This window comes from Rhodococcus sp. YH3-3, assembly GCF_001653035.1.
GTDB classification, from domain to species: Bacteria; Actinomycetota; Actinomycetes; order Mycobacteriales; family Mycobacteriaceae; genus Rhodococcus_F; species Rhodococcus_F qingshengii.
On record NZ_BCWH01000002.1, the window covers coordinates 2,386,219 to 2,443,889 of the forward strand.

At 63.8% G+C, this 57,671-nt stretch carries 56 protein-coding genes, 1 pseudogene and 1 riboswitch (1 of these 58 running past the window's edge); of the genes and pseudogenes, 31 read left to right on the top strand and 26 right to left on the bottom strand.

The window, feature by feature from the left end; translation table 11 throughout:
• On the bottom strand, nt 1–312 hold a 312-nt coding region (locus tag YH3_RS24150; RefSeq protein ID WP_305793868.1), incomplete at its 3' end, for a biotin/lipoyl-containing protein.
• A gap of 364 nt (nt 313–676) precedes the next feature.
• Between YH3_RS24150 and YH3_RS24155 the strand changes: the two genes are divergently transcribed.
• A complete protein-coding gene (locus tag YH3_RS24155) occupies nt 677–1,027 on the top strand; it encodes a hypothetical protein (RefSeq protein WP_003941713.1) in 351 nt (116 codons plus the stop codon).
• A gap of 55 nt (nt 1,028–1,082) precedes the next feature.
• Here YH3_RS24155 and YH3_RS24160 read toward each other — a convergent pair whose 3' ends face one another.
• A complete protein-coding gene (locus tag YH3_RS24160) occupies nt 1,083–2,600 on the bottom strand; it encodes a leucyl aminopeptidase (protein WP_019748919.1) in 1,518 nt (505 codons plus the stop codon).
• 158 nt (nt 2,601–2,758) lie between these two features.
• Between YH3_RS24160 and gcvT the strand changes: the two genes are divergently transcribed.
• Entirely contained in the window at nt 2,759–3,859 is a 1,101-nt protein-coding gene (gene gcvT / locus YH3_RS24165) for a glycine cleavage system aminomethyltransferase GcvT (RefSeq protein WP_003941726.1), read from the top strand.
• Between the two features lie 32 nt (nt 3,860–3,891).
• A complete protein-coding gene (locus YH3_RS24170) occupies nt 3,892–4,995 on the top strand; it encodes a branched-chain amino acid aminotransferase (RefSeq protein ID WP_003941766.1) in 1,104 nt (367 codons plus the stop codon).
• Here the strand turns inward: YH3_RS24170 and YH3_RS24175 are convergent.
• The 6 genes from YH3_RS24175 to YH3_RS24200 all read right to left on the bottom strand — a co-directional run bounded on the left by YH3_RS24175 (nt 4,989) and on the right by YH3_RS24200 (nt 10,103).
• Nucleotides 4,989–5,810 carry a dienelactone hydrolase family protein gene (locus tag YH3_RS24175; protein ID WP_082920634.1) on the bottom strand — a complete coding sequence of 274 codons (822 nt, stop codon included), beginning with the start codon at nt 5,808–5,810 and terminating at the stop codon, nt 4,989–4,991. The genes YH3_RS24170 and YH3_RS24175 overlap by 7 nt on opposite strands.
• 123 nt (nt 5,811–5,933) lie before the next feature.
• Entirely contained in the window at nt 5,934–6,908 is a 975-nt protein-coding gene (locus tag YH3_RS24180; protein WP_064444140.1) for a GlxA family transcriptional regulator, read from the bottom strand.
• Between the two features lie 9 nt (nt 6,909–6,917).
• Entirely contained in the window at nt 6,918–7,685 is a 768-nt protein-coding gene (locus YH3_RS24185) for an adenosylcobinamide-GDP ribazoletransferase (protein WP_082920635.1), read from the bottom strand.
• A 2-nt stretch (nt 7,686–7,687) separates the two neighbouring features.
• A complete protein-coding gene (gene cobT, locus YH3_RS24190) occupies nt 7,688–8,833 on the bottom strand; it encodes a nicotinate-nucleotide--dimethylbenzimidazole phosphoribosyltransferase (protein WP_058039510.1) in 1,146 nt (381 codons plus the stop codon).
• A gap of 23 nt (nt 8,834–8,856) precedes the next feature.
• A complete protein-coding gene (gene cobU, locus YH3_RS24195) occupies nt 8,857–9,444 on the bottom strand; it encodes a bifunctional adenosylcobinamide kinase/adenosylcobinamide-phosphate guanylyltransferase (protein ID WP_064113259.1) in 588 nt (195 codons plus the stop codon).
• Between the two features lie 2 nt (nt 9,445–9,446).
• Entirely contained in the window at nt 9,447–10,103 is a 657-nt protein-coding gene (locus YH3_RS24200; protein WP_007730051.1) for a DUF3043 domain-containing protein, read from the bottom strand.
• A 134-nt stretch (nt 10,104–10,237) separates the two neighbouring features.
• Here YH3_RS24200 and YH3_RS24205 point away from each other — a divergent pair, with 134 nt between their 5' ends.
• The 3 genes from YH3_RS24205 (at nt 10,238) to YH3_RS24215 (ending at nt 12,980) form a co-directional block, all read left to right on the top strand.
• Nucleotides 10,238–11,305, top strand: a complete 1,068-nt coding sequence (locus tag YH3_RS24205) for a glycerate kinase (RefSeq protein ID WP_064444141.1) — start codon at nt 10,238–10,240, stop codon at nt 11,303–11,305.
• A gap of 150 nt (nt 11,306–11,455) precedes the next feature.
• Complete coding sequence (locus tag YH3_RS24210; protein WP_007730053.1) at nt 11,456–11,806, top strand: iron-sulfur cluster assembly accessory protein; 351 nt, start codon at nt 11,456–11,458, stop codon at nt 11,804–11,806.
• Between the two features lie 196 nt (nt 11,807–12,002).
• The gene (locus YH3_RS24215; RefSeq protein WP_003941700.1) at nt 12,003–12,980 is read left to right on the top strand and encodes a carbohydrate kinase family protein; all 978 of its coding nucleotides are present in this window, start codon (nt 12,003–12,005) and stop codon (nt 12,978–12,980) included.
• Between the two features lie 63 nt (nt 12,981–13,043).
• Here the strand turns inward: YH3_RS24215 and asnB are convergent, their stop codons facing one another.
• A complete protein-coding gene (asnB, locus tag YH3_RS24220) occupies nt 13,044–14,969 on the bottom strand; it encodes an asparagine synthase (glutamine-hydrolyzing) (RefSeq protein WP_003941790.1) in 1,926 nt (641 codons plus the stop codon).
• Between the two features lie 319 nt (nt 14,970–15,288).
• Between asnB and YH3_RS24225 the strand changes: the two genes are divergently transcribed.
• Both YH3_RS24225 and YH3_RS24230 read left to right on the top strand, forming a co-directional pair.
• On the top strand, nt 15,289–16,353 hold the full coding sequence (locus YH3_RS24225; RefSeq protein WP_007730054.1) for a cytochrome c oxidase subunit II: 1,065 nt from the start codon (nt 15,289–15,291) through the stop codon (nt 16,351–16,353).
• Between the two features lie 39 nt (nt 16,354–16,392).
• Nucleotides 16,393–16,809, top strand: a complete 417-nt coding sequence (locus YH3_RS24230; protein WP_003941723.1) for a cytochrome c oxidase subunit 4 — start codon at nt 16,393–16,395, stop codon at nt 16,807–16,809.
• 109 nt (nt 16,810–16,918) lie between these two features.
• Here the strand turns inward: YH3_RS24230 and YH3_RS24235 are convergent, their stop codons facing one another.
• Nucleotides 16,919–17,308, bottom strand: a complete 390-nt coding sequence (locus YH3_RS24235; RefSeq protein ID WP_063316159.1) for a DUF3224 domain-containing protein — start codon at nt 17,306–17,308, stop codon at nt 16,919–16,921.
• Nucleotides 17,309–17,374: 66 nt separating this feature from the next.
• Here YH3_RS24235 and YH3_RS24240 point away from each other — a divergent pair, with 66 nt between their 5' ends.
• Nucleotides 17,375–17,671, top strand: a complete 297-nt coding sequence (locus YH3_RS24240) for an antibiotic biosynthesis monooxygenase (protein WP_019748908.1) — start codon at nt 17,375–17,377, stop codon at nt 17,669–17,671.
• A gap of 149 nt (nt 17,672–17,820) precedes the next feature.
• Here YH3_RS24240 and YH3_RS24245 read toward each other — a convergent pair whose 3' ends face one another.
• The 4 genes from YH3_RS24245 to YH3_RS24260 form a co-directional block, all read right to left on the bottom strand.
• Complete coding sequence (locus YH3_RS24245) at nt 17,821–19,425, bottom strand: cytochrome bc complex cytochrome b subunit (protein WP_007730057.1); 1,605 nt, start codon at nt 19,423–19,425, stop codon at nt 17,821–17,823.
• Between the two features lie 59 nt (nt 19,426–19,484).
• Nucleotides 19,485–20,627 (bottom strand): ubiquinol-cytochrome c reductase iron-sulfur subunit, encoded by a 1,143-nt coding sequence (locus YH3_RS24250; RefSeq protein WP_007730058.1) that lies wholly within the window; start codon nt 20,625–20,627, stop codon nt 19,485–19,487.
• On the bottom strand, nt 20,624–21,475 hold the full coding sequence (locus YH3_RS24255) for a cytochrome c (protein WP_003941682.1): 852 nt from the start codon (nt 21,473–21,475) through the stop codon (nt 20,624–20,626). Before YH3_RS24255 ends, YH3_RS24250 begins: the two co-directional genes overlap by 4 nt.
• 64 nt (nt 21,476–21,539) lie before the next feature.
• Nucleotides 21,540–22,151, bottom strand: coding sequence for a heme-copper oxidase subunit III (locus tag YH3_RS24260; protein WP_007730060.1), 612 nt, complete (start codon nt 22,149–22,151; stop codon nt 21,540–21,542).
• Between the two features lie 127 nt (nt 22,152–22,278).
• Here YH3_RS24260 and YH3_RS24265 point away from each other — a divergent pair, with 127 nt between their 5' ends.
• Both YH3_RS24265 and trpD read left to right on the top strand, forming a co-directional pair.
• A complete protein-coding gene (locus tag YH3_RS24265) occupies nt 22,279–22,767 on the top strand; it encodes a hypothetical protein (RefSeq protein WP_030537046.1) in 489 nt (162 codons plus the stop codon).
• A 139-nt stretch (nt 22,768–22,906) separates the two neighbouring features.
• On the top strand, nt 22,907–23,998 hold the full coding sequence (gene trpD, locus YH3_RS24270) for an anthranilate phosphoribosyltransferase (RefSeq protein WP_003941751.1): 1,092 nt from the start codon (nt 22,907–22,909) through the stop codon (nt 23,996–23,998).
• 8 nt (nt 23,999–24,006) lie between these two features.
• On the opposite strand, the gene YH3_RS24275 is transcribed toward trpD, so the two are convergent.
• Nucleotides 24,007–24,282, bottom strand: a complete 276-nt coding sequence (locus YH3_RS24275; RefSeq protein ID WP_003941677.1) for an Lrp/AsnC family transcriptional regulator — start codon at nt 24,280–24,282, stop codon at nt 24,007–24,009.
• 78 nt (nt 24,283–24,360) lie between these two features.
• Nucleotides 24,361–26,121 carry a DEDD exonuclease domain-containing protein gene (locus tag YH3_RS24280; protein ID WP_193777186.1) on the bottom strand — a complete coding sequence of 587 codons (1,761 nt, stop codon included), beginning with the start codon at nt 26,119–26,121 and terminating at the stop codon, nt 24,361–24,363.
• 522 nt (nt 26,122–26,643) lie between these two features.
• Nucleotides 26,644–26,822, top strand: a riboswitch (cyclic di-AMP (ydaO/yuaA leader).
• A 14-nt stretch (nt 26,823–26,836) separates the two neighbouring features.
• Here YH3_RS24280 and YH3_RS24285 point away from each other — a divergent pair.
• The 4 genes from YH3_RS24285 to YH3_RS24300 all read left to right on the top strand — a co-directional run bounded on the left by YH3_RS24285 (nt 26,837) and on the right by YH3_RS24300 (nt 31,410).
• Nucleotides 26,837–27,394 carry a C40 family peptidase gene (locus YH3_RS24285; protein WP_003941754.1) on the top strand — a complete coding sequence of 186 codons (558 nt, stop codon included), beginning with the start codon at nt 26,837–26,839 and terminating at the stop codon, nt 27,392–27,394.
• Between the two features lie 324 nt (nt 27,395–27,718).
• Nucleotides 27,719–28,771 carry a C40 family peptidase gene (locus YH3_RS24290; protein WP_003941704.1) on the top strand — a complete coding sequence of 351 codons (1,053 nt, stop codon included), beginning with the start codon at nt 27,719–27,721 and terminating at the stop codon, nt 28,769–28,771.
• A 74-nt stretch (nt 28,772–28,845) separates the two neighbouring features.
• Complete coding sequence (locus YH3_RS24295; RefSeq protein ID WP_223304499.1) at nt 28,846–30,204, top strand: peptidase MA family metallohydrolase; 1,359 nt, start codon at nt 28,846–28,848, stop codon at nt 30,202–30,204.
• 78 nt (nt 30,205–30,282) lie between these two features.
• Nucleotides 30,283–31,410, top strand: coding sequence for a glycosyltransferase family 4 protein (locus YH3_RS24300; protein WP_064444143.1), 1,128 nt, complete (start codon nt 30,283–30,285; stop codon nt 31,408–31,410).
• Between the two features lie 96 nt (nt 31,411–31,506).
• Here YH3_RS24300 and YH3_RS24305 read toward each other — a convergent pair whose 3' ends face one another.
• Entirely contained in the window at nt 31,507–33,318 is a 1,812-nt protein-coding gene (locus YH3_RS24305) for a long-chain fatty acid--CoA ligase (RefSeq protein ID WP_047887999.1), read from the bottom strand.
• Between the two features lie 159 nt (nt 33,319–33,477).
• Between YH3_RS24305 and YH3_RS24310 the strand changes: the two genes are divergently transcribed.
• The 8 genes from YH3_RS24310 to YH3_RS24345 all read left to right on the top strand — a co-directional run bounded on the left by YH3_RS24310 (nt 33,478) and on the right by YH3_RS24345 (nt 40,108).
• On the top strand, nt 33,478–33,864 hold the full coding sequence (locus YH3_RS24310; RefSeq protein ID WP_003941776.1) for a hypothetical protein: 387 nt from the start codon (nt 33,478–33,480) through the stop codon (nt 33,862–33,864).
• Nucleotides 33,865–33,927: 63 nt separating this feature from the next.
• Nucleotides 33,928–34,365 carry an SRPBCC family protein gene (locus YH3_RS24315; protein ID WP_003941701.1) on the top strand — a complete coding sequence of 146 codons (438 nt, stop codon included), beginning with the start codon at nt 33,928–33,930 and terminating at the stop codon, nt 34,363–34,365.
• Nucleotides 34,366–35,616, top strand: a complete 1,251-nt coding sequence (locus YH3_RS24320) for an ArsA family ATPase (protein WP_064444144.1) — start codon at nt 34,366–34,368, stop codon at nt 35,614–35,616. It abuts the gene before it with no gap.
• Nucleotides 35,613–36,008 carry a hypothetical protein gene (locus YH3_RS24325; protein WP_042453569.1) on the top strand — a complete coding sequence of 132 codons (396 nt, stop codon included), beginning with the start codon at nt 35,613–35,615 and terminating at the stop codon, nt 36,006–36,008. Before YH3_RS24320 ends, YH3_RS24325 begins: the two co-directional genes overlap by 4 nt.
• A gap of 124 nt (nt 36,009–36,132) precedes the next feature.
• The gene (locus YH3_RS24330; RefSeq protein ID WP_020969875.1) at nt 36,133–37,173 is read left to right on the top strand and encodes an ROK family protein; all 1,041 of its coding nucleotides are present in this window, start codon (nt 36,133–36,135) and stop codon (nt 37,171–37,173) included.
• 94 nt (nt 37,174–37,267) lie between these two features.
• Entirely contained in the window at nt 37,268–38,074 is an 807-nt protein-coding gene (locus YH3_RS24335; protein WP_003941692.1) for a 1-acyl-sn-glycerol-3-phosphate acyltransferase, read from the top strand.
• A gap of 66 nt (nt 38,075–38,140) precedes the next feature.
• The gene (locus YH3_RS24340) at nt 38,141–38,632 is read left to right on the top strand and encodes a polyadenylate-specific 3'-exoribonuclease AS (RefSeq protein ID WP_003941683.1); all 492 of its coding nucleotides are present in this window, start codon (nt 38,141–38,143) and stop codon (nt 38,630–38,632) included.
• Nucleotides 38,633–38,722: 90 nt separating this feature from the next.
• Nucleotides 38,723–40,108: a class II 3-deoxy-7-phosphoheptulonate synthase gene (locus tag YH3_RS24345; RefSeq protein ID WP_007730070.1), complete on the top strand. Its 1,386-nt coding sequence runs from the start codon at nt 38,723–38,725 to the stop codon at nt 40,106–40,108.
• A gap of 83 nt (nt 40,109–40,191) precedes the next feature.
• On the opposite strand, the gene YH3_RS24350 is transcribed toward YH3_RS24345, so the two are convergent.
• Both YH3_RS24350 and YH3_RS24355 read right to left on the bottom strand, forming a co-directional pair.
• On the bottom strand, nt 40,192–40,620 hold the full coding sequence (locus YH3_RS24350; RefSeq protein ID WP_003941706.1) for a protein-tyrosine phosphatase family protein: 429 nt from the start codon (nt 40,618–40,620) through the stop codon (nt 40,192–40,194).
• A gap of 27 nt (nt 40,621–40,647) precedes the next feature.
• Nucleotides 40,648–42,635 (bottom strand): annotated as a pseudogene (locus YH3_RS24355) (PASTA domain-containing protein).
• 303 nt (nt 42,636–42,938) lie between these two features.
• Between YH3_RS24355 and YH3_RS24360 the strand changes: the two are divergent.
• Nucleotides 42,939–43,307, top strand: a complete 369-nt coding sequence (locus YH3_RS24360; protein WP_003941747.1) for an Rv2175c family DNA-binding protein — start codon at nt 42,939–42,941, stop codon at nt 43,305–43,307.
• A gap of 20 nt (nt 43,308–43,327) precedes the next feature.
• On the opposite strand, the gene YH3_RS24365 is transcribed toward YH3_RS24360, so the two are convergent.
• From YH3_RS24365 to YH3_RS24380, 4 genes are all read right to left on the bottom strand, one after another.
• Nucleotides 43,328–44,272: a phytoene/squalene synthase family protein gene (locus YH3_RS24365; protein WP_007730072.1), complete on the bottom strand. Its 945-nt coding sequence runs from the start codon at nt 44,270–44,272 to the stop codon at nt 43,328–43,330.
• 10 nt (nt 44,273–44,282) lie between these two features.
• Nucleotides 44,283–45,860 carry an alpha-(1->6)-mannopyranosyltransferase A gene (locus YH3_RS24370; RefSeq protein ID WP_003941737.1) on the bottom strand — a complete coding sequence of 526 codons (1,578 nt, stop codon included), beginning with the start codon at nt 45,858–45,860 and terminating at the stop codon, nt 44,283–44,285.
• 98 nt (nt 45,861–45,958) lie between these two features.
• Entirely contained in the window at nt 45,959–47,551 is a 1,593-nt protein-coding gene (gene crtI / locus YH3_RS24375; protein ID WP_030537040.1) for a phytoene desaturase family protein, read from the bottom strand.
• Nucleotides 47,552–47,553: 2 nt separating this feature from the next.
• The gene (locus YH3_RS24380; protein WP_080961139.1) at nt 47,554–48,693 is read right to left on the bottom strand and encodes a polyprenyl synthetase family protein; all 1,140 of its coding nucleotides are present in this window, start codon (nt 48,691–48,693) and stop codon (nt 47,554–47,556) included.
• A 170-nt stretch (nt 48,694–48,863) separates the two neighbouring features.
• Here YH3_RS24380 and YH3_RS24385 point away from each other — a divergent pair, with 170 nt between their 5' ends.
• The gene (locus YH3_RS24385) at nt 48,864–49,853 is read left to right on the top strand and encodes a methylenetetrahydrofolate reductase (protein ID WP_003941803.1); all 990 of its coding nucleotides are present in this window, start codon (nt 48,864–48,866) and stop codon (nt 49,851–49,853) included.
• A gap of 49 nt (nt 49,854–49,902) precedes the next feature.
• Here the strand turns inward: YH3_RS24385 and YH3_RS24390 are convergent, their stop codons facing one another.
• From YH3_RS24390 to YH3_RS24400, 3 genes are all read right to left on the bottom strand, one after another.
• Nucleotides 49,903–50,697, bottom strand: coding sequence for a hypothetical protein (locus YH3_RS24390; protein WP_064444269.1), 795 nt, complete (start codon nt 50,695–50,697; stop codon nt 49,903–49,905).
• 70 nt (nt 50,698–50,767) lie between these two features.
• Nucleotides 50,768–52,366 carry an NAD(P)/FAD-dependent oxidoreductase gene (locus tag YH3_RS24395; RefSeq protein WP_042452826.1) on the bottom strand — a complete coding sequence of 533 codons (1,599 nt, stop codon included), beginning with the start codon at nt 52,364–52,366 and terminating at the stop codon, nt 50,768–50,770.
• Nucleotides 52,363–52,968 carry an N-acetyltransferase gene (locus YH3_RS24400; RefSeq protein ID WP_003941672.1) on the bottom strand — a complete coding sequence of 202 codons (606 nt, stop codon included), beginning with the start codon at nt 52,966–52,968 and terminating at the stop codon, nt 52,363–52,365. Before YH3_RS24400 ends, YH3_RS24395 begins: the two co-directional genes overlap by 4 nt.
• Before the next feature lie 147 nt (nt 52,969–53,115).
• On the opposite strand from YH3_RS24400, the gene YH3_RS24405 reads away from it, so the two are divergent.
• The 6 genes from YH3_RS24405 to YH3_RS24435 all read left to right on the top strand — a co-directional run.
• Nucleotides 53,116–53,667: an SAV_6107 family HEPN domain-containing protein gene (locus tag YH3_RS24405; protein ID WP_238592687.1), complete on the top strand. Its 552-nt coding sequence runs from the start codon at nt 53,116–53,118 to the stop codon at nt 53,665–53,667.
• A gap of 237 nt (nt 53,668–53,904) precedes the next feature.
• Entirely contained in the window at nt 53,905–54,351 is a 447-nt protein-coding gene (locus tag YH3_RS24410; protein ID WP_003941660.1) for a DUF3040 domain-containing protein, read from the top strand.
• A 594-nt stretch (nt 54,352–54,945) separates the two neighbouring features.
• Nucleotides 54,946–55,377, top strand: coding sequence for a division/cell wall cluster transcriptional repressor MraZ (mraZ, locus tag YH3_RS24420; protein ID WP_003941779.1), 432 nt, complete (start codon nt 54,946–54,948; stop codon nt 55,375–55,377).
• Between the two features lie 190 nt (nt 55,378–55,567).
• Nucleotides 55,568–56,581, top strand: a complete 1,014-nt coding sequence (rsmH, locus tag YH3_RS24425; protein WP_007730079.1) for a 16S rRNA (cytosine(1402)-N(4))-methyltransferase RsmH — start codon at nt 55,568–55,570, stop codon at nt 56,579–56,581.
• Nucleotides 56,578–57,222, top strand: a complete 645-nt coding sequence (locus YH3_RS24430) for a hypothetical protein (RefSeq protein ID WP_003941715.1) — start codon at nt 56,578–56,580, stop codon at nt 57,220–57,222. Before rsmH ends, YH3_RS24430 begins: the two co-directional genes overlap by 4 nt.
• Nucleotides 57,219–57,671: the beginning of a penicillin-binding protein 2 gene (locus YH3_RS24435; protein WP_064444146.1), read on the top strand. Its footprint extends 1,422 nt past the window's final position; the window shows 453 of its 1,875 coding nt (coding positions 1–453); it begins with the start codon at nt 57,219–57,221; its stop codon lies off the right edge, out of view. The genes YH3_RS24430 and YH3_RS24435 overlap by 4 nt, the downstream gene beginning before the upstream one ends.

Genomic DNA, 57,671 nt, shown 5'->3' on the forward strand with positions numbered 1-57,671 from the left:
AGCCGGCGCTTCCTCGGCGGGAGCTTCCTCGGCGGCGGGGGCGGGTGCCTCTGCCGCGGGTGCTGCGGCTTCGCCGGCTTCACCGATCTGGGCGAGCTCGCCACCGATTTCCACGGTGTCGTCTTCCTGCGCGACGATCTTGGTCAGGACGCCGGCGACGGGAGACGGAATCTCGGTGTCGACCTTGTCCGTGGAGACTTCGAGCAAGGGTTCGTCGACTTCGACCGTGTCTCCTTCCTGCTTGAGCCACCGTGTGACAGTTCCCTCGGTGACGCTCTCACCTAGGGCTGGCATCTGGACGGAGAAGGCCATGTCTTTTGACTCCTCGACAGTTGTGTTCGGGTTGTTGAATTTTGTCGACTTGTGGTCGTAATGCATTGTGCTCGAGTGGCGCGCGACGTGCGGCTACTTGTAGCTATTTTGCCGATGTCGACGCGCGGGCGCGGCGTCACCGTCGTTCATCTTTCCATTGATACGCCGGGCGTGTCCGATGAGGGGGATGCCGTCCGTTTCGGGTGTGTCGGCTACTGGCGAGTAGGTATGCGTCGGGGGTCCGGCTGTAACGGCGTAAGCGGACCAAACGGTATGTCGTGCGCAGGCACAACGGACATCGCCTGGCAAACTTGACATATCGCCGGGGTGCATCCGCGGCGTCGGTACCGAGGAGGGTACGACCGTGGGACTGTTCGATCGTTTCAAGCGTCCGCCAAGTGCGGCTCAGGCCGCAGCGCAAAGTGATGCGGATCATCTGGCGAATTGGGCGCACTCGCACGAAGGCGTCGAGGCCTATGTGGAACCGCAGACGACGGTGACCGAGGTGACCGTCGTCCTGGTTGCGAAGGACGGGGAGTGGACTCGTCGTCGTGTCGGCGGCGAACGTGGTGCCCGCAAATTGGGACAGGACCTGAAGATCCCGGTCTACGACGTCCGCAAGACGGGATATCCGCAGCGTATGCGCGATCACGACGAACGTAAGCGAATCGAACGCAAGCGGGCCCGAGAGCAGGAATTACGCGACGGCGCCTGAACTGCTGTGCGCCTTTATTAACCGCGGGGGGTTAATAAAGGCGCACAGCAAGGGGTCAGCCGTTTACCGCGATGTCCTCCAGGACCGAGATCATCGTGCGAACGGGAACGCCGGTACCGCCCTTGCCGGTGTAACCCCACGGCCCTGACGTGTTGTAGGCCGGACCCGCGACGTCGATGTGCGCCCACTGGACACCCTCGGGAACGAATTCCTTGAGGTAGTGAGCTGCGACCAGCATGCCGCCCCAGCGGTGTGGGGTGACATTGGCCATGTCGGCGACCTTGGAGTCGAGATCTCCGCGCAATTCCTCCGGCAGCGGCATGGCCCAGCCGTTCTCGCCGACGCTCTGCGAGATGGAGGCGACGCGGTCACGGAACTCGTCGGTGCCCATGACTCCGGGGGTGCGGTTGCCGAGCGCGACCATCTGCGCACCGGTCAGGGTGGCGGTGTCGATCATGTAGTCGGGATCGTCCTCACCCGCGCGAACCATCGCGTCGGCAAGAATCAAACGGCCCTCGGCGTCGGTGTTGACGACCTCGATGGTGATTCCGCCGTACTGGGTCAGCACGTCGCCGGGACGCTGGGCGGTCGCGGACGGCATGTTCTCGGCCATCGGTACGTATGCGACGACGTTGACGGGCAGGCCGAGCTTGGCGGCAAGCACGACGGTGGAGATGACGGCTGCGGCGCCGCCCATGTCCGAGGTCATGTTCTCCATACCGGCGGCGGGCTTGATGGAGATTCCGCCGGTGTCGAAGGTGATGCCCTTACCCACCAGTGCGACCTTGCGGGCGCCACGCTTCTTCGACGCGTATTCGAGGCGGACGAGACGCGGCTGGCGTGACGAGCCCTTGCCGACGCCGATGATTCCGCCGTAGCCACCCTTCTCGAGTGCCTTCTCGTCGAGAACCTGGACGGTGAGCCCGGCCTCGACGCCCAGTGCCTTCGCGCGCGCGGCGAACTCGGCGGGGTAGAGGTGGCTCGGGGGAGTGTTGACGAACTCGCGTGCGGTGGCGACGGCCTCGGCGATGGCGGCCGACCGTGCCAGCGTCGCTTTGGTCTCCTTCGTGCGCGGCGACGGCACCAGAAGTTCGACGCGGGCCAGTGGCTGCGAATCGGGACCGGGAGCCGTCATGGACGACTTGAATTCGGTGAAGCTGTACGCGCCCAACGCAAATCCCTCGGCGGCTGCACCGAGGTCGAGGATCGAGAGCGTGGTTGCGACGGTGTCGATGCCGGACAACGAGCGAGCTGCGGCGCCGGCGGACTTACGGATCTGCTCGCTGCCGAGCTTGTCGGCAGAGCCGAGTCCGACGGCGAGAACGCTGGTGACCGACAGTTCGCTCGGTGCCGGGACACGAGTGAGCTGCTCGGGCTTGCCCGTGGCGCCGACGGCGATGAGGCTGTCGAGGATCTCGGCGAGTACGTCTTCGGCGACGATGCCTTCGCTGAGTGCGATTTCGGGGCCGTCCGGACCCGACGTCAGACCGACGACCAGTATCTCTGCGCGCTTGGCGACTGTGCCGGCGAGAACGAGGTCGGGTCCCAACGATCGGGCTGTGCGAGTGCTCAAGGTGTCTCCTGTGAGGTGAGTGTGCGATGCGTCCGGTTCTGGCGGATGCCTGAGTCGATGTTAGGCCCTTTGCAGTTTGCGGACGGGCGATCGTCACGGCCGGGTGAGCTCTCGCTGCGGACATGTTTCGATCGGCGAAGTCCGATAGGTTGTGGGCCATGACCGACGAACAACTGTTGCAGGGCCCGATCCACCCCGTCCACGTCGAACTCGGCGCGACGTTCGCGCCGTTCGGGGGGTGGCAGATGCCGGTTTCGTACGCCGGCGTCGTGGCCGAACACACCTCTGTGCGTGAGAATGTCGGACTCTTCGACGTCAGTCACCTCGGCAAGGCCGTCGTGCGTGGCGCGGGCGCCGCGGAATTCGTGAACTCCGCACTGACCAACGATTTGAACAAGATCGGGCCGGGTAAGGCTCAGTACACGTTGTGCTGCAACGAGTCCGGTGGTGTCATCGACGACCTCATTGCGTACTACGTCAGCGACGACGAAATCTTCCTCGTCCCGAACGCAGCCAATACCGCGGACGTCGTTGCGGCTCTGGTCGCCCTCGCACCGGACGGAATCACCGTCGAGGATCAGCATCGTGCCTACGGTGTGCTGGCTGTGCAGGGTCCGAAATCGGTGGCGGTTCTGACCGCTCTGGGACTTCCCACCGAGATCGAGTACATGGCGTACGAAGATGCGGAATGGAACGGCGTGCCTGTTCGTGTGTGCCGCAGCGGTTACACCGGTGAGGTCGGCTACGAACTCCTGCCGCGGTGGGAGGACAGCGAGCCGTTGTTCCGCGCGCTTCTCGAGGCAGTGCGCGCCGAGGGTGGGCAGGCCGCCGGACTCGGCGCCCGTGACACTCTTCGTACCGAGATGGGGTATCCGCTGCACGGGCATGAGCTTTCGCTCGAGATTTCTCCGCTCGAAGCGCGCTGCGGATGGGCGATCGGTTGGAAGAAGCCGACATTCTGGGGCAAAGAGACCTTGACCGACGAGAAGGCTGCCGGCCCGGCTCGCAAACTCTGGGGGATCAAGGCTCTCGATCGCGGCGTGCTTCGTGCCGGCCTCGGTGTTCTGCGTGACGGCGAGGCAATCGGCGAGACCACCTCGGGGACGTTTTCGCCCTCGCTCAAAGTGGGAATTGCGTTGGCGCTCCTCGATTCCGGTGCCAATGTCTCGGCCGGCGACGAGATCGAAGTCGACGTCCGTGGTCGTGCTCTTCGGTGCGTCGTGGTGTCTCCTCCGTTCGTGGAGACCAACACCAAGTAGAGAGCTTTTTCACGTTCGATAGGATTGCGCCCATGACAGGTGCCGCCGATTTCGTTCGTGTTCAGAGCTCGTCCCCGAAGTCCGACGCCGAGCGCCGTGACATTTTGGCGGCGCCCGGCTTCGGGCGGCACTTCACCGACCACATGGTCTCGATCGACTACACCGCGGGCAAGGGCTGGCACGACGCCCAGGTGTTGCCGTACGGAAACATCGAGCTCGATCCGGCCGCAATGGTTTTGCACTACGGACAGGCCATCTTCGAGGGCCTCAAGGCATACCGTCAGCCGGGTGGCGAGATCAGCTCGTTCCGCGTCGAGGCCAACGCCGAGCGTTTCGCGGCATCTGCGCGCCGTCTGGCCATGCCGGAGCTCCCGTCGCAGATGTTCATCGATTCCATCACCGAACTGATCGACGTCGATCTCGACTGGGTTCCCGCAGCCGGTGGCGAGGACGCGCTCTACCTCCGTCCGTTCATGTTCTCCACCGAAGCCGGACTCGGTGTCCGTCCCGCTGACGAGTACCGCTACCTGCTGATCGCCTCGCCTGCCGGTGCGTACTTCCCGCGCGGCGTCAAGCCGGTCAGTGTGTGGCTGTCCACCGAATACGTTCGCGCGGCCCCCGGTGGTACCGGCGCGGCCAAGTTCGCCGGCAACTACGCCGCTTCACTCCTCGCCCAGGCGCAAGCCGCCGACGAGGGTTGCGACCAGGTGGTCTGGCTCGACGCCATCGAGCGCACGTACGTCGAGGAAATGGGTGGAATGAACCTGTTCTTCGTCTTCGGCTCGGGCCCCGACGCTCGCCTCGTGACGCCGTCGCTGTCCGGTTCGTTGTTGCCAGGCATCACGCGCAACTCGTTGCTTGCCCTTGCCGCCGATTCCGGTTTCGCCGTCGAGGAGCGCAAGATCAGCACCGACGAATGGCGCACCAAGTGCAAGAGCGGTGAAATCACCGAGGTCTTCGCTTGCGGCACAGCAGCAGTCATCACCCCCGTCGGACGCGTCAAGTCCGCCGAGGGCGAGTTCACCATCGCCGACGGCGAGCCGGGTGAGGTGACGATGGCACTGCGCGACACCCTCACGGGTATCCAGCGCGGAACCTTCGCCGACACCCACGGCTGGATGACGAAACTTCACTGATCGCTGGTTCGTTCCGCGAGCAATCGCTCCCGGAAGAACTGCAGAATCTCGTCTCGTGCGACGGTGGTGGGCGATCCCGCCTCGTCGACGAGATGAGCCGTCACCACGCTGTGTGGATTGGCAATGACGTGTTCGAAGAACGGCGACGTTGTCGCGTTGGCCGCTTCGTCGGGTAGTACCTTCCCGACGAAGCGCTCGCCCAAGGCTTTCGAATAGGCGGCGAATCGTTGTGCGCGGCAGAACGAGTCACCTCGAAAGCGGTATGCAAGCACCGTGAGGTCTTCGGCCTCGAGTCTCGAGCGCACGGCTTCGAGTTCTTCGGGCCCGCTGTCGGTTTCGTCCGGTCGATCGAGCGGTAACGACGGTTGGGCGAGAACCGGCGCGATGACCGGGGGTTCGAGCATCATCGACAACGCGAAGTTACCGGTGAAGCACATTCCGATCACGCCGACGCCAGGTCCGCCGCTCTCCTCATGCGCCGAAGCGGCGAGTGAACGCAGCCAACGGACCGCCGGACTCGGTTCGTCGGCAGCGAGGGCGCGGAATTCTGCACTGACGCAGGCTCTCTTGAATACCGTCAGCCCCTCGTTCACTGTGGGGACCGCTCCGTCGCGGCCGAACAGTGACGGAACGAAGACCGTGAAACCGGCGTCGCGCACCCAGCGGGCGAATCGCGCTACATGCGGGCTGATGCCCGGCATCTCCGGCATGACGATTACTGCGGGACCGGTGCCGGCCACGTACACGGACTTCGCCACTGCGTCGATGGTGATCGTTCGACGGTCGAAGTCTTCGAGCGGATCGTCTTCGGTCATGCTCCGGTTCGGCACGGTGAGCCCTCTCAGTAGTCGAAACAATTCCTCTGCACAGTCTTTCGGCGCGGGATCGACTACAGAAGAGGGCGGTTCGCCATGTTTTCGGGCGGGCTCGCCTCGCACCTATCCGGCGCCGCCGTTGCGGAATCGCTTTCGGTAGTCGGCCGGGCTGATGCCGACGCGGTCGGTGAACAGGCGACGGAAGGTTCCAGGATCCTGATAGCCGATGTGCCCCAGGATCTTTCCGAGAGACCAGTCGGTCGATTCCAACAACCGTTTCGCTTTTCGGATCCGTGCACGCTGCAGATAACTGCGCGGCGATTCCCCGGTCTCGTCCTTGAACTTCCGAAGCATGGTTCGGGTGCTGAGGTGAAAAGCACCCGACAGCAGATCCAAGTCGTAAGGCTCCGCCATCCGTTCGACCAGCCACCTTCCGACGTCGTCGGCAAACTGTGTGTGTTTGGCGGGCAGCATCGAGTCGACGATGTACGGAGATTGACTGGTTCGGTTTTCCGGCGCCAGAGTAATTCTTGCAGTCGTACGCGCAATCTTGTCGCCGAGATGCTCGCGCACGAGTGCTGTTGCGAGGTCGAGCGCGGCGGTGAACGCAGCAGTGGTGGTGACGCCGTCGTCCTGGACGATCAACGAGTCGGTTCGAACCGTCGCACCGGGGTAACGACTCGCGAGGTCCGCACCGTACAGCCACGACGTCGTACATCGGCGTCCGTCGAGCAGTCCCGCCTCGCCCAGCAGATACGCGCCGACGCAGACCGACGACACCCGAACGCCGTGCGCCTCGCACGCACGGATGAACTCGATTTCTCCCTCCCACAGCGACAAGCGCGTCGCAGGGTCTTCGGACGGCACGAGTTCGAACCCCGGCACAACCAGGTGATCGATGTCGTGATGCCCCTCCTGCACGCCGAGCGAAAATCCACCTGCCGCAACGACGGGCGTGCGGGACGCTGCGATGACCGATACCTCGAAGGGGTCGGCGGGCGCTCCATCAGCGACGCGATTGGCGATCAGGAGAAGGTCGGTGAAAACGAAGATCTCGGCCGCGAGGCAACCTTCGTACGCAAGGACACCTACTCGCACGACGTCGGATCACAGTCCGAGAGTGAGGCCGACGGCCGTAAGCGTCACAGTGAGTTCGAGTGCGAATCCGAGAACGTCTCCGTTGAGTCCGCCGAATCTACGGACGCAGTGACGCACGCACAGCACACTGATCACCAGCGCCGACGCGGTCACGAGAGGGCCGAGCCACCACCGGTCGGTGGCAAAGCCGGAAGCGGCGATCAGCGGAACCGACCACACAATTGCGGCCCACAACGGTTGTGAATCGGCGACGAGCGCACCGAATCCGCTCGGGCCAGACGCGAGAATACCTCGGCGGCAGGCAAAAACGACGGCCACACGACCCGCACCGACAGATACGAGAACGGCGATCCACTGCGTGGGGGAGTCGGCAACAGCGAGGACGCCGAAGGAGACCGATTGCAGCCCGAGGAAGATGAACAGCGCCGCGACCCCGAACGGTCCGGCACCGCCGCTGTGCATGACCTCGCGGGCGCGCTCCGGTGAACCGTAACAACCCAGTCCGTCGACGGAGTCTGCCAGTCCGTCCACGTGCATCCCGCGTGTCCCGAGAGCGAGCGCACCTACCGTCAGCAAGCCTGCGAGATAGGGATTCAGGCCGATACTGGTTGTGCCCCAGAGCAGAAACGTCGCGGCAATGCCGAGAGCGATCCCGGTGAGCGGAGCTGCCGCGATGGCGCGACGGCCGGCAGTTCGGTCGATGTCGGAGGGACCACGAACCGGAAGGACCGTCAGCCACGAGAAGGCCAGTGGCACTCCGGACAGTGGGCCCGCCACCCTCACTCCGCCGTATCGGTCTTGGTCAGGTCGATCGACTCGGGTTCGTCGGCAGGTGCCCTGCCCTGAGTGCTGACGCCGGCTTCGGAGAATGTCGCCATCTTGCCCAGGATTGCCACTGCGCCCTGAAGAATCGGGAGCGCTGTGACTGCCCCTGAACCTTCACCGAGACGCATGTCGAACTCGACGATCGGGTCGAGACCCATTCGGGTCAATGCGATGGTGTGGGCAGGTTCGGTGGAGCGGTGTCCGGCGACCCACCATTCACGTGCGCCGAAAGCCAGTTCGTCGGCAACCATGGCGGCTGCGGTGACCACAACGCCGTCGAGGATCACCGGCGTACGACGCGAAGCTGCCTGGGCCAGAAAGCCGGCCATCGCGGCGAGGTCGGCACCCGAAGACGTGCGCAGCAGCGCGACTGTGTCGCGAACGTGCGGACGGGCACGCCGGAGAGCGTCGCGAATCGCTGCGGTCTTGCGGATCCATCCGGCGTCGTCGATACCGGTACCTCGACCCACGACCGCGACGGGTTCACTGTCCGTGAGTGCGGCGATGAGTACGGTTGCGGGCGTCGTATTGCCGATGCCCATGTCGCCGGCGATGAGAAGATCTGCGCCCCCGTCGATTTCCTCGTCGGCGATCGCTCGGCCGGCGGCGATGGCCTGAAGGGTTTCCTCGTTCGACATGGCGTCTTCGCGGTCGATGGACCCGGAAGACCTGCGCACCTTGTGGTTCGAGACGGACGGATCGGTATCGCCGTCCACTGCGATGTCGACGACGCGTACCGTGGCGCCGGCAACCTCGGCGAGGACGTTGACTGCCGCGCCGCCCCCGAGGAAGTTGGCGACCATCTGTGCGGTCACTTCCGGCGGATAGGCGGAGACGCCGTTGCGGGCGATTCCGTGATCACCCGCGAACACGACGACGCGAGGCCGAGCGAAAGCGTGTGGGGGACAAACTCCTTGGCAGGCTGATGCCCAGCCGGCGAGAGCCTCCAGTCGGCCCAGCGAACCGGCCGGCTTGGTCAGATCACGCTGACGCGCATCGGCCTGCGCTCGCACCTCGCGGTCGGGCGGGGTGACGGGTTCGAAGTCGGCGCTACTGACTGGCGCGACGTCAGGGTTGGCATCTGGATTCGCCCCTGAAATGGCCCCTGGATTGGCCTCGGTACTCACATCGTGCCTTCCGGTTGTGCAGCAGTATCTTTCAAGATGAGCGGTAACCCTGCAACCACTAGTACGACACGATCGCACACCGCGGCGATACGAGCGTTGAGAGTGCCGATCTCGTCGCGGAACAATCGTCCGGACCGCGTCTCGGGGATGACGGCCAAACCCACTTCGGGGCTGACCAGCACCAGGTGTCCGCGGTAGTTCTCGACACTGGCGACCAGGCTGTCCGCCGCGGGCGTGACGGTGCCGCGCGGTGCGTCCCAAGCGCCTTGCCGATCGAGTTCCGCGGTCAGCCACGTTCCCAGATCGTCGACCAACGTCGCTGTGTGTGAATCGCTTTCGAGCTGCGCCGCGAGGTCACCGGCAGCTGCGGTTTCGACAGTCGACCAATGAGAAGGCCGTCTGTTGCGGTGCTGGTCGATCCGGCTTTCCCAGTCTGCGTCGGAGACATCACGTCTGGCTGTCGCCAGGTACCGGACCGGTGCCGAACTTTCGGGTAAGTGGCCTGCACAAACCAAATCCTCGGCGTGCGCGGACTTACCAGACCGCGCGCCGCCGAGGACCAAAGTTCTATACGTGTTCGTCACGCTCAGATTGCGTCGCCCGGCCCCACACGAGGCTTCGGTGCGCGCAGCTTACGGATCTGCGACGCGCGAACGAACGCGTACCAGCCGAGCTTGAATCCGCCGTCGGTGCTGTCGGGGAAGCGCTCGGCGACGCGGTTGTTGATCATGCGACCGAGCCAGATGCCTTCACCGACCATGAAGAGCATCATCACGAGCATTGCCAGTGTGACGATCTGCTGGAGCGCGGGCGTGACGAACATGGTCATGATGAGGATCAACGCGAGCGGCATGAACAGCCCGACGAGGTTGCGGCGAGCGTCGATGAAGTCACGGACGTAGGCGCGAACCGGTCCCTTGTCGCGGGGGAGCAGGTACTTGTCCTCGCCGGCGAGCATGCGGGCGCGGCGGTCTGCCGACGATGCGCGACGCTCGGCGGCTTCGGCCTTGCGGTCCTCCTTGGAGCCGCGGGTCGCCTTGCGGCGGGCGCGGGCTTCCTTCGCGGTCAGCGGGGCAGGGGCAACGGGGCCACGCCTCTTCGCCTCGGCGTCACGACGCTTGGGTGTGGGGCGGCCCTTGCCCACCTGCTCGATGGGCGCCTCTTCGGAGGCCGAGGATGCCTCAGTGCCCTCGACGTCACGTTTGTCGGAGTTGTCTGAGTCACCGCGGCGTAGCAATTTCACACCTCCAGGCTATTGGATAAGTGCACGGTCTGGGAAACCGACCTCGGTCTTTCTGAAAAACCCAATCGCCCGAGGCACTGAAACGCGCGAGATCGTGAAACATCGGGGTCATTCGGGACTCTTAGACTTCGGCTATGCGGGTAATAGTTGCTCCAGATTCGTTCGGCGAAACCCTGACTGCCGTCGCGGCGGCCGAATCCATTTCTGCCGGCTGGCGGCGCGGTAGACCCGGCGACGACGTCGTCATCGCGCCACAATCCGACGGTGGTCCGGGATTCGTCGACGTCTTGGCCACGGCCGGGGGCGACATCCGGACTGCACGGGTGTCCGGGCCTTTGACCGCCGCCGTCGACGCCACGTGGCTTTTCGAGTCGGACACGGCGTACATCGAGTCCGCCGAGGCCGTCGGGCTCGGCCTGCTCGGAGGTCCGCCGACGCGGGACACCGCACTCGCCGCGCACAGTCGCGGCGTGGGAGAGCTGATCGCTGTCGCGCTCGAGGCAGGCGTGAAGACGGTTGTCGTAGGACTCGGTGGGAGTTGCTGCACCGACGGGGGACGTGGACTGGTGGAGGCGCTGGGCGACCTGGAGGCTGCAACGGCGGCTATGGCAGGCATTCAGTTGGTCGCCGCCACCGACGTCGAACACGTACTTCTCGGCGAGCACGGTGCGGCAGCGGTGTTCGGCCCGCAAAAGGGCGCCGACGCCGAAGCCGTCGCAGTCCTCGAAGCGAGCAACGGGAGATGGGCCGAACAGTTGGAGTCCGTCACCGGAAAACGAGTGTCGAATTTTCCGGGTGCCGGCGCCGCGGGTGGTATCGGTGCCGCGCTCTTTGCACTCGGTGCACAGCGGCGATCCGGGGCCGACGTCGTCGCGGATCGCACCGGACAGGCCGCGCTACTGGCTTCCGCTGACCTGGTGATCACAGGCGAAGGCAAGTTCGACCACCAATCTCTGCGCGGCAAACTCGTCACAACGCTCGCTTCGGCGGGGGCAGCGCACGGCGTTCCGACGCTCGTCTTTGCCGGCCAGGTGACGCTCGACGAGGCGGACTATGCGTCGACCTCGATAGTCGCGGCGAAGTCGGTGACGGATTTCGCCGGGTCGGTGGAACGTGCGATGGAGGAAGCGTCGGCGTGTCTCGAGGGACTCGCCGAACACACGGCACGCGAGTGGAACTTCTGGCGCGGCGTCCGGAGGTGAGGATCCACAAGCGTCGACGCGCCGTTGCCGTGTCTGGAAGACCGGATAGGATGAAGACGAATCGCACCCGGTAAAGGACTGGCGGGAATAAGTCGGCAGCGGCGTACCGTTGAAGCGTTCACGGGTTGGTACGAACATTAGGGAGAGCCCATGACTGTGCAGAACGAGACCGCCACCCACGGCGTCAAGATGACCGAGGCCGCGTCCGCCAAGGCGAAGGCACTCTTCGATCAGGAGGGTCGCGACGACCTCGCGCTGCGTATTGCAGTGCAGCCCGGCGGCTGTGCCGGACTGAAGTACCAGCTGTTCTTCGACGACCGCACGCTCGACGGTGACCTCACTGTCGACTTCAACGGCGTCAACCTGGTTGTCGACCGGATGAGCGCGCCGTACGTCGAAGGTGCGTCCATCGACTTCCTCGACACCATCGAGCAGCAGGGCTTCTCGATCGACAACCCCAATGCAACAGGCTCCTGCGCCTGCGGTGACTCGTTCAACTGAGTCCGTCGATCACAACTCAATTCACGAACAACTGACGCGGAACCGACATTCGGTTTCGCGTCAGTTGTTTGTGGTGACTCGTACGTAGACCGTTCCGATCCGACAGCTCGGGCGCCGATGACGGCGCTACGGGCGGTAACGTGAACTTTTGCTCCTGTTTCATTCTTGTACTCACTTCGCTGAAAGGCCACGATCCGTGACTATTGCGGTAACCGGTTCCATCGCCACCGACCACTTGATGCGCTTCCCCGGCCGCTTCGCCGATCAGCTCCTCGCCGATCAGCTCGCCCACGTTTCGCTGAGTTTCCTGGTCGACGATCTCGTGATTCGCCGCGGTGGTGTCGGCGGCAACATCGCATACGCGATGGGCGTGCTCGGCGGGTCCCCGCTACTCGTCGGCGCAGTCGGTGCCGACTTCGCCGAGTACCGCACGTGGCTCGAGGACAACGGCGTCGACTGCAGCGCGGTCCGTATCTCGGACAAGGCACATACGGCGCGTTTCGTGTGCACCACCGACGAGGACATGGCGCAGATCGCGTCGTTCTACCCCGGTGCGATGAGCGAGGCTCGCGAGATCGAACTCGCGGCAGTGGCCAAGACTGCAGGCGCAGTCGAGTTGGTGCTGATCGGCGCCAACGACCCCGAGGCCATGGTTCGCCATACCGACGAATGCCGTCTGCTCGGGATTCCGTTCGCAGCGGATCCGTCGCAGCAGCTTGCCCGCCTGTCCGGTGACGAGGCCAAGGCGCTCATTCACGGCGCGAAGTACTTGTTCACCAACGAGTACGAGTGGGGTCTGCTTCAGCAGAAGACTGGTCTGAGCGAGGAAGAGATCCGCGCGCAGGTCGGCATCCGTGTCACCACCCTCGGCTCCAAGGGTGTGGAAATTGTTGACGCCGAAGGCAATTGGGTGCGCGTCGACGTAGTGCCCGAGACCGGCAAGGTGGATCCGACGGGCGTTGGTGACGGCTTCCGCGCCGGATTCCTGCTCGCACACGGCGCCGGTCTGAGCTTCGAGCGTGCTGCACAGTTGGGATCTTTGGTCGCTGTGTTGATTCTCGAGACCGTGGGAACGCAGGAGTGGGTGTTCAATCGCGACGAGGCACTCAAGCGCCTTACCGACGCATACGGCAGCGCGGCAGCGGACGAGATCGCGACGATCCTGCCGAAGTAGGGCTCCGCCCCGTGAGTGGTTGAGGAGTCCGGAGACTCCCTAACCGCTCACGGGGCCGAAGGCCTAGATATTGACCGGGTACACCGGTTCCTGGATCTGCGGCACGATGCGCTTCTCCACGAAGATTCCGTGCCAGACCATGAAGGTCAGGACGGTCCAGAGGCGTCGGCTGTGGTCGGACACGCCCTCGCGGTGATCGTTGAGCATCTTCACGACGGCCTGCTTGTCGAAGATGTGGTCGGTTCCCGACTCCTCGATCTGCAGATGTGCCCAGTCGAAGAGTTCGGTGCCGCGCAGCCAATGGCGCAGGGGAACCGGGAATCCGAGCTTCGCGCGGTGCAGAACATGGTGCGGCACAATGCCTTCCAGGGCCTGGCGCAGTGCGTACTTGGTTGTGTCCTTCGTGATCTTCTGATCGAGCGGTACGCGTGACGCGACGTCGAAGACCTCGGGATCGAGGAACGGCACACGCAGTTCCAGCGAGTTGGCCATCGTCATCTTGTCTGCCTTGACGAGGATGTCGCCGCGCAGCCAGGTGAACAGGTCGAGATGCTGCATCCGCGCAACCGGATCCCAGTCCCGTGACTGCGCGTAGATCGGCGCAGTGACGTCCTGGTGAGTCCACTCGGGGCGGAAATCGCGCAGGACGGCGCGGAGCTGAGCGTCGTTGAAGCTACGAGCATTTCCGTAGTAGCGCTCCTCGAGCGTCAAGGAACCGCGGTTGAGCAGACTCTTGCCGCGAGTGCCGTCCGGGATGCGTTCGGACAACTTGCCGGCAGCCCGACGCAGTCCCTTGGGGAGGTACTCGAAAGGCTTGAGCGACAACGGCTCACGGTAGATCGTGTAGCCGCCGAACAGCTCGTCGGCACCCTCGCCGGACAGCACGACCTTGACGTGCTTGCGCGCTTCCTTCGCGATGAACCACAGCGGAATCAATGCCGGATCGGCTACCGGGTCGTCGAGGTACCAGACGATCTCGGGAATGGCAGCGGCGAACTCGGCGGGGGAGACCACCTTGACGACGTGCTTCGCGCCGATCGCTGCGGCAGATTCTGCAGCGACGTCGACCTCGGAATAGCCCTCACGTTCGAAACCGGTCGTGAAGGTGATCAGGTTGGGGTTGTGGCGCATCGCCAGCGCCGCGATCGCCGTGGAGTCGATACCACCGGACAAGAACGAACCGACGGTGACGTCGGCGCGCATGTGCTTGGCGACCGAATCCTCGAGTGCCTCGGCGATTTCCTGGTAGCGCGCCTTCTCGGTGCCAGGTGCAAAAGGCTTGGCCGGGAACTTCGGCGTGAAATACCGCGTGAACGTGGGCTCCTCGCCCGGACGCACCCGAGCGAAGCTGCCCGACTCCAGGCGTCGGATCTGCTTGTGCAGTGTTTCCGGCTCCGGTACGTACTGCAGAACGGTGTAGTGCTCGATGGCACGCGGATCCAGCTCGGTACCGATGCCGATCAGATCGGTGAGTTCGAGCAGGCTCTTCTTCTCGCTGCCGAACGCGGTGCCGCCGGCGCCGGTCGCGATGAACAGCGGCTTGATCCCGAACGGATCGCGCGCGATGAACAGCTCGCGTGTGTCGGTGTCCCAGATCGCGAACGCGAACATTCCGCGCAGGCGCCGGACCGCGTCCTCACCCCAGTAGTGGAATGCAGCGACGATGGCCTCGGAGTCGCCCTCGGTGAAGAACTTGGCGTCGTGGTCCTTGACCAGTTCGGCGCGGATCTCCAAGTAGTTGTAGATCTCGCCGTTGAACGTGAGCGCATAACGCTCCGGGTTCTCCGGTGGGCCCCAACGCAGCGGCTGGTGGGAATGAGCGATGTCGATGATCGCCAGGCGGTTGAACCCGAAGACGAGGTGATCGTCGTTCCACGTCCCGTGTTCGTCCGGCCCGCGGTGACGAAGGCAATGCATCGCCTGGTCGACCCGCGAGACGGCGTCCTCGCTGGTTCCGCCAGATGTCAGTAGCCCGAGCAGTCCACACACAGCGTCCGGTTCCTCGATTCAGAATTTTTGTACAGAAGGCTCCCGGACACGAGTGTCGGGGAGAGGTCAACGAACTCTTGACGAAAGTATGCCGCAGATCGACGTCCCTGCCGATCGCGGCGGAACGAATCGACGTGATGTGCGTCGCCGAAACGACCTGAGCCGTTCCTGAGCAGCACCTGAGAGAGCTGTGTGACGTCCGCCGCGACACGGGCGAGGACCCGAGGATGGATAGCGCCCGGCTTTGGTCTACGCTGCGTAGTAATTGGGCCTTCCCTCCGGGCATGCCCTAGTTGAATTTTGTGGCGATCAGGAAGGCGTGAACGTGGCGCAAGGTCGGATCCTTCGGCGAGCGGGGCTGGCAGTATCTCTGGGCATTGCTGCCTTGCTGCTGTCGGGTTGCTCCATCGACAACGAAGTGCTTCGTTTCGGGTGGCCTTCGGGCATCACCCCGGAGGCGACGCGCATGCGTGAGCTGTGGACGTGGTCGGTTGTAGCCGCCCTCGTCATGGGTGTGCTGGTGTGGGGGTTGGTCTTCTGGGCCGTCATCTTCCACCGTAAGAAGAAGGACTCGCCGGAATTCCCGCGTCAGACGGCATACAACGTGCCGCTCGAACTCGGTTACACGGCAGTTCCCTTCGTCATCATCGCGGTTCTCTTCTACTTCACCGTCATCGTTCAGAACCATGTTCTGGACAAGACGGACAACCCTGACGTCGTTGTAGACGTCACGGCCTTCCAGTGGAACTGGAAGTTCGGCTACCGCTCCATCGAGTTCGGTGACGGTTCCGCCAAGTACAACGGAATCGACGTCGAGGCCGAAGAGGCTGCCAAGACCGAGGGCTCCACTGTCAACGATCACGGCGAAGAAGTTCCCGGCCCGATCCACGGCAACAGCACCGAGGACCTGAGTTACCTGCACTACGACAAGATCGAGACCGTCGGCTCCAGCCAGGAGATCCCGATCCTCGTTCTGCCCACCGGCAAGCGAATCCAGTTCGAACTCGCTTCCTCGGACGTCATCCACGCATTCTGGGTGCCCGAGTTCCTGTTCAAGCGTGACGTTCTCCCGAACCCCAAGGAGAACCACTCGGACAACATCTTCCAGATCAGTGAGATCGAGAAGGAAGGCGCGTTCGTCGGGCGTTGTGCAGAAATGTGTGGCACGTTCCACGCGATGATGAACTTCGAGGTTCGTGCGGTTTCGCCGGAGGACTTCGCCAAGTACATCGAACTGCGCAAGGGTGACGCGGAGGGCAAGGGTGGTCTGACGACCGCTGAGGCTCTGCAGGCAATCGGTCAGTCGCCGGTGGCTACGTCGACCACGCCGTTCAACACCGACCGCGAGTACCGTCAGGCAACCGTCGCCACTGCAGGCAACTGAGCCGGCCAGCCTCTTCACTGAACAAGGACAAGTGCTGATATGAAGATCGAAGCCAAGCTCTTCGAGATCCTGACGATGTTCTTCATTCTCGTCGCGATCATCTACGGAGTGTTCACCGCTCTGTCACGCACAGGTATCGAGTGGGCCGGACTGACGGCCATCGTCCTGTCTGCAGGTCTGACGCTCATCGTGGGTACCTACTTCCGCTTCGTCGCCCGTCGTCTGGACACCCGTCCCGAGGACTACGACGACGCTGAAATCTCGGATGGTGCAGGAGAACTGGGCTTCTTCAGCCCGGGTAGCTTCTGGCCGATCCTGCTTGCCGCTGCTGCTGCACTCGCGGCAGTGTCGCTGGCGTACTTCCAGCCGTGGCTCATCGCAGTCGCAGTTGTCTGTGTGCTCGCCGCAGCCGCAGGCCTGGTGTTCGAGTACTACACCGGACCCGAGAAGCACTAGTTTCACCCGCACTCGAACAGAGGCGCCGCACCCACCCGGGTACGGCGCCTCTGTTGTCGTTTATGTACGTTTCGGTGGTAGGAGGGTGCCTGTCAACAGCCGCTCTCTGTCAATCGTGGAGCGAGTATTCGAGGTCGTAGCGGTGCAGACCGTCGACGACCTCGAGCTCGAGAGTGCCTGAGATGCCCTTCAACTCGCCGGTTCCGGACCCCGGCACGATCTCGTACAGAAGCTTCTGCGTTCCGTCGATCATCTGACCGAACTGCTGCAGGGCGAACGATCCCACAGCTTCGTCGACCTGCCCCGTGACAAACTCCAAAGCGACATAGCCCGCTGCACCGGCTGTCGGATCGCCCGCGGACAGCATCAGTCCGGACGACGTGCCTTCGACGCCGCCGATGAACGTCTTGTCGAACTCGAAGCGTCCGACGCGTCCGGAGAGCTCAGGATCGGCGGGGCGAAGATCGATCTCGAAGGTGCCGCGTGCATGGGATGTCATGGTCCGAGTATCTCACCAGGCGACAACGCCTCGAGGGGACTCCCGAGAACGTGCAACACTCGGTAGATGATTCTCGAACATGCCGTCCTGCAGGTCGATCCGTCGCAGTCAGCGCGTTTCGAGGCCGCATTCGACGTGGCCCGAACCATCATCTCCGAGGTTCCCGGATTCATCAGGCTGCGGCTCTCGCACTGCCTGGAATCACCGGAGCGATATCTCCTGCTGGTCGAGTGGGAAGACGTGGAGTCACACACCATCGGGTTCCGTAAGTCGCCAGGATACGAGAAGTGGCGAGAACTTCTCCATCACTTCTACGAGCCGTTCCCGACGGTGGAGCACTATTCGACTGTGCTCGAGGTCTAGCAAAGCGTAGTGCCTGCTGTTGTCGGCGCTCAGACGACGGACCGGGGGAGTGGTGCCCACTTGGAGGTTGTCCATACTGAATCGCTCAGAGAACGAGTGAGGCCCCGAACCGGAATCCGGTTCGGGGCCTCACTGGTCAACTGACGTTCTTAGTGGAGTTCTCCACTTGAACCATCGGACTTGCCGTTGGTTCGGTTCTGGTAGTCCAGAAGGATCTGAAGCTGCTCGTGCTCAGCTTCGTGATGAGCGGCTTCGAGAGCCTCGCTCTCCTCGACTGGGTCAGCGGTGATCAGGCTACCGCTACCGGGCTTGCCGGCGAGGCCGAGCTTGTTCATCTTCTTCGGGACAGCAGCACCCTGGTACTCGAGCGGGATCGGGTGTCCGTGCTCGTCGACGGGGCCGAGCGGCTGGTGGATCTCGATGTACTGGCCGTTCGGCATCCGCTTGATGATGCCGGTCTCGATGCCGTGTTCGAGGACTGCACGGTCACTGCGCTGCAGGCCGATGCAGAACCGGTACGTCACGAAGTACGCGATGGGCGGAAGGATGACCATGCCGATACGGCCGATCCACGTCATTGCGTTCAGCGAGATGTGCAGGTGGTACGCGATGATGTCGTTGATGCAGGAGATCGTGAGCACCAGGTAGAACGCGATGGACATCGCACCGATAGCGGTACGGACCGGCACGTCGCGCGGGCGCTGCAGGATGTTGTGGTGAGCGTCGTCTCCGGTGAGACGCTTCTCGATCCACGGGTACGCGATTAACAGTGCGAAGACGAGGCCCATGATCAGGGCGACGGCGAACACTGCAGGGATCGTGTACCGGTTGAACAGGTAGATCTCCCACGCCGGCCACAGTCGAGCAAGGCCGTCCGTCCACATCATGTAGATATCGGGCTGGGAACCTGCCGAGACCTGTGACGGGTTGTACGGACCGATGTTCCACACGGGGTTGATCTGGAACAGACCACCGAGCAGTGCGAGCACGCCGAAGGTCATGGCGAAGAACGCGCCACCCTTCATCGCGAAGACCGGGAGGATGCGGACGCCGACGACGTTCTGTTCCGTACGGCCGGGGCCGGGGAACTGCGTGTGCTTCTGGTACCAGACCAACGCGAGGTGGCCGGCGATCAGAGCCAGGATGATGCCCGGGAACAGCAGCACGTGAGCGACGTAGAGACGCGGGATGATGAGGTCGCCGGGGAAGTCGCCGTCGAAGATCAGCCAGTGCATCCAGGTACCGACGATCGGGATACTCATCGTGATACCACCGAAGGCGGCGCGGAGGCCGGTGCCCGAGAGCAGGTCGTCGGGGATGGTGTAACCGAAGAAGCCTTCGAACATCGCCAGGATGAGCAGCAGGCAGCCGATGACCCAGTTCGCTTCACGTGGGCGACGGAAGGCGCCGGTGAAGAAGATGCGAGCGAGGTGAACGATGATCGACGCCGCGAACATCAGTGCAGCCCAGTGGTGAATCTGGCGAACGAAGAGACCGCCGCGCACCTCGAAGGAGATGTTCAGGGTCGTCTCGTAGGCGCGAGACATCGTGACACCGCGAAGCGGCTGGTATGCGCCCTGGTAGACGACGTGTGCCATCGACGGATCGAAGAACAGCGTCAGGAACACACCGGAGATCAGCAGGATCACGAAGCTGTAGAGCGCGATCTCGCCGAGCATGAAGGACCAGTGCGTCGGGAAGACCTTGTTGATCTGCCGGCGCATGCCTGCGGCGAGGTGGTAGCGGGAGTCCATAGCCTCCGCTTGTCCAGCCGCTGCCGCGCTGATCTTGGACGGTTTGGTTGTTGTTGTGGTCACGGTCGACGCTCCCAAAATGCCGGGCCGAGTGCTTCGATGAAGTCACCGTCGGCGACCAGGAAGCCCTCTTCGTTCACTGTAATAGGCAACTGCGGAAGTGCGCGAGCAGCGGGACCGAAGATCGGCTTGCCGTAGGTCAGTGCGTCGAACTGCGACTGGTGGCAGGGGCACAGAATACGGTTGCTCTGCTGTTCGTAGAGCGAGGTGGGGCAACCCAGGTGGGTGCAGATCTTCGAGTAGGCGAAGTAATCGCCGTAGTTGAAGCTTTCCTGGCCCTTACGCTTGGTGACACGCGCGGTGTCTTCCGTGCGGAGGCGGATGAGCATCACCGAGTTACGAATGCCGCGTAGTGCTGCGAGCAGAGCGTGCTCGTCGCCACGGTCGGACTCGCGGAACGGGAAGACCGTTTCCATCGAACCGGCATCGAGATCTTCCGGGCGAACGAGGACGATGTCCTCGGGACGGCCGGTGTCACGACGCAGGTAGATGGTCTCGCCCGGGTAGTTCGGGGTCCAGCCGGACACCCACAGAGGTGAGTCGTCGCCCTTGGCCCACGGGTTCTTGATGAGTCCGCCGAGGGGCATGACCATCATGACGCCGAGTGCGCCGCCGCCGAACATCAAGCTGCGCTTGATGGCCTTGCGGCGGGGGAGGGTGGACGTCTCGAGGGTGTCGCCGAGCTCGGCGACGATCGTGCGACGATCGACCTCGGTGGAACCACCGTCGTGGCGGTCCTGGATCGAGACCTCTTCGGGGATGAACTTCTTCGTGAACTGAACGGCACCGATGCCGACGCCGAGGATCGCCAGACCCATGGTCAAGCCGATCAGCGGGGTGTACAGGCTGTACTTGCCGTAGTTCTCGTCACCGGCGCCTGCGTACTCCCAGGGCCAGAACAGGTAGATCGCGATGAACGCGATCGCCGAAACGCCGGCGAGGCCGAACCAGAAGGCGACGTTGCGCTCGGCGCGCTTTTCCGCCCTGGTGCCCTTTACCGACCAACGATCACGGCGGTAGACGACATCGACGCCATCGAGATTGGTACCCAGCTTGACCAGGTCGTCGCGTGACATCGCGTCGAGCTCTTCATCTGTGTACTTCTTAGGCGTATCGCCGCCATGCTGGCCAGCGTCGCTCATGACCTTGCTCCGATCCACAATGCTGCACCGACGACAGCGATGATTCCGACGGCCCACATGGCGAGACCCTCAGAGGCCGGACCGAGGCCACCGAGCCCGTACCCACCGGGGTCCTTCGACTCGCCCGACGACTTGACGTAGGCGATGATGTCCTTCTTCTCCTCGATCGTCAGCTGACGATCCGAGAACTTCGGCATGTTCTGGGGACCGGTAACCATGGCAGCGTAGATCTGCTGCTCGCTGGCCGGATCCAGGACCGGGGCGTACTTGCCCGAGGACAGTGCGCCACCGCGGCCGGTGAAGTTATGGCACGACGCGCAGTTGAGCCGGAAGAGCTCACTGCCGCGTCCGACGTCGCCACCGCGCAGCGAGGACTGGGCGATTTCGCCGTTCTCGTCGCGGATGAGCGTCGGGCCGCCGCCGTTGGCCTGGATGAAAGCGCCGAGGGCGTCGGTCTGCGCAGCATCGAACTTGGGGTCCTTGCGTGCAGCCTGGGCCTCGTTGCGAGCTGCCGGCATACGACCAGAGGAGACCTGGAAGTACACGGCTGCTTCGCCGACGCCGATGAGGCTGGGACCGCGGTCCTGCACGCCCTGCAAGTTCGCGCCGTGGCACGTGATGCATGACGTGTCGTACAGCTGCTTGCCTTCACGAATCAGGGCTGCTGAATCGTCACTGGCGGTCGCAACCTGCGGAGCTGGTGTCAACGCCGAAGCGAGGAAACCTGCGCTGATCAATCCCATCATCAATACGAGCGCGCCAGTGACGCGCCGGCGGATTTTCCGCTGGCGACGCGACTTCGCGGCATTCGCTGAGTTATCGGATGCGGGAGGGGGGGATGAACTCATCTGTATCCCTTTGGTATGTCGGGACGGAACTGGACGTCAGGGGCTGCCTGGGGCGTACAGCTGATTAACGGATGAAATAAATCGTGGCAAACAGCGCGATCCACACGATGTCGACAAAGTGCCAGTAGTACGAAACAACGATCGCGGCGGTGGCCTGGGCGGGCGTGAACTTGCTGACCCGGGTACGTGCGATCAAGAAGACGAAGGCGATGAGACCGCCGATGACGTGCAGACCGTGGAAGCCGGTGGTCATGTAGAACACCGAGCCGTACACGCTGCTCGAAATCGTGGTGCCCTCGTGCACGAGGTGGTAGTACTCGTAACCCTGGCCGGCGACGAAGAACGCCCCCATGACCAAGGTGATGGTGTACCAGCGACGAAGTCCGAAGACGTCGCCACGCTCGGCCGCGAAGACACCCATCTGGCAGGTGAACGAAGATGCGATAAGCACCAAGGTCACCGGCACGGCCAGATAAAGGTTCAATTCGGTTGGCTCCGGCGGCCAATTTCCGTTCGCCTGAGCTCGTGCCACGAAGTACATGGCAAAGAGCCCTGCGAAGAACATGAGCTCACTTGACAACCACACGATGGTGCCAACGCTGACCATATTCGGCCGGTTCAGCGAGTGCACGCGTTGGGTGATTGCCGATCCTGAAGTCCCTACTGCGCTCGTCACAGACAGAAGTATGACGCTTCGTCGTAAGAGACGACCACTCGGGTCCACCATCGGCGCGTCGCTCGGCTCGAGTTCGCGGGATCGGGCGGCGAACGCGCTGGTGGCGTGGTCGGAATATGCTGGCGCGATGGCAGCTACACACAAGAGTAGACCGTGGTTCCTGAGAATTTTCGGCACGAAGATTCCGACACCGCTCGATGCAGGGCGGTCGGATCTGGTCGTCGTTGCCGAAGGCTTCGACGACGCCGAGGCGAGCTCGACGGCTCTCGAACGTGCCGCCTCCACCGAGCCGGAGTTCAGGGCGGAGTCCGAAGTGGTTCTGCGGCATCATCTCGACCTCCCGGAGGGCTCGGTAGCCGATGCCGAGAGCATCGTCGCCCAGGACGGATATGTGCGAGGCGTGGGTCGGCCCGAGGACGTGACTCCGGTGGTCGAGAATTCGGTTCGCGTCGTCTTCGAGCGTGTCCAGGTGCTTGACGCCCTGCATTGCTCCCAGGAGCGGTCACGAATGGCTGGTCTGGCGCAGCGACTCGGTGGTTCGGTCGCCGGGTGGGACGCGCTCCAGCCCCCGATACTTGCGGAGGCGCCGCCCAAACGCGGTCGCAGAAAGTCCTGAGCGGCCCTATTCGGTTTCCTCGTTACCTCACTGACTAGGCTGCGAGGGTCATCGGCAGCACAAAATGGCAGCGCGAAACGACAGCTCGAAACGACAGCTCGAAATCCAGCCCACTTGAACGACAGGGGACCAAGGCACTATGGCCGGCACCGACGCATCCAACGCCGTGAACGTCGATTCGAGTGCAGTGGTGCGGTCCTGGCCGATGATTCTCGGTTTGCTCACGGACGGCAGTGACTTGTCGGAAGCCGACAGTCGCTGGGCTATGGGCGAGATCATGTCGGACAACGCCACCTCCGCTCAGATCGCTGCTTTCGGGGTCGGTCTGAAGATGAAGGGAGAAACCCCCGCGGAGTTGGAAGGGCTCGCCGCCGCGATGCTCGAACACTCCAGGCGCGTGCCGGTCGATTCCGACGTCGTCGACATCGTCGGCACGGGTGGTGACCGCTCCAACACGGTGAACATCTCGACGATGGCCTCGATCGTGGTTGCCGCGTCCGGTGTGCGAGTTGTCAAGCACGGCAACCGCGCTGCTTCGTCCAAGAGCGGTGGCGCCGACGTGCTCGAGGCGCTCGGCGTTCGCATCAACCTCGGGCCGGAGCAGGTTGCGAGGTGCGTCGAAGAGGTCGGCATCGGCTTTTGTTTCGCGCCGGTCTTCCATCCCGCACTGCGCTTTGCGGCGGTGCCTCGCAAGGAAATCGGCATTCCGACGGCATTCAACGTGCTCGGTCCACTGACCAATCCGGCTCGTCCGCGTGCCGGGCTGATCGGGTGCGCATTTCCGAAACTGATCTCGGTCGTCGCGGGAGTCCTTGCGCAGCGCGGCAATTCGGCGTTGGTGGTACGGGGAGACGACGGACTGGACGAACTGACCACATCGACGACGTCGACGGTTCACATCGTCGGGGGTGGAAGTGTGCGAACTGTCACGCTGGATCCGCGTGACCTCGGAATCGACCGCGTTCCTCTCGAAGAGTTGCGTGGAGGCGACGCCGAAATCAACGCCACGGTCGCCAGAACGCTGCTTTCCGGGCAGAAGGGGCCGGTCCGGGACGCGGTCCTGCTGAACGCGGGAGCAGCCATCGCGGCATTCAACGGTGTCGGCGACGATCTCGAGAGTGCGATCTCTGCCGGGATGACTGCAGCCGCTGCCGCGATCGACAGCGGCGCGGGCGCTGAACTGCTTCACAAGTGGGCGGCGCTCACCGCCGAGCTGGCCGACCAAGCCTGATCGAGGGGCTATTCACCCAGCGAGAAACCGGCCTCGACGTCTGCGCTGGAGAATGACTGGAACGCAATGTGTGTGGCGGTTCGGAGAACGCCGGGCACCTTGTTGATTCCTCCGGTGACCACGTCGGCGATCTGGGCGTGGTCACGCACTTTCACGATGGCGATCAAATCGACGTCACCTGCGCACGAGTAGACCTCGGTCACTCCGGACAGGTCGGCGACGGCCTGCGCGGTTTCCGGGATCCGAGCGGACTCGGCGTGAATCATGACGATGGCGTTGATCATTTTTCTCCTCGATTTCCCTGCGGGTTGTGATGACCCGGTGGTTTCGATCGAGCTTAGGGGTGCCGCCCCGCCGTTACGTCATCGATGTTCGGATTCGGTTCCGGCTCGGGCGAGTCGGCACCAGGCTTCCCACTTGCCGGCGCCGCTCACAGGTTCGACGTATCCGGATGTCGCCGACACGATTCGGACACCGTCCGACGAGAGCCACCTTGCGATCAGTCCCAGTTCTTCGGGTGACGCGCCGCGGAACGGGGCGTCGTCCGGTAGGACGGTTTCGGCCGCCGCGGTGATGGCGTCGACGACGGGCATCGGGTGAGTCCCACGTCTGGCGAGCCCGGCGGACGCGAGACGCCCGGACCGGATCACCGACAGCTCCCAGCCGCCGTCTCCGGTGGGGCGGGCGAGAACGAGTTGTTCGATCGCCGCGACTGCAGCGAGTCGCTGAGTGCGCCGCACTGCGGTGGCGACTGCGACCGTTCGGTCACGCAGACGCGCAGCATTCTCGAACAACGCGTGTGCGGACAGCTCGTCTATCCGGGCCTGCATCTGTTGGAGGGGAGTGTCGTTGGTTCCTCGGAAGAATCCACGCACGGCCTCAGGGGCGGCCGCGTAGTCCTCTGCGTTGATTTCCGGGGTCCAGGAGGCTGGACACGCCCCCAGTTCGCGAGCGGGGCAGTCAGGGCCGTGAACGGCGCCGCGTCCGAGACGCTTGGTACACGTGCGCAGACGACTGAACTCTGCGACGGTGTCGGCGACGTCGACTGCGTCGGCGCGAGAGGTGAACGGGCCGATCGAATCGGCCGTGGGCGTGCGAACCACGGACAGTCTCGGAAACGCCTCGTCGGTGAGGGTGATCCACCAACCTCGCTTGGGAAACTTGGAGCGACGGTTGTACGGCGGCGCATGCGCGCTCAGCAGTCGTAGTTCACGCACCCCGGCTTCGAGAGCGTGCGCGCACTCGACATGGTCCACGCGGGTGGCCAGCGCGACCATTTCCTTCATCCGGCCGCGGGTCTCCGAACCGGTGAAGTAGTTGCGGACGCGGCGTCGAAGGTCGGTAGCAGTTCCTATGTAGAGGGCTTCGTCGGAAGGACCGCGGAAAAGGTAGACACCGGGGCTTCGCGGCAGGTTTGCGGCGAAGGACCGTTTGGCCCGTTGATGCGAGGAAATGTTGGGCAGGTAGTCGACTAGTTCGCTGTAACTGTGGACACCCTGGTTTCCGACCCTGTCGATCAGTCCGTGGAGGACGTCGACGGTCGCACGCGCGTCGTCGAGAGCCCGGTGCGTCGGCTGGGTGGTCACTTGGAAGAGATGGGCGAGTGCGGAGAGTTTCACCGAAGGTGCTTCGTCGCGTGTGAGTACGCGCCGGGCGAGTTTGACGGTGCACAGGACACGGAACGCAGGCCACGGGCGCGCGCTGCGTGACGCCGCTGCTTTGAGGAAACCGATGTCGAACGGCGCGTTGTGTGCCACCAGCACCGCGCCCTCGGCGAACTCGAGAAATGCAGGCAGGACACGTTCGATGGGAGGTGCGCCGATCAGCATGGCCGTGGTGATTCCGGTCAGTTCGACTATGTAGGGCGGAATCGACCGGCCGGGTTCGACGAGTGTTGCCATTTCGCCCAGTACCTCGCCGCCGCGGATCTTGACGGCGCCGATCTCGGTGATGGAGTCCTGGTCGGCGCTGCCCCCTGTGGTCTCGAGGTCGACGACGACAAATGTTGTCTCGCTCAGCGGTGTGTCCAGTTCGTCGAAGCTCAGTTGCCGCCCGACGTCGAACTTCTCCCCGTCGGAGAACGGGGGCGGAGACGGAAATTCTCGGGCCGAGGCGGGACTCACACCGCAGACAGTAGAAGTACCCCCCGACACGAATTCGAGAGTGCAGACACGGAATCCGACCCGCACGGACTTCCGTTGCGAAATCGGTCGATGAACGCCCGACAAAAGTAGGAGAGACGAGGATCACACTTGCGGTGGGAACTCGCGAATGTGGACGCGCGCCTACTTGTGAGTAGGGCGAGTCGAGGGGGTCTTCGGTGCGTCTGTCGACGGCTGAAACCGCGTCCGTGACCGGAACAAGTTCTAGTTTCAAGTAATCATCGTTGAACTGCATGGAAGATCGGATTGTCGGGTTTGGTGAGCCTTGGCAGTGGGTAGCGGGCGCGGGTTTGACGGCCTGGAGTGGGTCGCCGAACCGACCTGTTGTTATCTCCCCGTGACCCGCCGGGCGTATCGCGGGCGCGGCACCACGATTTCCGGCGAATCGGGCGCGATTGTCACGAAGCGGTCGACATCGTCGCGATCATTTCGTAACCTTCCTGAGACCTAACGAAGTCTTGCCGGACCAAACAGGACCGGCATCGTCAGGAACCGCCTAATCGGGATCTCCGCGAGGAACCCGAACCGGGAACCCAAGTTTCCACTGGGGTGAATCCCGCCTGGGGTGCAGCACGCAGGATCGCTGCAGACCACGCGGGTAGGGCTGATCTTCCCAGCCCGAACCCGTCAGCTAACTCGGTCGGCGGATGAATGGAAGAAATGGAGCACCCCTTAAGTGGCGTCACAGAGTTTCAAGCGTTCAGCGCAGTTGGCAGTAGCCGGCGCGCTCGCAGTCGGAGCATTCGCTGCAACCGCTGCACCTGCCTCGGCAGACCCCATCACCATCCCCGGCGTCGGCACGTTCGAGGTTCCGGGCGTTTCTATTCCTCAGTTGCCGGTCATTCCGGGCATCACCGACATCGCACCGGCTGCACCGGCCGCTCCCATCTCCAGTGTTGGTGAGCAGGCAGTTCGCGCCGCAGAGAGCAAGCTGGGCTCCCCGTACGTGTACGGCGCAGCCGGCCCGGACGCATTCGACTGCTCCGGTCTCGTTCAGTGGGCATACAAGCAGGCCGGTCTCAACCTGCCTCGCACGAGCTACGACCAGGCTGCAGCCGGCGTTGCCGTCGCACAGTCCGATCTTCAGGTCGGCGACGTGATCTCCTTCTACGGCGGATCGCATTCGGGCATCTACGCCGGTAACGGCAATGTCATCCACGCGTCGACCGCTGGTCAGCCCGTGAAGCTCGCTCCGGTGTCCTCGATGCCGTACGACGGCGCTCGCCGTTACTGATTTCTGAACACGCTCGACGGCTGTCTCCGGTAGGCAGTCGGAACGATCCGCCGCTGTGATGCGGCGGAGCTCGGGGGAGCTCCGGATCTTCGAATGTGGGCCTCGAATCTTCGATTCGGGGCCCACATTTTCGTTTCGCGACAATTCGCCCGGTACTTCACCCCGACACGCCTACCGGCGAGTAGACACAAACGTATGCCGTTCCGTAACCTTATCGAGACATTGCGCGGCCGAGACAGGTACTGTGGATAGTTGACAGCCAGCTAACAGATCGTCGACCGGTCCCGGTCGGCGTCGCTTCACCGAGACGGAGAGTTGCATTCCGTGGTTTCATCGAAAAACAACAGTCGAGTACGGGCCGCATTGACAGTGGGAGTGCTGGCGTTCGGACTCGTTGCAGGGCCTTCGATGCAGGCCGGTGCCGACCCCGTCATCACCAACCCCACCGAGGCGCTCGACAAGCTCGGTGAACTCTCCCGGGTTTCCGAGCAGACCAACGAAGCGCTGCACAACGCGCAGATCGACCTCGACGCGAAGCTGGCAGTCGCGAATGATGCGGACGTGCGATCGGCAGCCGATCAGGGTCTTCTCGACGCGGCTTCGGCGCGCGTCGCCGAGTTCGCTCCGGCGGTAAACCGTATTGCCACAGCGAATTACCAGGGTGCGCGAACCAATCGCCTCTTTGCGTTGATGGTGAGCGACTCGCCGCAGCAGTTGCTCGACCAGATGTCTGCGCTCGACGTGATTTCCAACGACGCGGCAGTACAGGTCTCTCAGTTCAACCAAGCCACTGCCGATGCGCGTGCCGCCTCGGAAGCGTCGAAGCGATCGGCCGAAGAAGCGCGAACCGCCGCCGATCAAGCCCGCGCGCTCAGTGACGATTTGCAGCGCAAGCAGAGTGAACTGCAGACGCAGATCGCCGACGTGACCAAAGCCTTCCAGAATCTCACCGACGACGAACGTAACCAACTGAGCGGTACGCCTTTCCCGCCGGACGTCGATCTCAGCAAAATTCTGGCTAACTTGACCCCTGGCTCGGGTGCTGCTGCTCTGCAGGCAGGCCTCACGCGGATCGGTGACCCGTACGTCTGGGGCGCGACCGGCCCGAACGAGTTCGACTGCTCAGGTCTGGTGGTGTGGGCCTACAAGCAGATCGGAAAGACTCTGCCGCGATCGAGCCAAGCGCAGGCGCAGGGCGGTGTACCGGTGTCGAGGGACCAACTACAGCCCGGCGACGTCGTGACTTTCTACAGCGACAACTCGCATGTCGGCATCTACGCCGGCGACGGAAACATTCTGCATGCGTCGACGTTCGGCGTACCGGTGAAGGTCCAGTCGATGGCAGGCATGGAGTTCTCCACTGCGCGTCGTTACTGACGGCTTGCTGCGCCCGAGCGGCGTGTGGCCAGCCGCCGTGAAGCGTCGAGTCGAGTTCTCCTACACTCGGCACCGTGCCGACTGAACCGATGACGACGCCCGACGTCGGCGCAGATCGACCACGCCGTTGGGAGTATCCGGCCCTCGTGGCGCTCGGTGTAGCCGTGGTGCTCGTTCTGGGCCTGACGATCTTCCTGACGAACAGGTCCGATTCCGACGAAAATGCCGCCGCCGAACAGGACGCGGAACGCAGCGCTCAAGTCCAGAGCTTTCTCGATGCATGGGCCGCGGCTCAGATGTCCGACGATCCGTCGGGGCTGGCGAAGTTCGTCGACAGTGCCGCCGCACCCGGTGTGCTCGAGGCGGAAGTTCGACGAGCCACTGCTGCGGGAGCGCTTGAATTCTCCGACTGGGGATACGAGATTCCCAGCGGCGGCCTGACTCCGGCGCCGCGAACCGGTGCGCCGGGCGGAGACGTCGAAGTATGGAATGCGCAAGTTCTGTTGCGGTACGCCCTCGACGGCGTCGACGCATTGCCCACGCGCAAGGCAGTGTCCATGACGCTCGCGAAACGCGGCGATCAGTGGTCGGTTCTTGCGGACGGGTCGATCGTCGGACTGGACGGCGCCCGAACGGCGGGCGAATCCTGGAACGGCCCCTGGGACTTCGGCCCGCTTGCCGTCGCAGAGAATTCTGCGGGTAACGCGCTGGTGATCGGCCACCCGGGTCAGCAGGCGTTCGTCGACGCTTTGGCTGCCGATGTGGACTCAGCCATCGAGAACACGACGCAGTTGTGGGGGCCGTGGTGGTCCGAGCGCGCGGTGCTCATGGTGGCGGGGTCCGCTGAGGAATTCACCGCACTGGTCGGCTCCCATCACGACGGCGCTTCGATTGCTGCAGTGTCGGTCGCGGATGCGACGGCGGACGGGTCTTCCGACGTGAGTGGCCAGCGGGTGGTCTTCTCGCCTGCCGCGGCTTCGAGGTTGACCGACATCACCAGGCGAACGGTGTTGCGCCACGAACTGATGCACATAGCCGCCCGATCGAAAACCCGTGACGGGTCGCCGATGTGGGTATTGGAAGGGTTTGCCGAATACGCGGGAAACCGTGGATCCTCGCGGGCCTGGGGTGAGATCGCGCCGACTCTGGCGGCAGCGGTACGCTCCGGCGATACTCCGACCGAGTTTCCGGACGACACGCAGTTCAGCGGTGTACCGGTCGTGAGTTCACTGGCGTACGAATCGGCGTGGTCGATCAACGCGTATATCGCCGATCGATTCGGAGAAGCAAAGCTGACCGACCTCTTTCGCGCTCTCGCCTCCGGAAAGATGACGGCCGAAGACCTCGATTCGCGGATCCGAGCGGTCGTTGGCGTCGGAACCGAGGAACTGCGAGCCGGATGGGTCGACTGGACCAACAGCCATCTGGGCTGAGTAGTTCGCGGCTGGGTCGATTGCAGCGGCGAGGTGCCCTTCGCACGTTTGAAGCACCGAGTGCCCTACGGTGGACGGATGCGCCGGACCCTCTTGGTGACCAACGATTTTCCTCCTCGCCCCGGAGGTATCCAGTCCTATCTCCACACGTTCGCCGGGCATCTGCCGCCGGACAAGTTGGTGGTGTACGCACCGCGGTGGCGGGGCGACTCGCACAAGAAGTTCGATGCGGCACAGCCTTTCGAGGTCGTTCGGCACCCGACGACGCTGATGCTGCCGTCGCCTTTTGTCGCTCGTCGAGCCGCGAAGTTGGTCAAGAAGCACGACTGCGAGTCGGTCTGGTTCGGTGCGGCAGCGCCGTTGGCGTTGTTGGCGCCGGTTGTTCGACGTGCCGGAGCGAGCCGAGTGATCGCGAGTACTCACGGCCACGAGGTCGGATGGTCGATGATTCCCGGTGCGCGGCAGTCGTTGCGTGTGATCGGTGACCACACCGATGCGGTGACGTTCGTCAGCAAATACACCCGTGGGCGGTTCTCGGCGGCCTTCGGCCCGCAAGCGGCGCTCGAGCACCTTCCTTCCGGAGTGGACACGTCAGTGTTCCACCCGGACTCGGTCGCCCGCGCGGAACTGCGTAAGCGATACGGGCTGGGCGAGCGGCCCACGATCCTGTGCCTGTCGCGGCTCGTGCCACGCAAGGGGCAGGACATGCTCATCAAGGCGCTGCCGACCGTACGCAAGAGCATTGACGGGGCGGTACTGGTGATCGTCGGAGGTGGGCCGTACGAGGACTATCTCCGCCAATTGGCGCGTAAGACCGGGATGGACGATCACGTCGTCTTCACGGGCACGGTGCCCGCCGCAGAGTTGGCGGCGCACCACACGATCGCCGACGTGTTCGCCATGCCGTGCCGTACCCGAGGCGCCGGATTGGACGTCGAAGGACTGGGAATCGTCTACCTCGAGGCCTCGGCTACCGGTGTGCCGGTCATCGCCGGGCGCAGTGGTGGCGCTCCGGAAACGGTGCAGCAGAACAAGACCGGGCTCGTGGTCGACGGCACCTCGGTTCGCGACGTCGCCGAATCCGTGATCGAGGTGCTGTCCGATCGTGATCGCGCGGCCGCGATGGGAGCAGCCGGCCGGGCATGGGTTGCCGAAGACTGGAAGTGGGACACGCTCGCTTCGAAACTGCGTAATCTCCTCGGCTGAGCAACCGGGACTCGAACGCGAACGGCCCGCACCGAATTCGGTGCGGGCCGTTCGTGTCGGCACGTTCGTGTCGGCAGAGGACTGATCGGCGAAAGACTACTTGGCGTAGATCTTTTCGATGTCGGCGGCAAAGCTCTCGTGCACGACGTTGCGCTTGAGCTTCATCGTGGGCGTGAGTTCGCCTGTGTCCTCGGAGAAGTCGACCGGAAGAATGCGGAACTTCTTGATCGCCTCGGCGTGTGAGACGAGCTTGTTGGCCTCGTCGATGGCGTCCTGGATTTCGCCGACCAGTTCGCCGTCCGAAACCAGGTCGGCCGCTGTGGTTCCTGCGGCCTTGTTGTTGCGCTCGTTCCAGGCGGGAAGGGCTTCGGCGTCGATGGTGATGAGGGCGCCGATGAAAGGCTTCTGGTCGCCGACCACGATGGCCTGGCTGATCAGCGGGTGCGCGCGAAGGGAATCTTCGAGCTGAGCGGGGGAGACGTTCTTGCCGCCTGCCGTGACGATGATTTCCTTCTTGCGGCCGGTGATGGTGATGTAGCCGTCCTTGTCGACGGTGCCGAGGTCGCCGGTGTGGAACCAGCCGTTCTCGATCGACTCGGCGGTGGCCTTCTCGTTGCGCCAGTAGCCGGTGAAGACCACCGGTCCCGAGAGGAGGATTTCGCCGTCTTCTGCGATACGAACGGAGTTGCCGGCCAACGGCTTTCCGACAGAACCGACCTTCTGTGCGCCGATGGTGTTGACGGCGAAGGCCGCGGTGGTTTCGGTCAGTCCGTAGCCCTCGTAAATCGTGACGCCGATACCGCGGAAGAAGTGGCCGAGTCGAGCGCCCAGAGGTGCACCACCGGAAATGGCCAGCTGGCACTGCCCGCCGAGCGCTGCGCGCAGCTTCGAGTACACGAGCTTGTCGAAGAGAGCGTGCTTGGCCTTGAGAACGATGCCGGCGCCGCCCTTGTCCTGCGCCTCGCTCCACGCGACGGCAGTGTCTGCGGCCGCGTCGAATATCTTTCCCTTGCCGTCGCCGTGCGCCTTGGCGCGTGCGCTGTTGTAGACCTTCTCGAACACGCGCGGCACCGAGAGGATGAAGTCGGGCTTGAACTCGCCGAACGTCGGAACGAGGTTCGGGATGTCGCTCGTGTGCCCCAGCGCTGCACCGGCATCGAACGACGCGATGCTGACTGCGCGAGCGAGAACGTGCGCGAGCGGCAAGAACATCAGAGTGCGAACGCCAGGAGTCTTGAGCAGCGTGCCGAGGTTGGAGTCGAGGATGCCCTTCGACTCGGCAATCAGGTTGGAGTGCGTCAGCTGGCAGCCCTTGGGTCGGCCTGTGGTGCCCGACGTGTAGATCAGGGTCGCGGGATCGGATGCCTTCAGTGCAGCGACGCGGGCGTGGACGTCCTCGTCGGAGATGTCGGCGCCCAGTGCGGTCAATTCCTCGACGACACCCTTACCGCCCGCCGCGGCATCGATCTGGTAGACCGTGCGCAGCGCGGGTGCGGCTGCAGCGACGTCCTTCACGGTCGCGGCGTGAGTGTCGTTCTCGACGATGAGGTCGATTGCTTCGGAGTCCTCGAGAATCCAACGAACCTGCTCGGCTGCGGAGGTTTCGTAGATCGGAACCGTCACGCCACCGGCTGCCCAGATGGCGTAGTCGACGAGCGGCCATTCGAAACGCGTCGCCGACATGAGGCCGACGCGGTCGCCCTGCTTGACGCCGATCGCGATGAGGCCCTTGGCGACGGCAGTCACCTGAGCGGCGAAATCGCCTGCAGTGACATCGACCCATGCATTTCCGACTTTGCGCTTGTAGACAACCGCCGCCGGCTTCGTCTTCGCGAAGGCGAAGACCGAGTCGACCGCGGAGGCATCCTCGGGAATGGTGAACGTCTGGGGTGCGCTGAACTCAGGCACGAAATACCTCCGACACTGCGAAATACTGACGAGTAGGGTTTTCGTCTCCTACTGTAGTCGCATGTCCGACGCAGTTGTGGCCAGGCTTACAGTCTGTCCGGTATGTAGTGTTGCGACACCCCTCGACGCTTCGCGGACGCGATATGTGAAGCTACTTCGGTGAGCAGCATTCAGGTCGCAGACCAGACTTTCATCGCCGCCCCGCCCGAGCGGGTCGCCGAACTGTTGTCCTCGCGCGCGCAGTGGCGTCGCTGGTTCAGTGATCTCGAGCTCGAAGTCCGGGAAGATCGCGGTCCCGCAGGATTCCGTTGGGGAGTGTCAGGTCAGCTGGTCGGCACCATGGAGGTGTGGCTCGAACCGGTCATGGACGGGACGATCGCGCACTACTTCCTGCACTGTGAGCCGGTCGGCGTATCGCCGTCCGATCTGGCGACCCTCGACCTCGCCGGGATGAACCGCAAGCGTCGGGTCGATGGCAAGGTCATGTCGTTCCAGCTCAAACGCGAACTCGAAGCGGGACGTGCCGCCGGAGTAGCACCGGACTGATAATCGAAGCACTGCACGTTGTGCAGGTTCTGGACTTTTGACGAAGGAAGGTAGCGCAGTCGTATGGCCGAGAAGACCAAGGGGTTGATCAGCATCGACGCTCCTGCCGACGCCGTGATGGACGTCATCGCCGATTTCGAGCGGTACCCCGAGTGGGTGGCCGCGGCGAAGTCCGTCGAGGTGACGGCGCCGGGACAGGGCGGCCGCGCGGACCGAGTACGTTTCGTCCTCGACGCGGGGATGGTGAAGGACACCTACGAACTGCAGTATTCGTGGGCACCGGACGGTATGGCGGTGAGTTGGGAGCTGATCTCGGGCGAGATTCAGAAGTCCCAATTCGGTTCGTACACACTCGAGCCCGGCCCGAACGGCACCACGTCGGTCACCTACGAGTTGACGGTCGACCTGACGATTCCGATGATCGGACTGTTCAAGCGCAAGGCCGAGAAGATCATCACCGACACAGCTCTGAAGGAACTGAAGAAGCGAGTCGAGGGCTGAGTGCCGGAGCAACGATCGCGCGTCCAACTGTTCGTCGGTAAAGGCGGAGTAGGCACGACGACGCTTGCCGCAGCGACTGCTGTGTCGGCTGCGACCGATGGGGCGAGAGTGCTGCTCGTGTCGATCGATCAGGCAGGTTCTCTTGCAGACGTCCTGGGCGTGCCGAATCCGCGAACGACCACATCTCTCACCGAGCGTCTCGACGTCCGGCAACTCGACACGTCAGCGCTCCTCGAGGACAAGTTCCGAGGATTGTCGGGGTTGCTCGACGCTGCAGGAACTTTCGGAGCGGGAGATCACGAACACGGTTCGTCGTTGGAGGGCTTGGAACCGGAAGAGTTGACGGGATCCCTGGGCATCCAAGACATGCTCGGGCTCGCCGAGATCGTCGACCTCTCGGACAGCGGCGACTACGACCTCGTGATCGTGGACTGTCCGGCCGCCGCCGAAGCGCTGCGGATACTCGGCTCGCCGTCGATGGTGTCGGAGTATCTCGAGCGATTGTGGCCGCGGCACAGGCGGATGGTCGCTGTGACAGGTACGGACATGCGGCTGCTCCTGCTCGTGTCCGTCGTCGAACGCGTGCTCGCGTCGGTGGATCGGATCGCGGTTCACCTCTCGGATCGGGAGAACACCGGCGTGCGTGTGGTGACGTCGGCCGACGGCGTGTCGGTCGCGGCGACTCGTCGGACGTTGTCCGGGCTGGCTCTGGCCGGGTTGCGAGTTGACGGGATTGTGGTCAACAACCTTGTCCCGCAGTTCAACTCGTCCGCCGGGAAGGGTGCCGACGATTCACCGGCGGCGCAGTGGCTCGCCTCGATCCGGGCGGCTCAGGCACTCGTCGTGGACGAACTGCGTGGATCAACCGATGGAATGTCCGTCACAACGGTCGAACGCGCTTGCGCCGAACCGGTAGGGTTGGCCGCTCTGGGCGAGATCGCGGCCACGTTCGAGGGTGGAACGGGCACGGATTCGGGCACCGTCGGTACCGCGGACAACATCGTGGTGTCGTTGGAGTCCGGGACCGGAGTCGATTCGGTGTACGTGATGCGGATGTACCTTCCGCTCGTGGATCCGTCGTCGTTGTCGTTGGGCCGGGTGGAGGACGATGTGCTGGTGGGAGCAGACGGCGTACGACGCAGAGTTCGTTTGGCGTCGGTGCTGCGTCGTTGTGTCGTGAACGGGGCGGAGTTGGACGGCAGTTACCTGATCATCCGGTTCAGCCCGGATCCCGCGGTGTGGCCGGTATGAGCGAAGAGCACGAGCGCCTCGTCGCGGAGTTTCGCGCGCTGGCGGAAACCGTTCTGACGCGCCTGGAACCGGTGCTGCAGAAGGCCGCAGCAGCGACGGCCGACGTTGCGAGTGACTCGGCGTCCACGGACACGCAGCCGGTGTTCACCGGCTGCAGCTGGTGTCCGGTGTGCGCCCTCGCCGCACTGGTTCGCGGTGAGCACCACGAACTGTTGGCATTCCTCGCGGGTCAAGCAGCAGCATTCCTTGCGTTGCTTCGTGAGATTCTCGACGAGTTTCTCGGGGGGCCGTCAGGTCCCGATCGTGGACCGGACGGCGGTCCGACGACGCCAGGTGCGGAGCGAACTCGCACGGCGGCATTTGTCCCGATCAACGTGACGGTCAAGGACTGACTCAGTACCCCGGGTAGAGCGAACGGCCCGAGATGAGCACAATCGACACAATGGTCACCGACGCACGAGGCACCGATTCAGGGTGCGCACTCCAGCGGACGCCGCTCGCGCGGGAATCGTCGCGATGAGCGCGCGCCGCTTGAAAGCGGTCTCCGACTCCACCATGGACGACATCTTGACGGTCGGCATCGACGTCGGCGGGACGAGTATCAGGGCCTCCGTCGTGGACGTCGACGGACAAGTGCTCGAGATGATTCAAGCCCCGACCCCGCAGTCGGCCAGGGCACTCGAAGACGGTCTCGATCGCGTCGTGCGCGAATTGGTCACCAGGCACGAGGTATCGGCCGTGGGGTTGGCGGTCGCCGGCTTCATCACCTCCGATCGAAGCTCGGTTCGGTTCGCTCCGCACTTGCCGTGGGTGGACGCGCCGGTCGGAAGTGACTTGAGCAAGCGGCTCGGCTTGCCGGTCGTTCTCGAACACGACGCCAATGCGGCGGCGTTCGCGGAGCACCGATTCGGCGCGGCCGCAGGTGGCCGCAATGTCGTGATGGTGGCAATCGGGACCGGAATCGGTGGAGCGCTGCTGATCAACGGTGAGCTGTACCGGGGGAGTCACGGCGTCGCCCCCGAACTGGGCCACATCCAGGTCGTTCCGGGCGGGCGTCAGTGCGCGTGTGGCAAACGTGGGTGTTGGGAGCGCTATTGCAGCGGAACGGCGCTCGTCGACACGGCAATCGAACTGCTTGCCGCCGACCCGGCCGCGTCGACGGTCCTGGCGCGCGAGGTAGCGGTGGATCCTGGTTCGCTCACCGGTCGCCGGATCGCCAACGCCGCGCAGGACGGTGACCCACTCGCGCTGGCAACGATCGCCGAGTTCACCCGTTGGCTGGCCGTGGGTCTGGCCATGGTCGGTGACGTCTACGATCCCGATCTGGTCGTGATCGCCGGCGGCGTCGCGAGTTCTGCCCCACTGTTTCTCGACGACGCCCGCGAGCAGTACGCGACATTGTTGACCGGGGCGAAGCACCGCCCACTGGCCCGCATCCGTTCCGCTCAGCTGGGCGAAGCTGCGGGCATGGTCGGCGCCGCCGCTTTGGCCCGATCGGTAGTGCCTCAGGATCTCGGTGGGGTCGACGGCGCTGGAACCACGTCTGCCGGACTGTGATCGGGTCGATCCTGCAGGGGCGTGTGTAGCGGGGGTTACCGGTCGGCAGTAAGGTCGTACTCAGCGAAATTCAGCTGTGAATGGGAGGGACGCCGTGTGGTATTGGCTCTTCAAGTATGTGTTGCTGGGGCCGATTCTCTGGCTGCTCGGGCGTCCGACGGTCAAGGGTCACGAGAACATTCCGACTGACGGGGCGGCCATTCTGGCCAGCAATCACCAGGCGGTTCTGGACTCGTTCTACCTTCCGCTTCGCGTCAACCGCCGCATCACGTTCCTTGCCAAGAGTGAGTACTTCACCGGTTCCGGTCTGAAGGGCGCTTTCCAGAAGTGGTTCTTCACCGCGGTCGGTCAGGTCCCCATCGACCGAACCGGTGCAGACGCGGCGCAGGATGCACTCAACGCCGGTCTCAAGGTCCTCGGTTCGGGCAGCCTGCTGGGTATCTACCCCGAGGGGACGCGCTCGCCTGACGGTCGCCTCTACAAGGGCAAGACCGGAATGGCGCGCCTCGCACTTGAATCGGGCGTCAAGGTGATCCCGGTAGCGATGGTCGGCACCGACAAGATGAATCCGATCGGCTCACGGATGTGGCGTCCCGCCAAGGTCACCGTGATCGTCGGCGAACCCATCGATTTCTCCCGCTTCGAAGGCATGGGCGGAAACCGCTTCGTCGAGCGCGCTGTGACCGACGAGGTGATGTACAAGTTGATGAAACTCTCCGGCCAGGAGTACGTGGACATCTACGCGGCAAGCCTCAAGAACCAGGCGCCCACGAAACCCGAAGCTGCCGTCGACGTTCCGGCGGAAGGCGGCGAGTCGGTTGTCGATCTCGTGGCCTCGGCCGAGTCGAAGGAATCCGCGAAGTCCGACAAGGATTCGCTCCCGGACGCACAAGCCAGCTAGAGATTTCCCACACCGGCCGCACGCGCATTGGCTCCAGAGCCTGCGCGTGCGGCATAGTTTTCGGACGTGCGCTACTTCTACGACTGTGAATTCATCGAAGACGGTCGAACCATCGATCTCGTGTCCATCGGCGTTGTCTGTGAGGACGGCCGAGAGTACTACGCGGTTTCGACGGAGTTCGATCCCGCCCGTGCCGGTAGTTGGGTGCGCAAGAACGTGCTGCCTAAGTTGCCGCAGCCTTCGTCGCCGCTGTGGAAATCACGCGAGAAGATCCGCGACGATCTTCTGAAATTCTTCGTTCCGCGGCCGATGGTGGTTCCGGAGCTCTGGGCGTGGGTCGCCGCCTACGACCACGTCGCGCTGTGCCAGTTGTGGGGCGATATGACCGAACTACCGCAGTCGATGCCGCGGTACACCCGCGAACTCCGACAGTTCTGGGAAGACAACGGCAGTCCTGCCCTCCCGTCGGCGCCCGCCGACGCACACGACGCACTTGCCGACGCCAGGCACAACCTCGTGAAGTTCGACGCCATTTCGGCTGCACGGTCACTTCGCTGACCCAGGTTTCGGTGCGCGGGAAGTGTTCCGATTGGGCTGCGATCGAGAGCCTGTGTGACGCGCCGACGAGCGAGCGAATATCCTGTAGAGGTGAACTGGACTGTCGACGTGCCGATCGACCGCTTGCCCGAACTCCCGCCGCTGCCTGCCGGACTGCGTAAGCAGCTCGACGAGGCGCTCGCGAAGCCCGCTGCTCAGCAGCCCTCGTGGCCCGCTGACCAGGCGGCCGCCATGCGGACTGTGCTCGAGAGCGTGCCTCCCATCACGGTGGCCAGCGAAGTCGAGGCGCTGCAAGAGCGTCTCGCGCAGGTCGCGCGTGGTGAGGCATTTCTGCTCCAGGGCGGTGACTGCGCCGAGACCTTCGCGGACAACACCGAGCCGCACATCAAGGGAAACATCCGCACGTTGCTGCAGATGGCCGTCGTGCTCACCTACGGTTCCTCGATGCCGGTCGTCAAGGTCGCTCGCATCGCCGGCCAGTACGCCAAACCGCGCTCTGCCGACATCGACTCGTTGGGTCTGAAGTCCTACCGCGGCGACATGATCAACTCGCTCGTCGCCGACGAGGCAGTCCGCGCCCACGATCCTTCGCGACTGGTGCGTGCATACGCCAACGCCAGCGCCGCGATGAACCTGGTTCGCGCACTCACCGGCGCCGGCATGGCCGACCTGCACAAGGTGCACGATTGGAACCGCGAATTCGTCGCAGCGTCTCCCGCGGGCGCACGCTACGAGCAACTGGCAGCCGAGATCGACCGCGGCCTGCAGTTCATGAACGCGTGTGGCGTCACCGATCCGAGCCTGCACCAGGCACAGATCTTTGCCAGCCACGAGGCCCTGGTTCTCGACTACGAGCGCGCGATGCTGCGTCTCGACAACGACAGCGATCACCCCAAGCTCTACGACCTGTCGGCTCACTTCCTCTGGATCGGTGACCGCACTCGTCAGCTCGACGGCGCGCACATCGCCTTCGCCGAGTTGGTGTCCAACCCGATCGGCCTCAAGATCGGCCCGAGCACGACGCCGGAAATGGCGGTGGAATACGTCGAGCGTCTCGACCCCACCAACAAGCCAGGTCGTCTGACTCTGATCTCGCGCATGGGCAACGGCAAGGTCCGCGACCTGCTGCCGGCGATCATCGAGAAGGTCCAAGCCACCGGTCACCAGGTCATCTGGCAGTGCGATCCGATGCACGGCAACACCCACGAAGCCTCCACCGGGTACAAGACGCGCCACTTCGACCGCATCGTCGACGAGGTCCAGGGATTCTTCGAGGTCCACAACGGTCTCGGCACGCATCCGGGTGGCATCCACGTCGAGCTGACCGGTGAGAACGTCACCGAGTGCCTCGGCGGCGCGCAGGACATCTCCGACCTCGATCTCGGCGGTCGCTACGAGACGGCGTGCGACCCCCGATTGAACACCCAACAGTCGTTGGAGCTCGCGTTCCTCGTGGCCGAGATGCTGCGAGGCTGAAACCTTGCTTCGCCGAAGCTGATTCGCGCCGGCATAGATTTTCGGCAAACGCCCTCACCCGCTCGCGCAGGTGGGGGCGTTCGCTATTGCGTGAATCGTGTGACGAATCGGCGCTGCCAGGGCATTTCGACGGCGCGAGGTGAGTAACGTGCGCGAACGTACGCGGTGGCGTCCTTACTGGGCACTCCGTCCATGACGGCAAGAGCGGCCAACGCTGTTCCGGTGCGGCCGTATCCACCACCACAAGCGATCTCGACTCTTTCGGTTTCCGAGCGCACCCACACTTCGTGCAAGGCCCTGCGCAGCGCATCGGGATCGCTCGGCAACCAGAAATCTCGCCAGCGGACCCACTCCGACTCCCACTCGGTGTCGGGAGGTTCTTTGCCGGTCAGATAGACGCCGAAGGTGGGGAGAGGTCCGGAAGGAAGTGGATTGCGGAGTCCTCGACCCCGAATCGATCTCCCCGACGGCAAGTCGAGTATCCCAATGCTCTCGGGTTCCCACGTGGCCATGAATTCAGATTAGGCCGAAGCGGACTGTCAGGGAATTGCGACGACGCTGATGTCGGTGCCCTTGGCAACGAGGTCGTTCTTGACGCTCTGGCTGATGATGACCGAGCTGTCGTTCTGGGTGAGCTGACGCACGGTGATCTCGAGGCCGAGGCGGCCGAGTTCTTCGCGTGCTGAGGAGACGGAGCGGCCGATCAGCGAGGGAACCTTGACGGAGTCGGAGATGAGCAGAACCACGGAGGTGCCGGCGTTGACGGAGGACCCGACTGCGGGATCGGTGCCGATTACGCTACCGCCCTCGACGGCGTCGTCGAACGTTGTTCTGGTGGTGCTGACTGAGATGCCTACCTTGTCGAGGGCGGCGCGCGCAGCGTTCTCGGACATGCCCTTCACATCGGGAATGTCCACGGGCGGTGACCCTTTGGATGTGATGACCTTGACCGAGGAGCCCACGGCAACTTCGGTTCCCGGTGCCGGGTCGAGCGCGGCCACGCCGCCGATCGGGATCTTGGAGCTGAATGTGTCCCCGCCGTCGACCGCGACGAGAGTGCGATCGGCGAGTTGTGCGCCCAGGGCCGAGACGTCGCCGCCGGCCGGAATGGGCGGGACAGTCGGACGCCCGAGCGAAGTCAGCAGCGCGACGGTCGAGCCTTTGGTAACCCTGGAGCCGGAGGCCGGGTCTGTCCCGATCACCGTGTCGATGGGTTGGGCGTCGGAGTACTGACCCTGGACGTCGGGGGAGAGCCCGGCGTCCTGCAGAGCGGTGACCGCAGTGTCCTTGGTCAGCCCGTCGTGACGAGCAGCCAGATCAGGGTGGCTCGTCGCGATTTACGACGTGCCTCGACAAAATGAGCATGCGGATCGTCGTGCCCCGGGTGGTCGTCGCCGAAATCGGAACCGTCGTCGAAATCCGAGTCGCCGTCGACCGTCGCCGGACGAGCAGTTTGTGCGGTGACCGCGCGAGTGTGCTGGATACCGCCAGGGGGAGGAGAGCCCGTGCCGAGCGCCGTGGTGGCTGCCACAGCCGGGGCCACGCCGGACGCCAATACCGTCGTGGCAGCAGGGTTCGGGCGCGCAGCAGAGTTCGGGTGTACCTCCGTGGGAGGCGCAGGCGCCGGTTGTGGCCGGGCCGGGGCAACTTGCGCGCTCTGGTGCTGGGCGCTTCGACGCGGAGCGGGAACGCGGTATGACGGAAGTTCCAGTTGCTCGCTCACACTGCGAAGTGCAGCTGCCATCTCACCGGCGTCGGCGAAACGATGTGCGGGCTCGCGGTGAGTGGCTTCGGCAACCAGACGATCGAACTGCGCCGGTACACCGGGGATACGTGAACCTGGGCGCGGGACATCGTCGTGGATGCGTTGGTAGGCGATGGAGAGTGACGTATCGCCGGTGAACGGTGTTGTACCGGTGAGAAGTTCGAACATCAACACGCCGGTCGAGTAGACGTCGCTTCGAGTGTCGGCAATTCCTGACGTCACCTGTTCCGGCGACAGATAGGCCGCGGTGCCGAGGATCACGCTGTTGGAGGTGGTGGTTGCTGCCGCAGCTGCACGCACCAATCCGAAGTCGGCGATCTTCACTTCGCCGGTGTCCGAGATCAAGATGTTCTCGGGTTTGACGTCACGGTGAACCAGTCCCGCTCGATGCGCCACCGCCAACGCGTCCAGGACAGGTGCCACGACTGCAGCGACTGCGTGTGGCGGCATCGGTCCGCGCTCACGAAGGAGTTCACGCAAGGTTCCACCGTCGACGAGTTCCATCACGAGGAACACGTGATTGCGATCGCTGCCTTGGTCGTAGACGGCCACAAGGGCAGGATGCTTGAGTCGGGCCACGGCCCGGGCCTCGAACTCGAAACGAGTCAGGAACGCTGGATCGCCGGCGAATTGCGGGTCCATCACCTTGATCGCGACAGGTCGATCCAACCGTGTATCGAGGCCTCGATAAACGGTCGACATACCGCCGCGCGCGATCGGTGCGTCCACTCGATAGCGGCGCTCGAGCATTTCGCCGATCAACCCTCGACCTCCGTAATGACTGTTCCTCCGTGCTTGCGATCTGTCTGCTTGCGGTCTAGGTGGTAGCTGTCGGCATGTGGGTGGTTGTTTACCGCGTACTGGCTCCCGCAGTGAGGGCACCCATTTACATCCACCGCGAAATCCCGGTTACTGATACGCCGCATCCCGTCCATCGTAGCCAGCGATACCGACGCGGAAGTCTCGAGAACGTCACAGAGCGCTGTGACCTGAGCGGAGCGGCAGTTTCGAGCACTGCACCGGGCGGTACACAGCGGGCTCGCCGGACCGGATAAACTTCTCGCGGTGAGCGCGATTCCTTATTGTGATGATGTCCTGGATTCTTCGGTTTCCCTGTTCCAGCTGGTGGATGTGGCGAAGAACGTCGGGTTGCCGGTGAGCAAGGTTCACCAGTTGCTTCGCGATCACAAGATCATCGCAGTCAAGCGGCATGGCGTTCTCGGTGTCCCCGAAGTGTTCTTCGGCGAGGACGGCCAGATCGTCAAGTGGCTGCCCGGTCTGCTGGCGGTGCTGCACGACGGCGGCTACACCGATGTCGAAATCCTCCGCTGGTTGTTCCTGGCCGACGATTCCCTGCCGGGGCGCCCGGTGGACGCACTGCATGGTGATCTCGCGCGTGAGGTCATCCGCCGCGCACAGGCCATGGCTTTCTGAGCTGCCGGCCTTCTGACAACTCACCGCATGCGGTTTTTCGCCGCGTAGGTTGCCGACCGGACCAGACCCGGCGCAGCGACTCGAAGTCGCGTGCGTCCGGGAACGGACACACGTCGATGCAGTATCCGGAAGTCGGCGCGCTCGACCTGGTCGAGAATTGCTCCGTACAACACGAAAGCCGTGCGGATCGACGGCTGGACCCGCCGATCGAGCATCGGGATGCCAGATTCGGCAGACCGATACCGCCCCCGCGTCACGGCAATGAAGTGTGCCAGCGCGCGCTTGACCCGAACGTCCACCGTTCCGGTTCTGCGCCCGTGCTCGAGCATCTCGATGTCGACCCCGAATGCGGCGAACTCGCCCGCCGGTAGATACAGACGTCCCCGGTCGAGGTCTTCACCGACGTCGCGGATGAAGTTGGTCAGCTGAAACGCCTCACCGAGATTCGACGCGGGCACTACAGCTTCCTGCTGCGGAACGCTCACTCCGAGAATCGGGAGCATCTGCAAACCGATGACGACGGCAGAGCCGTACATGTACTCGCTGAGTTCGTCCATCGTGTTGTAAACGGGTCGAAACTTCGCCGTGTCGGGGGCGTCCATCCGCATGGACTCGAAGAAGGCGTCGAAATATGCGCGCGGGATGTCGAACGTCTTCACAGCATCCGCGAAGGCCGGGAGTACGCGTGTCAGGTCGAGGGGAACCGTCGACGGGAAGCCACCTGTCGCAGTGGGGTTGTCGAGTGCGTTGACGGCTGCACGTTCGACGTCGGCGAGCACCGTGCCTCGTTCATGCGGACCCGAGGGTTCGTCCACGATGTCGTCGACGACGCGAGCAAATGCGTAGAGCGCGTGAACTGCGCGGCGTCGAGGTACGGGCAACAACCGGGTGGCCAGAAAGTACGTTCGGCCGTGTTCCCTCGTCACGTCCTCGCAGAATTCATAGGACGCAGGCAGTGCGTTCATGACACGCGGATCACGCAGATCCTGACGTCGAGGGCGCCGAGGCGGCTGACGTCATTTCGATCGGTTTCTCGTGTTTGCGTCCACGAAGTCGCAGTGGGTCTTCCGTCTGCAAGGACATCGCCGCGATCACGGCAGCGACGATGGCCAGAGCAACGTGCGGGAAGGTGTACAGGCCGATCGATCCGTCCGGCTGGAACACCAGCATCAGCCAGGTGGACAGCCCGGTCAGTACGGCGAGAGTCGTCGGCGACATTGCGAAACCGGCAGCTACTGCCAGCGGCCAGGAGTAGTACCAGGGGAGTGCTGCGGGGGACAGAACGACGATGGCGACCATCACGATCACGATGCCCATGACGGCGTCGCGCTCGGTCTTGCGGTAGCGCCACCACACGACGGCGATGATCGCGATCAACACAACCGCCGAGATGGTCCGGGAGACTTCGAGGATGTCGTTGAAATGGTCGCCGGCGAACCAGGAGGTTGCCATGGTTCCGATGTGCGCCACGATCGTGGGCAGCGAGAGCCAGTTGATGATCTTTGCCGAACCGGAGAGTGCCGTCGTCCAGCCGAGGCCGACTCCGGCGATCAGTGAGGTGGATCCGAGTACCGCCACGAACACCGCGAAACCTGCGCCGGCCGTTTTGACGAACGATCGGATCGGTGACGCCGGTTCTCGCCCGGCGGCTGCGGCGTCCTCCCGCTCGTGGATCATCCAGATCCAGACTATGAAGGGAAGTGCGACGCCTGCGGTTGCCTTGATCGCGACGGCGAGCGCGATCAGCCCGATCCCGAAGAGGTGCTTGCGTTCGAGAGCGAGCGCAATGCCTGCGGCCATGAGGCCGACCATGAGCATCTCGTTGTGAACGCCGCCGATCAGGTGGATCAGGACGAGGGGATTGAGTACTGCGAGCCACAGGGCGATCGAGGTGTTTCCGCCGAGCTTCGTCGCGAGATGGGGAACGGCCCACATCATCAGGGCGAGTCCGGGGAGCATCGTGATCCGCAACAGCATCGTGCCGGCGATGACGTTCTCACCGGTCAGCCGAACGATGGCGTCGGCAAGGAGAAGGTGAACCGGACCGTACGGGGTAGTTGTCGTCGTCCACACGTTGGAGACGTTGTCGAGCAGGATTCCCGGATTGACGACGGGGCCGACGGCATACGGGTCGAAGCCGTTGCGCAACAACGCGCCTTGCGCCAGGTAGGAGTAGGCGTCACGGCTGAACATGGGCACCGCGAACAGCAGCGGAAACGTCCAGACCGGGACGACGTAGCGCAGGCCGCGCAACGAGACGTCACCGCGCAGAGTCGAGCGGCCCAGTCGAACCCAGGCGGCGATCATGCATAGGACACCGATCCAGACGATGGCCGCCGACAGAATCGATCCGTGTCCGAAACGGAGCCAGGACAGATGCATCGACTCGAGCAGCGGATCTTGGCGCCGGACGCTACCGGCACCGAATCCGCCGAAAGTGATCATGACTGCGCCGAAGAAACCGAGCAGTGCACTGTGACCTTCGGGAGTCCGAAGGAAATTGGCGGCCCTTAGGTGCCACGGTCTTTCAGTGGCTGCGGCAGAGGACGTCATCGGTGCAGGTTCCTCCCCCGAGGAGATCGGTGTCGATCGGCGCATGCAGCGCCCGAGTCGGTGAATCGTGGATGAATGGTCGGTTACGAGGGGCTAGTTTAGTTGCTCGCACGAGTGCCCACCGCGCTGGCTCGCTCGCGTGTACCGGTAATACGTTCGGCGGCGAGCCGTCCGGACAGCAGAACGGTCGGTACTCCCACCCCCGGAACGGTTCCCGATCCGGCGAGAACGACGTTGTCGAAGCCGCGGGCGAGGTTCTTGCGTCGGAACGGCCCCGTCTGGGTGAAGGTGTGTGCCGCTGCGAACGGGCTACCCGCGGCCATGCCCTTCTCGAGCCAGGTCTGCGGGGTGTCGACGTGATCGATCTCGAACCCTTCGACCAGTCCCGTGTAGCCACGTTCTTGCAGCGTGAGGATGATTTCGCGCACGTAGGGCGGGCCGAGAGTCGACCAGTCGAGACTTGCACTGTCCAGATTCGGACACGGCGCGAGGACTGACAGCGGTTCACGGATTCGGCCGTCTCGCGAGAAGGCCAGGCTCGGATCGGTCTGTGCCGGTCGGGTGACGAGCAGTGACGGATCACTCATCAGTCGCCCGCGGCCGCGGCGTGCCGTGATCTCGGCGAAGGTACGCTTCCACGCCTCGCCGAAGTCGATCATGTGGTGTCGCTGCGCGGGCCATTCGTCGGCGACCGCGGAGGAAACAGTGCCGTGAATCACGACAGCGGACGGCGATGTACGCACCGGGCGCGGACGCAATCGCGTATGCGGGCGCAACAGCGAGTCCGTGACGGCCATGTCGGGAGTGAGGACGGCGGCGTCACAGTCGAAGCGCTCGCCGTCGCGTGTGTGAACGGTGTGCACGCGCCGATCGCTCACCTCGAGGCGTTCGACAGTGCGGCCGAGATGCAGAATTCCGCCGGCCTCGGTGAAGGCGTCGGCCATCGACTCGGCGATCGTGCGCATTCCGCCCTCGGGGAAGTAGACGCCGAGTGAGGTGTCCATGTGAGCGATCGCCCCGTACACCGCGAGGGCCCGAGACGGAGCAACGCCCGCATACAGCGCTTGGAAGGTGAAGATCCGCCGGAGGCGAGGGTCGCGGATCTTGCGATCCACCTGCCCGCCCAGTTTCCCGAATCCTCCCAGTGCGACGAGCCGGCTCAGATCTTTGACTGCGTCACGCGAATTGACCAGTCCGAGGGGAGAATCGAAGTCGGCGTCCATGAAGCGGTCGAATTCCGCGTCGAAGATCCGGTTCAGCCATCGCCGCAACGCACGGTATCGCTGCGCTTCTTCCGGCCCGCAGACACGGGATACCTCGGCAGCCATGTCTTCTGGATCGGCGTGGACATCGAGAGCGGTGCCGTCTGCGAATCGCGCGTGGTACGTCGGATCGAGCTTGTGCACAACGAATTTGGGGTTTGTCGAGGCTGGGTCGGCACCGACGGCGGCAAGCGCGTCTTCGACGAGTTCGGGCATCGTGAGCACCGTTGCGCCGTTGTCGATGCTGTAGTCATTGCCCTGGTAGACACCGACTCGCCCACCGACCGAGCTGTTGCTCTCGAGAATCGTGACGTCGCGGCCGGCGCCACGCAGATACAACCCCGCAGACAGTCCGGCAAGTCCCGCGCCGACGATCACGACTCGATCGGTCGGCGAGCTGACGGTTCGAGTGCGGTGCACGTGTGCCACGGTCAGTAGCTTCGCTTCGTGGCCGCGATCGCCATGTCGGTCAGGCGAGCCTTGGACTCTGCCGTTGCCGTGCTCGAGTCGAGGGCGTTCGCAGCTGCCTCGACGAGGGTGTCGATCTGCGTTTCGACGTCGGTGACGGCGCCCAGATCGGTGATCACCTGGCGCAGAGTGTCGACCTCGGTGTCGGTCAGCTGCGTGCCGATTCCGTTGCGGAGCAGTTCTGCTGCCGCCGGATCTGCGGCGTCGGCGCGGGCAAGCGCCATCGCGAACAGGACAGTTCGCTTACCGGCGATGAGATCGTCGCCCGACGGTTTGCCCGTGACGGACGGATCTCCGAAGACACCGAGCAGGTCGTCGCGAAGTTGGAAGGCGATACCGATGTCCGTGCCGAAGGACCGGTAGGCATCGACCAACTCGGCGTCCGCACCGAACAGCGCGGCGCCGAGGTGCAGTGGGCGTTCGATCGTGTACGCGGCGGTCTTGTAGCGGTTGACCCGCATGGCTGCCTCGACGGTCTCGTCGCCTCGGGCTTCGTTGCTGATGTCGAGGAATTGGCCACCGAGCACCTCGGTGCGCATTGCCGACCAGACCGGGCTGACACGTGCGGCCGCCTCGGGGCTGATCCCGGATTCTCGGATCATGTCGTCCGCCCAGGCCAAGGCCAGGTCGCCGAGAAGAATGGCGACGGCCTCGCCGAAGTGCGCGGAGTCGCCGCTCCACTCCTCGTCTCGGTGCTGGTCCTCGAATTCGACGTGAACGGTCGGGAAGCCGCGCCTGGTCGTGGATGCGTCGATGATGTCGTCGTGGACGAGCGCGCAGGCCTGCACCAGTTCGAGGGCGGCGCACGCACGAATCACCGCGTCTGCGTCCTTCCCGTTCGGGTCGCCTCCGGCGCCGAGCCATCCCGTCCAGGCGAACGACGGTCGGACGCGCTTTCCTCCGCGCAGGACGAAGGCCTCGAGGGTGCTGACGGCCTTCTCGTATCCACCGCCGATGTTCGTGACGAGTTCGCGGCGTGAAGCGAAGAAGTCGCGGAGCGCTGCTTCGAACAAACCTGGCAGTTCGAGTGAGGTCGGATGCGGTGCGGTGTTGGTCGAACTCTGTCCAACGCGCGCGGTTCCTGCGGACAGGGTGGCCTCCAAGATCGGTATGTTCTCGCGCCGGATGGTTACACGGAAGCGAGCTTGGGGCCCAGCTTAGTAGGGGCTGGAATCAACGGCGGGTCGGGCCGTGAACTGCGCGATCCTGACATTCGGGATACGCAGTACTGGGCGATGAGCTTGTTTGCAGCTGGAAAACATATGCTTGACCGGTGACATTCGATCCAGTCAGGGGCCGCTCCAGCGAGGGGTGGGCCACCCGAACACCGTCGATCGTCGATCGGATCGCTTCCTCGACAGGTAGCCGTATTCCGTTCTCGGTCGAGTTTTCGCCGCCGCGTGACGCGGACGCCGAAGCGCGCCTGTGGCGTGCGGTGCGTACCTTCGAGCGGCTCGGACCGGCGTTCGTCTCGATGACCTACGGCGCAGGTGGCTCGACGCGCGATCGTACGGTGCGTGTCACCGGCGAACTTGCCGAAGAGACGACCCTGCTGCCGGTTGCTCACCTGACTGCTGTCTCACACAGCACCGAAGAGCTTCGCGCCATGGTCGGTGCCTACGCCGATCGTGGGATCAGCAACATCCTCGTATTGCGCGGCGATCCGCCCGGCGATCCGCTCGGCGAGTGGAAGAAGCATCCCGAAGGCGTCGAGTACGCCGAGGAACTCGTGCGGATGGTCCGTGACCTGGGCGACTTCCACGTCGGCGTCGCATCGTTCCCCGAGGGGCACTACCGCGCTCCGGACTTGGCATACGACACGAAGTACCTGGTGTCGAAGTTGCGTGCCGGCGCAGAGTACTCGATCACACAGATGTTCTTCGACGTGGAGGACTACCTGCGTCTTCGTGACCGGGTGAGTGCGTACGACGCAGAACAGGGCGCCAAGCCGATCATCCCGGAGATCATGCCGGTGACGTCGCTGCGCTCGGTGCGGCGCATGCTCGAGCTCTCGGGCTCGTCGTTGCCCCCCGCTCTCGAGCGTCGATTCGACGCCGCGGCCGGAAGCGGTCCGGACGAGAACCGTGCAGCGGTCCGCGAACTCGGCATCGATCTGGCCACCGAGATGGGTGAGCGGTTGATCGCCGAAGGCGCTCCGTGCCTGCACTTCATCACGTTGAACTTTGCACGCGCCACCAGTGAGGTCCTCGAGCGACTCGGTCTCACTCCCGACACTTCGGTCGGGACAGCACAAGCCGTCTGATCTCCGGTTGCCCCGCTCGACACCAATCGAGGGGGGCAATCGTCAGGCGCTATTTCGTGGTGTTTTTCGGATTCTTGTTGTCAGCTTGCTTGCTGGCAGGTGATTTCGTGACAGGCGTCTTCATGACCGGTGCTTTCGCGGCCGGCGCGCGCTTGATCGGTGCTCGATTGCGCGCCATCCAGGCCATCGCACCGACGACAATCGCGACACCGAGCGCCAGCCCGGCCATGATTCCTGCCCACCCGGCGAAGCTTCGGGTGCTTGGGTCCGCGTAGTTGACCTCGGCGCGCATCGTGGACACCTCGCCGGCGGGCAAGGTCCACGACACCCGGGAATCGCCGTCTCGTGTTCCGTTGGTCGTGCCGACCCGTGCCGGGAAGGCGATGCTGACCTGGACGTCGGCGCCCTGAGTCGGAACCGTCTTCAGGTCTGCCTTGCCGTCGAGCGTGACGGTGTCCCCGGATCGCTTGAGGGTGATCTGGAACGACCCGGACCCCTCGGCGTACATGGAGCCCAGTTGGGCGACGTCACCGAAGGACAAGTCGCTGAAGAACGCCTGGCTGCCGACGTACCCGTCCTTCTTGTACTCCTGAACCCGTATCTTGTCTTCCAGCGACGAAGGTGGGGTCAGCTGCGGACCCTTGTCCGCCTCGTTCGCCGGAATAGCGGCAGCTACCACCTGTCCGGTCACACGATCGTTCGCGGACACTCCCATCGACACCTGCACGCGGATGCACCCGGCAAGCAAGGGAACAAGCATGAGGGCGAGCGCGGCAACCGTCAGGAAACGTTTCCGACTGGTCGGCTTGGCGGCGGGATCGGTGGACTGTTGCACAGTGGTCATCGTGCCAGCCGTGGCGTAGCCAGTCATCGAGGCGGGGGCGTGTCGGCGGGTGAAGTTCGGCGGGTGACCTTCACGACCTGCTCGAACGACGCATCCAACGACGAGTCGCGCCCCGGCGGCTGTCCGACAGTGCGATTCGAGCCGCACTGCGACCGCTGGCTCCGGACACACCGCCACCGGGATGAGTCGATGCTCCGGTCAGATACAACCCGTCTGCTCCCGGAACACGATGGCCGGACAGTTCCGGAAGCGGTCGCCACAACATCATCTGATCGAGTGACATCTCGACGTGCATGACATTTCCGCCGATCATCCCCAATTCCGACTCGATGTCCCGGGGAGTCTGAATGAACCGGTCGAGGACGGAATCGGCGAACCCGGGTGCGAAAGCCTCCATCTCGCCGACGATCCGGTCGGCCTCCGCCTCGGCGACCGATGCCCAATCGCGATGTCCGCTGAGGCGATACGGTTGCCACTGCGACCACAGTGTCACCTGATGCCGACCGGCCGGGGCGATCGTGGGATCGATTCCGCTGAAACTCATTCCGAGAACCGCAGGGCGAGGAGGAAGTTCCCCCGCCAGTGCTGCGCCGTGTGCAGTGCGCAAGTGTGCGCGATCGGAGACGAGTAATTGCAATCCCGAGGTACTTTCCCGTGTCGTGGCGTCGCCGCGGTACGACGGAAGCGCGGATGTCGCCAGTCGAAGTACCGCGCCGATGCCGGGGCCGACCCTGATTTTCCGCCGCCAGTGATCGAGCGTGGTTCGGTCGAAGCCCCCTCGGCCCAGGAGGTCGAGCGTGGTCAGGATGTGGCACCCGGCGATTACCTTGCGAGCGTGAACTTCTCGACCGCTCTCGGTTGTGGCGGTCCAGTGACTCGAGTTTCGACGGATCGACGTCACGCCGTCACCGAGCGCGACCGTGGCGCCGTCGACAGCCATCCGGGAGGCCAACGCAGCACTCAGTGCGCCGCTTCCACCGACTGCTCGCCCTGGCGGCAAGACGTGCATGAGGGCCGCGAAGCCGACCATCGGAGCGGTTCCCGGTTCCGACATCGCAGGCCCGGACTGGGCGCCGAACCACGCAAGTGCTGCTTTGAGTGCCTCACTGTCGAAATACTCGTCGAGCAGTGCGTCGCCAGGCGCGAGGAACTGCCGAGACAGTTCGCTGTTGCCGCGTGCGGTGGCGAGACCTCCGAACGCACCGATCAGGTTCGATCCGGTGGGCGGTGCGGAAAACGCTTTCATGACATGTCGACTGCGCTCCGACCAGACCGCGACGAATCGCCGGTAGGAGTCGGCGTCCTTTGTCCCGCATGCTCGTTCGATGGACCAGCAGGTTGCGTCGAGGTCGCGGTGAAACACGATGCCCGGCCCGTCGGTGCCCGGGGCGGGCGGCGCGAACGCCCACGGGTCACAGTCGATGTAGCGCAGTCCGTGCGCGCCGAGTCCGAGTTCCTCGATGATGCCGCTGTGTCGGATCATGAGGTGTGCCGACGACCCCCGGTCCACCTTGTATCCGGGAAATCGCTCGACGGTCGAGACGGCGCCGCCGAGAACCGTGTCCTTCTCCAGAACCTCGACCGACCAACCCTCGCGTGCGAGGTAGGCGGCCGATACGAGCGCGTTGTGTCCGGAGCCGACGACGACGGCGTCGAGAAGCGCGCTCACAGCGGCAGTCCACGGCCGAGGACTGCGAACGGCCGGTTGTCGCCGGCAAAACGAAATCTGCGGAGCACGTCACGAAAGCCGAGGCGACGGTACAGCCGCCAGGCTCGGTTGTCCTCGTCGTACACCTCGGGTGTCGACAACAGAACACTGCGTTCGGGTCGATCGACGAGGAGGTGGCGCAAGAGCGATTCGCCCAACCGGTGACCTTGTCCGTTCGGATGCACGTGAAGTTCGGTGAGTTCGAAGTAGTCGCTCAGAATCGCGTCGATCTCGCTCTGGGGACGACCCGAGCGCCGAAGCCCGTGCAGTACCTGTTGATGCCACCACTGGTCCGGGCTCCCGCGATACCCGTAAGCGATCCCCACCAGCGGCAGATTTTCGTGTGACGGTTGCTGAGGAACCGCCAATGCGCCGACTGCCTTCCAGCCAGGCCGGTTCGCGTGCTCCTGCCACATCGGTGCGCGATGGAACTCGGTTCCTCGCGGATAGTCCATCGCGGTGACGTACACGGCCAGTGCCTCGTGGAGTCGACTCGCGAATTCTGCGCGATCGAGGTCGACCGTATGTGGTGTCCAGGCGATCTGCGGGTCGACCGGTCTCACCTCTTCTCTTGACGGCGTGTCGGTGGGTGCAGTTATATTGAATAGGTCGAACAGATGTTCGATGTGGGTGATCCGGAGATGCCCGAAGGGAAGCGGGCATCTCCGGCCCACCTGGTCTTGGATCCTCACGGTGCAGGAGGTGCCCCGATGTCCGAGCGTGTGAAGCCTGAACGTGTGAAGTGCCAACGAACTCTTCCTGCCGAGTTGTCGAGTCCGTCGGATGCCGCAATTTCTCGATTGCCGATGTCGGCGAGGCGGTCCTTCGGCGCGAGGGACGCCAGCGACCGCACTGCTCGAGTGGGAAAGTCCGGTGTGGCGTGGGGGCTGCTCCGGAAGGCGGATGCGCTTTTAGAGGAAGCGATTGGGGCGGGCGATCCTGCCGACCGGTTCCGGTGTGCCTACCTGGCGGCCCTACGTGGTGCCGGGGCAGTGTTGGCCGCAGCTCCTGCCGGTGCCGGCTCGAAGCGCAAGCGAAGTGGAAACGCGTGGGTTCTGATGGACGCCGCAGCGCCCGCGTTCGGAGCGTGGTCGAAATTCTTCGCAGGGTGGTCCGCTACGCGTGCGGCCGTGGAAACCGGCGTGTCGATCGTGATCACGGACTCCGATTCCGACGCATTCTTCGCCGAGGTCGGCCGTTTTCTCACGGCGGTCGAAGATTTCATCGGTCAGGACGCGTCCGAGCATTTGCGAGCGTCGTGAACAAATGGTCCGTGTCGGCAGTTGTTTCCGGGGAATTTCCTGGTCCGCACAGGCAAATGGAGCCGAATCGGGGCCCTTCGGCACGAATACGTACGCTTGTGGCGGAACTCGTACCCGGAGTTGGTGGTCCGAGACCTAAACTGCTCGTATTATGAAAACAGGTAATCGTCCAACTTGATTACCCGCCGCCTCACACCGTGGGGTGGTTGCCAAACTTCCAGTGCCGGGGGAGGTACCGTGCCACTCTCCGAGCACGAGCAGCGCATGCTCGATCAGATCGAGAGCGCTCTCTATGCCGAAGACCCCAAGTTCGCCTCCAATGTGAGGGGCGGCCGTATGCGGGCGCCGTCGAGTAGACGGCGGTTCCAAGCAGCGGCTCTATTCGTGCTGGGTCTGGTCCTGCTGATCGCGGGGGTTGCACTCCCGCTCAAGCCGGGCGGTTTTCCGATCATCAGCCTGTTCGGTTTCTTGTTCATGTTCGGCGCAGGGGTGTTGTTCCTCTGGGGTGGTGGACGTAAGTCTGCGCCGGCCGCCGACTCCGCTTCCGAAGGTGGCAATCATCCCTCCGGTCCGCCGGGTAGGGGTAGTGCCGGCGGATCCGGGCGGGGACGCGGCCGGAAGTCCGGCGGCGGATTCTCGTCGCGGATGGAAGATCGATTCAAACGCAGGTTCGAGCAGGACTAGCTCTCCCGCCCTTCTTCGGGCGTACTTCGAGAGTGATGCAGTTCGGACGTGACGCCCTCTTCAGGGCACGGACGACCACACGTGTGGCGGTCGGCAACCAAGGTTGCCGACCGCCACACGCCGTTGCTGTGGGTGTTGTACGTGTGCGCCGGCAATCCATCGAGTGAATCAGTGACGTGCGAGCGAATCACTCGCCACTCCTGCTGCCTCAGGGCATGCCCGCGGGCTTCCTCCACTTCGCTCCACTCGGCCCTCCACTTTCCTCCACCCTGGTCGAACTGCAACGCACGACCAGACCTCGTCCCGCTCACGTCTATTCGAAAACCGCGCTTGTACTGCGATTTTGTGTGGGGGAGCAACAGATCGTGGCGTAAAGGGTCGATCTGACGGCGGTGTGGGCCGGGACACGGTTACAAATTTCCCCCACGTCTCCCCACCTGCGCTGACCTGCTATTTATCAGCAAATGATGCTGAATAGGGACCATGTGCTCCTTGTTTGTGGGGGAAAGTGGGGTACTGTGGGTTCGGGCGGAGAGCTGAAGCACGATCCGCTCGATAGGGAGGGTTTCAGCGCAAGCTCGCAGGAGGTGTCGAGTGTTCCTCGGTACCTTCACGCCGAAGCTCGACGACAAAGGTCGGCTCACGTTGCCGGCAAAGTTCCGAGACGAACTGGCAGGAGGATTGATGATCACCAAGAGTCAGGATCACAGCCTCGCCATCTACCCCCGGGACGAGTTCGTCAAGCTTGCTCGAAAGGCAGCGGCAGCTCCACGCAATGATCCGGCAGCTCGGGCGTATGTCCGTGCCCTGGCCGCCGGCACAGATGAACAGCACGCCGATGCCCAGGGGCGAATCACCCTCTCGGCTGATCATCGGCGTTACGCAAACCTGTCCAAGGAATGCGTAGTGACCGGCTCCGTCGATTACCTCGAGATCTGGGATCTAGCAGCCTGGGAGAGGTATCTCGGAGACAACGAAGAGGACTATTCGCAGGCAACAGGCGAATCTCTCAGCGAGATCGTCTAGGCGAAGAGCCCCCGGCGAATGCCGCGAGGCCTCTGCCCGGAAAGACCCTGACGCACTTCCCCAGCGCCAGGTTCTCCTTCGGGCAGGGACCTCGAAGCATTCGCCTTCTCGAACAGTCATCGCCTTCTCGGAAAGTCAGCACCTTTTCGAAAAGTCATCGGAAATCATGAAAGTAGGAGCCGGAGCAATCATGGTGGATCACGAGGTGAACGAACCCTCGGATGCCGATGGCTTCGCGCACGTCCCTGTACTTCTGCACCGCGCCGACGATCTTCTCGGCCCTGCCATCACCGCCGTCGGTGACGGTGGAGCGGGCGCATACATGATCGATGCGACGTTGGGGCTCGGTGGCCACTCCGAATTCTTCCTGGGCAAGTACCCGGGCCTTCACCTCATCGGTCTCGATCGCGACACCAACGCACTCCGGATCGCTTCCGAGCGTCTGGCGCCATTCGCGGACCGAACGACGTTCGTGCACACCACGTATGACGGGATCGAGGACGCGCTCGAACAGGCAGGTCTGCCGTCGACGGAGTCGGTTCACGCGATCCTTTTCGATCTGGGTGTGTCGTCGATGCAGTTGGACGAAGCCGACCGAGGTTTTGCGTACTCGATCGACGCTCCTCTCGACATGCGGATGGATCAGACGGTCGGGCTGACCGCGGCAGAGGTCCTGAACACCTACAGTCACGGCGACCTTGCTCGCATTCTGAGCACGTACGGCGAAGAACGGTTCGCGGGAAAGATTGCGTCCGAGATCCTTCGGCAGCGTGAGCGTGAACCCTTCACCACCAGTGCAGCTCTGGTCGAATTGCTGTACCGAACAATCCCGGCAGCCACGCGGCGTACGGGGGGACACCCGGCCAAGCGCACCTTCCAAGCGCTGCGGATCGAAGTCAATGCCGAGTTGGATTCGCTTCGTGCAGCCGTTCCTGCCGGGCTCGACGCACTGGCAGTCGGTGGGCGAGTGGTGTTCATGTCCTACCAGTCGCTCGAGGATCGAGTTGTGAAGGCGGAGTTGGTTCCCCGCTCGAAGTCCACCAGTCCTGAAGGACTACCGGTCGAGTTGCCGGGTATGGGACCGGAGTTCCGCATTCTCACCCGTGGCGCAGAACGTGCGTCAGAGCAGGAAATCGAAGAGAACCCACGATCAGCTCCGGTGCGTTTGCGTGCCGCAGAACGCATTTCCAGGAGGCGGGCATGAGTCGTCAGGGCAAATCCGGTGCAGCGCAACGTGCATACGACAAGCGCACCGCACGGGCGGCAGGCCGGACCGGAACTGTCGCTGCTGCCGGCCCGTCTATCTCTCCTCGGGCGATGCTCAAGGGGAGAGTGCCGTTCGTCGCCTCCGTCATCGGACTTCTGTCCATCGGTCTCGCGGTGACTCTGCTGCTGACCACTCGCGCTGCCGAGGATTCGTACCAACTCAGTGATGCACGTGCATACAACCAGTCTTTGGTCGAGCAGAAAGCAGCGCTCGAACGTGACTTCCAGTCGCGTAACTCGGCTCCGGAGTTGGCAAATCAGGCAAGCGCTCTCGGCATGGTCCCCGCCAAGGACCCTGCACGACTGGTAGTTCATCCGGACGGTTCGGTCGAGGTCGTCGGAACGCCGACTCCCGCGACTGCCGGAGCTATGCCTCCGCTCGATGCGCCCACATCGGTGCCCGCACCGACTGCGACACCCCCGCGCACCACAACGCCGGTTGCTCCCGGAGCCACGCCGAGCGTTCCGAATAACACGCGAAACCTCGCGCAGAGTGAACAATTGGTTCCTGTGATCCCCACGACGACAGCACCCGCCACCACGACGGCGGTGCCTGCTCCGCCTGAGGAACGTCGGTGAGTCAGAACTCCCGTAACAACCCCGGTCGGCGTCCGCGCCGCTCGGCCACCGCCTCATTTCCGTTTCGTCAGCGAGTCGGTCGTAACACCATGTGTGGTGCGCTCGCCGTTGCGGCATTGCAGCTCTTGTGGATTCAGGGAATCGACGCGCCGAGTCTGGCTGCGGAATCTGCCAATCAACGAACCACGACCCAGGTCGATCCGGCTGTACGTGGCTCGATAACCGATCGCAACGGAAACCCCCTCGCCTTCACCATGGAAGCCAAGGCGCTGACTTTCCAGCCGGTGCGGGTACGCAAGGAACTCGAGGAAGCGCGCGCCAAGAGCATCGAGCAGGGCGCCGAGGGTGACAAGCAGGCGCCGGAAGTGAGCGATCGCCTCGCCGAGATCGCCGCCGGAATCCACGCCAAGCTCGGCGATACCGTTCCGGAAAAAGATCTGCTTCAGAAG

What these genes read in the sequence shown, in the direction of transcription:
- gcvT (WP_003941726.1), top strand. Translation starts at nt 2,759, where the DNA reads ATGACCGACGAACAACTGTTGCAGGGCCCGATCCACCCCGTCCACGTC.
- YH3_RS24170 (WP_003941766.1), top strand. Translation starts at nt 3,892, where the DNA reads ATGACAGGTGCCGCCGATTTCGTTCGTGTTCAGAGCTCGTCCCCGAAG.
- YH3_RS24175 (WP_082920634.1), bottom strand. Translation starts at nt 5,810, where the DNA reads ATGACCGAAGACGATCCGCTCGAAGACTTCGACCGTCGAACGATCACC.
- YH3_RS24205 (WP_064444141.1), top strand. Translation starts at nt 10,238, where the DNA reads ATGCGGGTAATAGTTGCTCCAGATTCGTTCGGCGAAACCCTGACTGCC.
- YH3_RS24210 (WP_007730053.1), top strand. Translation starts at nt 11,456, where the DNA reads ATGACTGTGCAGAACGAGACCGCCACCCACGGCGTCAAGATGACCGAG.
- YH3_RS24230 (WP_003941723.1), top strand. Translation starts at nt 16,393, where the DNA reads ATGAAGATCGAAGCCAAGCTCTTCGAGATCCTGACGATGTTCTTCATT.
- YH3_RS24235 (WP_063316159.1), bottom strand. Translation starts at nt 17,308, where the DNA reads ATGACATCCCATGCACGCGGCACCTTCGAGATCGATCTTCGCCCCGCC.
- YH3_RS24240 (WP_019748908.1), top strand. Translation starts at nt 17,375, where the DNA reads ATGATTCTCGAACATGCCGTCCTGCAGGTCGATCCGTCGCAGTCAGCG.
- YH3_RS24245 (WP_007730057.1), bottom strand. Translation starts at nt 19,425, where the DNA reads ATGGACTCCCGCTACCACCTCGCCGCAGGCATGCGCCGGCAGATCAAC.
- YH3_RS24250 (WP_007730058.1), bottom strand. Translation starts at nt 20,627, where the DNA reads ATGAGCGACGCTGGCCAGCATGGCGGCGATACGCCTAAGAAGTACACA.
- YH3_RS24255 (WP_003941682.1), bottom strand. Translation starts at nt 21,475, where the DNA reads ATGAGTTCATCCCCCCCTCCCGCATCCGATAACTCAGCGAATGCCGCG.
- YH3_RS24265 (WP_030537046.1), top strand. Translation starts at nt 22,279, where the DNA reads ATGGCAGCTACACACAAGAGTAGACCGTGGTTCCTGAGAATTTTCGGC.
- trpD (WP_003941751.1), top strand. Translation starts at nt 22,907, where the DNA reads ATGGCCGGCACCGACGCATCCAACGCCGTGAACGTCGATTCGAGTGCA.
- YH3_RS24275 (WP_003941677.1), bottom strand. Translation starts at nt 24,282, where the DNA reads ATGATCAACGCCATCGTCATGATTCACGCCGAGTCCGCTCGGATCCCG.
- YH3_RS24300 (WP_064444143.1), top strand. Translation starts at nt 30,283, where the DNA reads ATGCGCCGGACCCTCTTGGTGACCAACGATTTTCCTCCTCGCCCCGGA.
- YH3_RS24315 (WP_003941701.1), top strand. Translation starts at nt 33,928, where the DNA reads ATGGCCGAGAAGACCAAGGGGTTGATCAGCATCGACGCTCCTGCCGAC.
- YH3_RS24325 (WP_042453569.1), top strand. Translation starts at nt 35,613, where the DNA reads ATGAGCGAAGAGCACGAGCGCCTCGTCGCGGAGTTTCGCGCGCTGGCG.
- YH3_RS24330 (WP_020969875.1), top strand. Translation starts at nt 36,133, where the DNA reads ATGAGCGCGCGCCGCTTGAAAGCGGTCTCCGACTCCACCATGGACGAC.
- YH3_RS24350 (WP_003941706.1), bottom strand. Translation starts at nt 40,620, where the DNA reads ATGGCCACGTGGGAACCCGAGAGCATTGGGATACTCGACTTGCCGTCG.
- YH3_RS24365 (WP_007730072.1), bottom strand. Translation starts at nt 44,272, where the DNA reads ATGAACGCACTGCCTGCGTCCTATGAATTCTGCGAGGACGTGACGAGG.
- YH3_RS24370 (WP_003941737.1), bottom strand. Translation starts at nt 45,860, where the DNA reads ATGACGTCCTCTGCCGCAGCCACTGAAAGACCGTGGCACCTAAGGGCC.
- YH3_RS24390 (WP_064444269.1), bottom strand. Translation starts at nt 50,697, where the DNA reads ATGACCACTGTGCAACAGTCCACCGATCCCGCCGCCAAGCCGACCAGT.
- YH3_RS24405 (WP_238592687.1), top strand. Translation starts at nt 53,116, where the DNA reads ATGTCCGAGCGTGTGAAGCCTGAACGTGTGAAGTGCCAACGAACTCTT.
- rsmH (WP_007730079.1), top strand. Translation starts at nt 55,568, where the DNA reads ATGGTGGATCACGAGGTGAACGAACCCTCGGATGCCGATGGCTTCGCG.
- YH3_RS24430 (WP_003941715.1), top strand. Translation starts at nt 56,578, where the DNA reads ATGAGTCGTCAGGGCAAATCCGGTGCAGCGCAACGTGCATACGACAAG.